Origin of the sequence: Bacteroides sp. RTP31139st1_H2_RTP31139_211217, assembly GCF_040227615.1 — a bacterium.
In the GTDB taxonomy this organism is placed as follows: Bacteria; Bacteroidota; Bacteroidia; order Bacteroidales; family Bacteroidaceae; genus Bacteroides; species Bacteroides uniformis.
In genome coordinates, this window is the sequence record NZ_JBCNZM010000021.1 from 1082 (window position 1) to 49454 (window position 48373).

Below are 48373 nucleotides of genomic sequence, written 5' to 3' on the forward strand. Positions count from 1 at the left end.
GTATAGTTGATGACCGCCAGTTCGTCGGGCTGGTCCTTGTGATAACTGACATGTTCCTTGCGGAAGTTCTTGGGGTATTTCTTACCGAACATTTCGTTGAGATGTTCGCGGGCATAGTCCAACTTTTCGCTGCGGGAGACAAGAATGTAGAAGTCTGCCATCATCATGATGCCCTCTAGCAGCGGCATAGCACTTTCGTTGAGGTTTTCCCAAACCTGGTCGCCTACGAAAAGCAGTTTGGCTTCGGAATGGTTCACGATGTTGTGTACATTGTCTGCCTTGAACTCGTGAAGGATGGGGACGATTACCGCACCGTAGGTCAATGTTGCGAGGAACGTTACGCCCCAGTGGGAACTGTTGCGGCCACAGACGGCAATCTTATCGCCTTTCTTGATGCCGCTTGCCTCGAAAATGATATGCAGCTTTTCTATTTTGCGGGCTACGTCCTTATATTGTAGGGTTGCTCCCTTGTAATCGGTCAAAGCGTCTAAATCCCAATTTTCCTTTATGCTATTCTCTATATAGGCGATAAAACTTTGTTCCATGATATTTAATTGCACATTTGGTTGAAAATTGTGCAAATATAAGGGTTTATATATAGAAAGCAAACTTTTATAAGGAAAATAGTTTTTATGGTGGCTATTTGTTAAAATTCGACAGTTATACCTAAAGTAGGCAGGATAGTGCCGCTTTCCTGCTTGAGGTATTTCATTTTATAGCGCTGTTCGGCAACGGGAGCGGACGGATTTTCGATGATGCCCGTACTCATTATCACATCCGGTTGCTTCAGTTTGTTGCCGGTGATATTCTGTATGTCCAGGTAGATTCCTATCATGCAGTGATGGAAGTAGAAGGACTTGTCCACACGCAAGTCTAACTGGGCAAATTTGGGAAGCCGCCCGGTATTGTAGTACGCATAGTCGTAGTAAGGCTGTCCTTTGGCATCCCATGCTTCTACGAGTGATGATTTGTCTTCATCATAGGGAGTGTAGGGGCTGCCGCCTATATAGCTTAGCTTGCCTCCTATGCTCCAGCGCTGGGACAGGTTGTATGTACCGCTCATGTTGAGGATGAAACGGTTGTCCCAGGCGGATGGAATGAAGTCTCCATCTGGACGGTTGCGGTATTCGCTGCGGTATAAGGTGAAGGAAGATACGAGATTGAACTTGCCGGATGCCTGCCAGCGGAACATGGTTTCCAGTCCGTAGGCCCTTCCGCTGGCTGTAGGGACGAGTGTTTCGTTGCCGGTGACACCGTAATCGTTTCCTTTGCATGCCAACGGAATGTTGTCTTGGAGGGAAAGTGGCATACGGCTGTAACGCTTGAAGAAACCTTCTGCAGAAACCATGAGCCGGTCTTGCAGGTGCCAGTCCAGACCGAGGCTGCTTTCAAAGACCTGCATGTACTTCAGGCCTTTGTTGAGATATTGCCCTTCATTGTCTTTATATCCTAAAGCGGTGTAGGGAGGCGATTGGTGGTAGAGGCCGGTACTTCCGCTCAGGGTCCATTGTTCCGAGAGTTTGTAGGATGCAGAGAGGCGTGGGGAGAACTGTTTCCAGAGCTGCCGCATCTTTCGGTTGTAAGTGTTGCCGTCCATACGGATACCGGCAGAAAGTGCCAGACGCTTGTCGGCGGTGGTATAGTCGGAAGAGAAGAAAGCCCCCCAGCCGAAGATGTTGAGTGAGGTTTCGTAGATGGAGAGCGTACCCGAATGACTGCCGTATAGTCTTTGCCGGCTGTGGTTTGCATAGATGGAGTTGTTCAGTTCTGCTCCTTCCTTTAGGGTCCATGCTCCCAAGCGCGTTTGGTTTTCAAAACGCAGGGTGGTCTTTTGCTCTGTGGAGCGTAGGCGCAGGGTCAGGTTATCTTCGGAAGAGTCATCGTTGTTGCGGTATTTCAGATTACGGTTGTTCAGGTAGTTATGGCTCAGTATGAGGGATTGCACGTGCCTTCCATTGTAGTGTCTGTAAGAGGCTCCGAGAGTGAATGTTTCCTGATGGATGGTGGGGAGATAGCTGAGCAGATATTCGGCATCTTCTCCTTTTTCATCGGTATTCAGTTTCATCTTGTCAATGCCTGCAAGACCAAGCAGGGTCAGCTCGCTGTGCTCGTTGAAACGGGTTTTTGTTTTGAATTGTCCGTCTATGAAATTGGGCAGGAAGGGCAGTCCCAAAGCTTTGAACAAGAGTTGCAGGTAGGACTGGCGTGCGGAAAACAGATAAGTGGTGCGCTGCCCCAGATGGCCTGCTCCGCTGAGCGAGACTTCCGATGCGCCGATGGTGGCTTTGAACGCCTGCTTGTCCGGATTTCCGTCCTTGAGGCGGAAGTCGAGGACGGAACTCAAGGCTCCGGAGCGGTTGGCGGGGAAGGCACCCGTATAAAATGTAATCTCACGTATCAGGTCGGCATTGACAATGCTTACCGGTCCTCCGGATGCACCTTGAGTGGCAAAGTGGTTGATGTTGGGAATTTCGATGCCATCCATATAAAAGCGGTTTTCGGAAGGAGAACCGCCCCGAACAATCAAGTCGTTGCGATAGCCGATGGGAGAGAAAGAGACGCCGGGATAGGAGCGTACGATGCGCGAGACATCCCGGTTGGCTCCGGGACTTTTCTCTATTTCCTGCAAGCCGATGATACGCCTGCTGACTGGGCTTTCGATACTTCGCCGGAAGGGGGAAGGCACCACCACTACTGTGTTCAGCAGATTGGCATCCTCTTCCATCTCTATCTCGATGAACGGGGTTGAGGCTGAAACAATATATTCGGGGGTGGAAACAGTCTGGTATCCTATGCAGGATACCTCAAGGCTATAGATGCCCGGAGGTACCTGCTCTATCTTGAATGTGCCGAGTGAATCGGTGGACGCCCCTTTCCCGGGGATGCCGGCAACGAAAACGTTGGCGTAGGCCACGGGTTGTCTGGACTGTCTGTCGATGACTTTGCCGCGAACGGAATAGGTCACGGGAACCATCATGGCATGTACGGTTGGGCTGATACCTGATAAAAGTATCAGCAATATAAACAATACAGCTCCCACCTTGTGCCGCATGACATTCATGGCTAATCAGACGTCACTAATTACTTTCCCAAGTACCATCGGTACATGCGTTGCACACCTTCCTCGATATCAATCTTATGATGCCATCCCAATGCATGTAACTTGCCGGGATCGGTCAGTTTGCGCATGGTGCCGTCGGGTTTGGAAGTGTCGAAGGTCAGCCGGCCTTGATAACCTACGGTGTTGACAATCAGTTCTGCCAACTGGCGGATAGTGATTTCCTTGCCCGTACCGATATTGATGTGGCAGTTGCGGATTTCCTTGTCGTCCAGCTTGAAGGTATCTTTGAAGTCGACGTGTTCCATGACGAAGACGCTGGCATCTGCCATCTCCTCGCTCCAGAGGAATTCGCGCAAGGGGGTGCCGGTACCCCATAATCTCACTTCTTCTTCTCTGATGCCGTATTTCCGGAGGATATTCAGAATGTCCTCTTTGCTGCTGTCGCCGTTGATGCCTTCTACCGGACGCAGGTTCATGTCGTGGCGTACGGCATTCCAGTCGCCTTGTTTCAGGCAGTGGGCAAGGTGTATCTTGCGTATCATGGCGGGGAGCACGTGGCTGCGTTCCAGGTCGAAGTTGTCGTTGGGGCCGTAAAGGTTGGTGGGCATCACGGCAATGTAGTTCGTACCATATTGAAGATTGAAGCTTTCGCACATTTTCAGTCCGGCTATTTTGGCGATGGCATAGGGCTCGTTCGTGTATTCCAGCGGAGAAGTGAGGAGTGCGTCTTCTTTCATCGGCTGTTCGGCATCACGGGGATAGATGCAGGTGCTGCCCAGAAAGAGAAGTTTTTTCACTCCGTGGCGGAAGCTTTCGCCGATGACGTTCTGCTGTATCTGCAAGTTCTTGTAGATGAAGTCGGCACGGTAGATACTGTTGGCCATGATGCCACCCACAAAGGCGGCGGCAAGGAATACATATTCGGGCTGTTCCTCGTCGAAGAAGCGGCGTACGGCAACTCCGTCGAGCAGATCGAGTTCTGTGTGGGTCTTGCCGATGAGATTGGTGTATCCTTTCTCCTCAAGATTTTTCCAGATGGCAGAACCTACCAGTCCCCGGTGGCCTGCTACATATATTTTGGCATTTTTGTCTAACATTGTTGTCTGAAAGTTTAATAGTTCATTCAAAGCTCTTTGCTTCTTAAATACAGTTTCTTCACAAATTTCATGTCGTGCTCTGCCATGATGCGTACCAACTCTTCAAAACTGGTCTGCCTCGGATTCCATCCCAGCAGTGTTTTTGCTTTGGTGGGGTCGCCCAGCAATTGTTCCACTTCGGCAGGCCGGAAATATTTGGGGTCGACTTCCACGAGGACTTTTCCGGTCTGTGTGTCGATACCCTTCTCATCCACTCCCTGGCCTTCCCAGCACAGAGTGATGCCTACCTCCCGGAATGCCAGTGTCGCAAATTCGCGTACGGTATGCATTTCTCCGGTGGCAATGACGAAGTCTTCGGGGGTGTCGTGCTGCAGGATGAGCCACATGCACTCGATGTAGTCTTTGGCATATCCCCAGTCGCGCCGGGCATCCAGATTGCCCAGATACAGCTTGTCCTGGAAGCCTTGGGCGATGCGGGCAGCCGCCAGTGTGATTTTTCTTGTCACGAAGGTTTCACCTCGGCGTTCGCTCTCGTGGTTGAAGAGTATGCCGTTTACAGCAAACATGCCATAGCTTTCGCGGTAGTTCTTTGTAATCCAAAAGCCATACTGTTTGGCTACGCCATAGGGGCTGCGGGGATAGAACGGGGTCGTTTCGCTTTGCGGCACTTCCTGCACTTTTCCGAAGAGCTCGGAAGTGGAGGCCTGGTAGATGCGTGTCTTCTTTTCCATACCGAGAATGCGTACGGCTTCGAGCATGCGCAGGGTGCCTACGGCATCGGTTTCGGCGGTATATTCGGGCACGTCGAAGGATACTTTGACATGGCTTTGGGCGGCAAGGTTATATATTTCGTCCGGCTGCACACTCTGGATGATACGGATGAGAGAGCTGGAGTCTGTCATGTCTCCATAGTGCAGATTAATGGTACGTTTCTGTTTCATGTCGCGTACCCACTCATCGAAGTAGAGGTGTTCGATGCGGCCGGTGTTGAAAGAGGAAGAGCGACGCAGGATACCGTGCACTTCATATCCTTTCTGCAGGAGGAATTCGGCAAGGAACGAGCCGTCCTGCCCGGTAATGCCGGAGATAAGGGCTTTCTTCATAATGTATGCTTCTTGTTATTATGTCTTTTCGGACTGCAATATTCGTTATTTTCCACGAGATGGCAAAATATAAACTATTTCTTTCCCATCACTTTGTCGATAATCAGTGCGATTGCCCCGTCGCCCGTCACATTGCAGGCAGTACCGAAGCTGTCCATCGCTATGTATAGTGCAATCATCAGCGCTTGTGCCGACTCGTCGAAGCCCAGCATGGATTGCAGGATGCCCAGTGATGCCATGATGGCGCCTCCCGGTACCCCGGGAGCGGCTACCATAGTGATGCCCAGCATGAAGATAAATCCTGCAAATAGAGGGAAATCATGGGGCATGCCTTGCATTATCATCAGTGCCAGGGCGCATGCCACAATCTTCAATGTGCTGCCCGACAGATGGATGGTGGCGCAAAGTGGGATGACGAATCCGGCAATATCGGCAGAGATGCCGTTCTTCCGACTTTGCTCCAATGTTACAGGGATAGTGGCGGCACTGGATTGAGTGCCTAGAGCCGTGAAGTAGGCAGGCATCATTCGTCCCAGTAGTTTGAGAGGGTTCTTGCGGACAAACAGTGCCGCAATGCTGTATTGGAATACCAGGAGAAAGATGTGAAGCAGGAAGATTACACCGATAATCTTAATAAAGACCATCAGGATGCCGAATACTTGTCCACTGTGCGTCATGTTGAGGAAAATGCCGAAAATATAGATGGGAAGCAGCGGCAATATCACTGCACTGATCATGCGGATGACAATCTCTTGAAAATCGCGTGCCGCATTTTTCAGTACCTCACTTTTCAGATGAGCCAGGCCCAGCCCCAGTGTGAAGGCAAGTACGAGTGCGGTCATAACATTCATCAAGGGCGGGATACCCACGGAAAAATAGGGAAGAATGCCTTGAGACTCACTGACTTCTTCTAACGGCACCCCGGTTTCTATGAGGGAAGGAAATACCGCCATACCGGTGAAATAGGAGAGAAAGCCGGAGAATAAGGTAGCTCCGTAAGCAATGAGCGCCGTGACGACCAGCATCCGTCCGGCTCCTTTGCCGATGTCGGCAATGGCAATCGTGACCAGTCCCACAATGATGAGGGGGATGGAGAAGTTCAGGAATTCACTGAAAATGGCATTGAATGTTACGAACAGCCGTACCAGCGAAGCCGGTAGGAAATTTCCGAAAAGTATACCTAAGATAATGGCAATGATGATGCGTGGCAATAGTCCGATGTGGAAGTTCTTCATGAGCATTGGTTTTCTGTCTGGTTGAAAAATAGGCTTTCGCTGACAAAAGTACTATTTTATTTTCGTAATTCATACGAACAAATGCTGTTAGCATTTTGTTTCCATATAAAGACAAAATTTACATGAATATGAAGAATTTAAATAAAACAGACATTGGACTTATCGGTCTGGCAGTTATGGGCGAGAATTTGGCCCTCAATATGGCAGATAAGGGATGGAATGTTTCGGTATATAATCGTACGGTTCCGGGAGTGGAAGAAGGGGTGGTGGAGCGTTTTGTGAACGGCCGCGCCAAAGGGAAAAAAATTGAAGGCTATACAGATATAGCCGAATTTGTAACTTCCATTGCCATACCCCGCAAAATAATGATGATGGTTCGTGCCGGCAGTGCGGTGGATGAACTGATGGAACAGCTGTTTCCCCATTTGTCCGAAGGGGATATCCTGATTGACGGTGGTAATTCCAATTATGAGGACACCAACCGGCGTGTGGCATTGGCCGAAAAGAAAGGCTTCCGTTTTGTGGGAGCTGGAGTTTCCGGTGGAGAGGAAGGAGCGCTGAACGGCGCGTCTATCATGCCCGGAGGATCTGAAAGTGCCTGGCCTGAGGTGAAGCCTATCCTGCAGAGTATTGCGGCAAAAGCATCTGACGGTACCCCGTGCTGCCAGTGGATTGGTCCTGCCGGTTCCGGTCATTTCGTCAAGATGATACATAACGGTATCGAATATGGAGATATGCAGCTTATTGCCGAAGCTTATTGGGTGATGAAGAATCTGCTTGGTCTGGACAATGGACAGATGGCGGAAATCTTTGCTGATTGGAATGAGGGTAAGTTGCGTAGCTATCTCATTGAAATTACCGCCAACATACTGCGTCATAAGGACAAATCAGGAGGTTACCTGATAGATAAGATATTGGATACCGCCGGACAGAAAGGTACGGGCAAGTGGTCCGTTATCAATGCGATGGAGCTGGGCATGCCGTTGGGGCTGATTGCTACGGCTGTGTTCGAACGTAGTTTGTCGGCACAGAAGGGCTTGCGTGAAACGGCTTCCAAGCAATTTGTATGCCGACGCTCGCAGGCGGTGTACAACAAGTCGGAGATGGTGAAGGATATCTATTCCGCACTCTATGCTTCCAAATTAGTGTCATATGCTCAGGGATTCGCCGTGTTGCAGCGTGCATCCGACGCTTTTGCCTGGAACCTCGATTTGGCATCCATCGCACGCATGTGGCGGGGCGGCTGCATCATCCGTAGTATTTTCCTGAACGACATAGCTACGGCTTTCGAGGCAAAAGACAAGCCCAAACATCTGCTGTTGGCTCCTTATTTCAAAAATGAAATGCAGCTGTTGCTTTCCGGCTGGAAACATCTGGTGGCACAATCCATGAAAGAGGAACTTCCGGTGCCTGCATTCTCGTCCGCCTTGAATTATTTCTATTCGCTGGTGTCTGCCAAGTTGCCTGCCAATATGATTCAGGCGCAACGTGACTATTTTGGTGCGCATACCTTTGAAAGGACAGACGAGTTGCGTGGACAGTTTTTCCATGAAAATTGGACGGGACACGGAGGAGATACGAAATCGGGTACGTACAATGTGTGAGAAAGGGGGAGAAGATGATGAATAAATTAGTGATTGTTATATTCGGCGCTTCGGGTGACTTGACGAAGCGCAAACTGATGCCGGCGCTCTATACTTTATATAGTGGCGGGCGGTTACCGGAAGGATTCTCCATTCTGGGGATAGGACGCACCGAGTATACGGATGCCCGTTACCAAGAATATATAATGAGTGAATTGAGTAAGTTCGTAGCTTCCAAAGAGCAGGTGGAAGATAAAATGAGGGATTTTTGCAGCCATCTGCATTACCAGACATTGGATCCCGCCGAGGTTGAAGGCTATCACCTGCTGGACGGACGTTTACAAGAGTTTACCGGTGAGAAGAAACCGGACAACCTGCTGTTCTATCTGGCTACTCCACCTTCCTTGTACGGTGTCATTCCCTTGCACTTGAAGGCGGCCGGTCTGAACCGTCCTGATACGCGTATCATCGTTGAAAAGCCGTTCGGTTACGATTTGGAGTCAGCCAGAAAGCTGAATAGCATTTATGCTTCCGTTTTCAAGGAGCATCAGATTTACCGCATCGACCATTTTCTGGGTAAGGAAACGGCGCAGAACATTCTCGCCTTCCGTTTTGCCAACGGAATCTTCGAACCGCTATGGAACCGTAATTATATAGACTATGTGGAGATTACAGCCGTAGAGAATCTGGGTATCGAAGGACGTGGCGGATTCTATGAAGGTGCCGGAGCCCTGCGCGATATGGTACAAAACCACCTCATACAGCTTGTGGCGCTCACTGCATTGGAACCGCCTGCCGTTTTCAATGCCGATAATTTCCGCAACGAGGTGGTGAAGGTCTATGAGTCATTGGCCCCCTTGACAGAGGAGGATTTGGAGGAACACATTGTCCGCGGACAATATACGGCTTTGGGCTCGAAAGCCGGGTATAGGGAAGAGAAGAACGTGGCACCTGATTCGCGTACCGAAACGTATATTGCCATGAAAATCGGTATTAACAACTGGCGGTGGAAGGGTGTTCCTTTCTATATCCGTACCGGCAAACAAATGCCGACAAAGGTGACTGAGATTGTTGTACATTTCCGTGAGACGCCCCATCAGATGTTTCGTTGCGAGGGTGGACATTGTCCCCGTGCGAATAAGCTGATTCTCCGCCTGCAGCCCAATGAAGGCATTGTGCTGAAATTCGGCATGAAGACTCCCGGACCGGGATTTGACGTGAAGCAGGTGATGATGGACTTCAGTTATGACCAGTTGGGCGGGCTGCCTACCGGCGATGCCTATGCCCGTCTGATAGAGGACTGCATACAAGGTGACCCTACACTCTTTACCCGCAGCGACGCGGTAGAGGCTTCATGGCGCTTTTTCGATCCCGTGTTGCGCTATTGGAAAGAGCATACGGATGCTCCTTTATATGGGTATCCCGTAGGTACGTGGGGACCTTTGGAAAGTGAAGCGATGATGCACGAACATGGTGCTGAGTGGACCAATCCGTGTAAGAATTTGACTAATACAGATGAATATTGCGAGTTATGAAAAGTTATGTTTACCATTCGGCTACAGCTACGGCACATGCGTTGATTGAACATTTGATTGCGATGATGGAGCGTGAGCCGGAAAAGACCTTTTATTTTGCATTCAGTGGGGGAAGTACTCCTTCGCTGATGTTTGACATTTGGGCCAACGAGTACAAGGAGGTGACTCCTTGGATGCGGATGCGGATTTATTGGGTGGATGAACGGTGTGTGCCGGCAGAGGATTATGAGAGCAATTATGGTACCATGCGCCGTTTGCTGTTGGATGAAGTAGGCATGCCTGATGAATACGTTTATCCTATTTATGGAGTGAACCGCCCGGAGATTGAAGCAAAGAACTATTCGACGCTGGTTTGCCGCACGGTTCCGCTTTGGGGTGGCTTCCCGGCCTTCGATGTCGTTTTGCTCGGTGCTGGAGACGACGGGCATACCTCCTCTATCTTTCCGGGGCAGGAATATCTGCTTTCTTCCTTTCATCCTTATGAGGTGAGTGTCAATCCCTATAATGGGCAGAAACGCATAGCCATGACCGGCTGCCTTTTGTTTGCTGCGAAGAATCTTATTTTCTTTATTACCGGCAAGAATAAGGCGGATGTGGTCCGCGATATTCTTGATTCCGGGGATACCGGTCCGGCAGCTTATGTGGCCCACCATGCCGAGCGTGTGGAATTGTTCCTCGATGCTCAGGCCAATGGCGGGAAAATGTCTACTTAGATGTACCGCTCTCCAGAATGCTTACGATGGAGAATAATGTAAAGCAGATGCCTCCCAAACCTGCCAGTACGCGTGCAGGGACAAAATAGGCATTGTGCAGGCTTGCCATCTCAAACAGAAAGGCGGAGAGAAACAGACAAGCCAGGGCCGTGAAGACCGGAATCAGCGGGATGCGGTTGGCCAGCTTGAAAGTGTTCCGCCAGATGGCGGCAAGTAGTATGACTTTGCTGGAAATGCTGTAGCATACCAGTCCCAGGCCTATCATAATATATCCTGTGGAGGAGAGTGCCGGATTGCTGTTGGCCAAGACCAGAAGTCCCCAGAGAATGCTGATGCTGCCCATTATCAAAACAAGGGCCGGCCATTGTTTCCGTTCAGACTTTGTATAGTTGTTGCGTATCTGGCGGACGATGGTTGCAACCAGCGCCACCAAGCTGGAACAGATACAAGCAAGTCCTGCCATGACATGGCCTGCTACATAATATGCATTGTGCTCGCTGCTTTTTGACAATAGCCAGAAGGCCCATATCCATGCCATTACTGCCATAAGGGTGGCAACTGCTATCAGGATATATCCCTGGGAGGAATTGAATGCATCGGCAGGTTGTAGCTGGTCGGTACGTTCCGAGTTGGCGGGAATGAGGGTGAAGCGGGTGGAGGCTGTGGCTGTGGTAGCTACACAAGCTGTGATGAAACCGACTCCGCAAATCACGTGTCCTGCCACGAAATTGCTTGCCGTGGCAGCTTCGTGCATATAATTCCAACCATAGATTACTGTGAGTACGGCTGCCAGGTAACCAATAACCGGAAGTGCGTATCTGGCTATCGGATTGTAGGTATGAATAATTTGTCTAATGATTGTTGCCGCTGTGGCGAACAAGGCAATGCAAATCATCCCTAAGGAAAATACTACCGGACCGGCCACAAATTTTGCCGAATCCAGTCCTTCGTGGAGCACAAAGGCTCCGTAGCCGAAACAGAAAAGGGCCATCAACAAGGGTATAGCCCTGAAAAGAATACTGATACCGTAATTCATAACTGTTGTTTTTAGAGTTTCCTCTTCAAACAGCGTTTCTGTGGCTTTGTTCCTCCTTTTAAGATTTATTTGTGATGAGAAGTGTTTCCCTGTCCGTATTTAGGGAGCCAGCCTCTCCTTTTTCCAGCTGCCATCCGCTTGTTGGGAATAGAGGAAACGGTCGTGTAGCCTGCTTTCCCGTCCTTGCCAGAATTCAAAACGGAAAGGGGTGACGGCAAAACCTCCCCAGTTGTCGGGACGTTTGATACTTTGCCCTATCCATGTTGCCGCTTCGCGGACGAACGCGCGCATTATCTCCATACGGCTGCCGATGACGTGACTTTGGGGTGAAATCCTCGCCCCGATTTTACTTTTGTAAGGCCTGCTTGCAAAATAGGCGTCAGAATCGGCAGGAGCGCATCTTTCAGCTTTTCCTTCAATGTGTATTTGCCTTTCCAGTTTGTGCCATACGAAAGATAAGGATATATACGGATTTGCAGTCAGTTGCCGGCCTTTTCTGCTTTCGTAGTTGGTGAAGAAGATGAACCGGCCATTTTCCACCCCTTTCAGCAACACTGTGCGTGTAGAGGGATGTCCGTCTGACGAGACTGTAGCTACCGTCATGGCGGTGGGCTCGTACTCATCACTATGGATAGCATCGTTCAGCCAATGGTCGAATTGCTCAAGGGGATTGTCGTTGAGGTTACCCGGTGTCAGCCTGCCTTTCTTATATTCTCTTCTGATGTCAAAGAGTTGTGATTTCATTATCGTGTGGTTTTATCAGGAGTGATATATTGTTTTTCTATGTAACAGTCTGAGAGGGCTGAATGTTTTTGTTTTTCTGCGGAAAGAAAAATATGGAAGAAGGAAATGGCTGTGTTGATACTTAAAAAAATGGGGGTGTGTCAAAATTCACCACAGATTACACGGATTAACACAGAATGAGCTTAATCTACTGATAGTCAAAGATACTTATCTGTGCAAATCTGTGTAATCTGTGGTGAATACCAGTTTCGACACACCCTCGGATATTGGAGATTACCTTATGAAGACAAGTGGAAAGTGGACACTGGCATGTCTGCTATTGTAATTTAAACATTACGGGAACTGTGAATTTACAACGGACCGGTTTGCCTCGTTGCTCACCGGGTTTCCATTTGGGCATGGTGGAAATCACACGGATAGCTTCTTTGTCCAGATAGGGATCTACGCCTCTTACTACTTTTACATCTACGATGCTGCCGTCTTTGTTGACAACGAATTGTACTATTACGCGCCCCTGGGTTCCGGTCTCTTGTGCAATAGTCGGGTATTTTATACTCTTACCCAGATATTGCATCAGACTCATGCCATTATAAGAAAACTCGGGATTCTTCTCTACAACTTCAAAAATCTCATCCTCTACCGGAATCTCTTCATCTACGGTTGGAGATATGGGTTTGATGATTACAGCTTCACCGATTTCTTCGGAAGAGGCAATGGCTGTTTCTTTCACATTGTCATTATCATCCACAATTGTCAATACCTCGGCAATTGCAGGAGCTTGAGGGGGTGGCGGAGCTACTAATTCGGGTTGCTCCGTGATAGGAATTTCAATTTCCTGCTCAAATACGTTCTCGGTAATAGCACCGCTCATGTCAATCCTAACATCACGCTTCGACCATTCAAATGCAACGAACATGAAGACCAGCACAATTACATAACCTACAAGTAGCCAACTTGACTTCTTGTTTTCCAGGCTTGCTTTGGATGTTTTCTTGATTTCCATAATTTACAAGATTATTACCGTATAATGGTTGTCGCGAAACTAACATTATACAGATGTGATTAGTAAAATCATAAAACATGCGTGCCCACTTGTTTCTGTATTAAAGATAAGAAAATGAATGTTATGTTGGTGTTTGATATGTAGTTATATATAGTTTTTTAAATTTGCTTTGATAATTTTTCTGCTTGTGGATTAAATAGTGTTGATATGTAAAAAGCACTTCCAACGTTCGCTTACGGAGGAAGTGCTTCACACAAAAACTAAACTAGACTTATTGTATTGAAAATATAGCTATAATCTGTGTATCACTTCTTTATAGGCTGGTTTAAATCTGATGTCGACAATAAATAGGAAAAATCAGCTCATGTTTTGTTGTATAACGTTACTTTTCTCAATGTTCTCTAGAACCTCGTCGATGAAAAGCGAACGATAGTGCGGACATTCCAGTACACCCTTTTCTTTCGCTTCCCGGTATACCTTGGAGAACAGTTTTGCTTTCTCCTTGTCGGTGGTCGGCAACTTATCTATGGGAGTGGCAAGGAACCGACACCCCCAGCCTTTGCAGGTAGGGGTGAGGGAACAATGGTTTGGAGTTTTCCACTGACATGAGCATTCGGTAATTATTTGATTCATATTTGCTATAATCGAATTGACATCAATCTTTGTGCTCATACATGTCTATTGTCTTGAAGAAATCATCCTCGTAATTATAGATGTCATCTAGGGTTTCAATAACATGTTTCACATCTTTCTTGTTTTCATCAATAGTGGCTACATACTTAGTGGCTGTATTGAAATACATACGACAAATAGGTTTGCGATTGTTGTCATCAAGCAGAATACTGAAATAAGTCTGTGCATCACGATATACTATGCGGGATATATCTACTTTCTTTCTACAGATAGCTTTTACAATTCTGTATGCATCTAACTCTTCTTCTGTAGTGACAATCTTGGATTCTGTATTTACTTCTTCTGTAGTCTCTTCTGATGTGTTTCCACTGTTTTTTGTTTGGCTTTCCTCTATTTTGGAATCACTAACTGTCAAAGCTCCTTTCAAACGGTCATTAATAATATCGTTGATATGTGAAGAGATAGCGCGTTTGACTAAAGGTGTGAATTGGTCTATTATATTTTGAAGCATTCTACCTTCATAAACTTTGGTAGCAAACATTTTCACAAAATCAGTGCTAGGCGAGGAGAATTCTTCTTGGATAATAGCCTTTAATTCTCCCATGTACTTTAATTCGCTGGCTGAGTTCAGAATATTGTCCACATCAAAGTATGATTTATGGAATTTTTTCAGTTCCTCGATTTGATTATCCCTTAAATCCGTAATATCCACTTCCAAAAAAGGCTTATCATCCATTATATTGGGTTCTTTCAAATCTGTATAGAAGCGGTAGATAATTCCATTGGTCAAAAGTCCGAACTTAGCTTTTGATACGTTGAAATAGCGTAGTAGTTGGTTATCATGTAGGTTTAAATCTTGCTTCCAATGCTTACATTCAATCAGCAATATAGGCTGGTCGTCCTTCATGATGGCATAATCAATCTTTTCTCCTTTCTTGGTCCCAATATCGCAGGTCATTTCTGGCAATACTTCCAAAGGATTGAACACATCATATCCCAGAGCATTAATAAAGGGCATGATGAAAGCATTTTTAGTAGCTTCTTCTGTCTGAATGTTATCTTTCAGCTTTTCAATTCTATCAGCAAGCTGTTTAATAGTGTCTTTAAAATCCATAGTATTTTACTTTTTAGATTGATATTATAGTCTCATATTGCGTTCAACAACCTTAATCACGTTGTATATCTCCACTACATCATCAAGGTTAACGGTGTAGTCATTGAATAACTCATTGAGCGAGTGGCAGGTGATATTACCTTTATCATCTTGGGCCGTGATTTGCTTGATGGATATGCCGTTTGTACGGTGTACAATAACGAAGTACCAGTCGTTAATATGAAGTTTGGGAAGCCAAAGGTCACGTCTTACTTCCCTTGCTAAAACCTTGTCACCATCGCAGATGGCAAGCCTGCTGTTGTCATCCATACTGTCACCTTCTGCTTCAAATATGCGGTATTTTCCGTGATAGGTCTTATCTACGATTACCGGCATTGTGGGCAAGGTGTCTATATATTCGGTATCTCCATATCCGGCGAGATAACCACATTGTGCTTTGATGTGTATAACGGGCACGTTCATGTAGCTTAAATCGTCAACTGGGCGGGCGTTGGAGTGGTACGTCTGTGATGGAGCATCGGTAAGCATATTTCCTTCACCAGTTAGTAGCCATTCTAAATTGTATGCAGGGAATGCACTAACTATCTTTTCACATGTTGCACGTGAAGGTGTACGATGCTCGTTAATAATGCGAGTGATAGTTACATTATTAGATATACCAATAGCTTTACTGAATGAATTCTTATTCAAGCCTTCTTTTTCAATAATAAATTCAACTCTTTTCCAAGCTTCCATATTTGAATATACTAACAGTTAGTTAAATGTTGTAAATAAACTAACTTTTAGATAGTAAAAGTTTGTATTTGTACTAACTGTTAGTATCTTTGCAACATCAACGTCAACAACGACTACAAAATAATGAAAAATAGTTGAGTTGGCAAAATTAAAGTAATACCTAAAAAGGAGTAGTTCTTTGATTTATTGATGTTGCAAATTTAAAAAGGGGTAGTATTTCTACCACCCTTTCAGTTCTTAACCTCTATGGGTTCGTTCTGACGGCTGTCTATTTGAAAGGATGCAATAATTACAGACTTGCAAGCCACTTCTTGCCTGATTTGGTGAATGTCCATAGGTAAATACCGCCTACTATTGCTACTCCTACTGCGAAAACGAATATTAATACTTCCATACTATTTTAATATTTTGTTTGCCAGCAATGCCGACAATACGGTTAATACTATTCCAAACATAGCAACGAGCCACATTGTTGCGTTTTGGGTGTCAGAGAACAAAGGTAGTGTAATTCCTATGACCAACCCAGCGAAAGAAAGTTTGGATAAGTCGAAGAAATATCCTGCGAGTTTGTCTCGTCTAGTCTTATCTTTTTCTTTCCGTTCTTGCTTTACTGCTTGTTGTTCGCTCCAGTTCCCCATAGTTATTTCTTTGAAAGGTTCTCGATGGTACGTTGCTGGCTCTCTATGACGGAGAACAGGCGTTCGTTGGTGATGGGGGTTGGTACTTCTGATTGTCTTGGTAATGAAATTCCAATCAATTCTGATAGGTCTATATTCGTTGCCTTAGATATAATCATCACCTCTTCTACGCTACGCTTCATTAAGTCGTCATATCGTGGCATATTGTTGGGGTGAATACCTAAGGCATCGGATACAACTTTATAGGCTATTCCCTTTTCTTTCAGCAATTCTCTTAAGGTCATACAATCATATTATATTTTATTAACTAATAAATATATCATAATTGATTGTTATAATCAAAAATGATAGTATATTTGCAACGTCAACAACGACAACAGCAGCAAAGATGCGAAGTTTGAGTGAGATAACCAAAAAAACAACATACCTAAAAAGGAGTAAGACAATGAAAAAGTACGATTTACACAAGATTATGAAAGCGGCTCACGAGATATACAGAAAGTATTTCAAGCTATACCAGCTTACTCACGGTGTACAGACTTTCGGTGATTGCTTGAAACTCGCTTGGGCTAACGAAAAGAAACGTGTTGCTGATGAAGAAGCGAGAAAGGCTGAGAAAGAAGTAATGAAAGCAGCTTTGGTACGACCGGAAAGAAGAAGTTCTTATGATTACTGCAACGCTCCAGCTTCAGCTTACTACAATCAGAACAGCAAAGGTGCCTTCGGTTCCCGTTACGTAGGCGATTAAGATAATTATTCGCAGAAAAGGCAGCTACATATACCATGCAGAACAGCTGTACGCTTAACATGAATACTTGCGCAAGTGGCGTGCAAAGCCTTGCATGGGCGAATTGAAAGATTCTCCGTCCGGTCATTGAGCCTACCCTTTGATGGGAGACGGAGAACGAGATGGAGTGATTGCCCTAAGCAATCCGTTCCAGAAAGCGATACTGGCGCTTACCCTCAATCCCAGCATAGAGGACGCGAGAGATACCCGGAGTAGCAAGAATTTGCGACGATGTCTGAATGGAAGTTCAGAACGAGCGAAAGATTTGCAACGGTGCGAAATAAGAAGCCGACATGCCCCGAACGGTCATGCAGCGAAGTACAGTAGCTGATAACTCCGGTGGGAAGAGCAGAGAGAGCTTATCGGGGCACGAATATTAATCGAAAATAGAGAGAATATGAATGAAATAATAGATTACATTAAGGATTCACCAATCGAGTATGCGATTGATGCCTTGTCTGTAAATTATGTGATACAGACTATTGTTCAAATGGTACTGTTCCCCTTTGTGCTATACTTTTGTTGGAGGGTTTTTAAAAAGATACTTCGTAACATGAAATAATTAACAGAAACTCCTTACAATAGTATATGTAACCAATACGATGATAAACAGCAGGAATGAAACATACGAACATCCTTCACAGAATACGAAGATTTTTCTTTTTGGTATGCTTTCATATACGTAAGCTTGACCGTGCGGTAATTCCCCGTTATGATATTTTCTTAGGTATTCCCGATAGGTGCGCACAGCTTGATTGCTCAACACTCTATTCTCGTATAAAGATATTCCAGAGAAAAGGATACAGAGTGCATTTACGCATATTGCAGTCACAAGGAGAAGCTTGTTGCAAAGACTGTCCTCTGAAGGACTGCTTAAAGAAATGATTACTGCAAAGGTGGTTGAAGCTACCATTAAAAGTGTTGTTTGTATTTTGAATACCCATTCTGTTCGTTCATCCAGAGAACGCATGTAGAGTCTGATTAGATTTCTTTCACTACTCATGCTTACTTAATTTTAAATGTGGCAATGCAAAGTTAAGTAAATCTCCCGAATAAAGCGTGATGCCGCCAATCGGATTGGCTCGGGAGAGCTCAAATACTAATCATTAAAATTTTATAGCGATGAAAAAGCGAATAATCACAGAAAACTACACTCCGGCTTTGAGAGATATGGAGGTAGGGGAAGTTCTAACTTTTCCGGTTAAGGCGTATAATTCCATAAAGGGGACAATTATCCCCCGATTGAGATTGGAGTTCTGCGTTGAGGATGCTGACTGGAAAGTAGGGGAGGTTGACAAGAGGAAAGGTATTTTTGATGTGGAAAGGGTCGCATGATGATTTCCCTTTCTCCTACGGAACTGCTTGTCGCGAATGAGTACTGCAAGGGGCTTGCCGACAAGGAGGTGGCGGGCAATCTGAATAAATCGGTTTGGACTGTCAAGACCCAGAAAAGAACGATATACCGGAAGTTGGGTATTTCCAAAGATACGGAACTGCTTCTGTATATGATTTGCGATAGGCTTAAGCGTGATTTTGACTTGAAGGAATTGCGCAGGCACGGACTTGAATTCCTCTTCTCTATTTTATTCTTATTGATGCAGGTTACTTGTAATGATATTGACTTACGGAGAATGAGAATACCATCACGGGTACGGACAGCCATGCGATATATAAGGACTGGCCGAAAGAATAATAACGACTTTATTTTTTAACGGTATGATATACGAAGTGAATGGTGATTTACGCAGTTCCATGTTGATTGACGGGACAGCGGAGGCGAGATTGGCAGACATCCTCACTATTATGGATTCTCGCACTTTTCCAAAGAGAGAATCTGAAAAAATAGTAGGAGGTCCGGGCAGGTTAAGAGTGTTGGTAAATACTCAAAGAGTGAGAGTTGAGTATAAATCTAATGGGAGAAGCTATTACAATGCTTCGGATGTGTTGAGCTTTGCAAAAGTAAGAAAGGGAAAGAACAATGAAAAGAAGAATCATTATAAACGTGCTACTGCTTAACGTATTGGCACTACCATGTTTATTGATGTTTAATGATGTAGACTCGGTAACGGGAGACTGGAATTATGGTATAAACCTTTTTGGCCTTGTGTATTCGTATTGGTTTTATCACAATGTCCTGAAAAAGGTGTTCAAGATATAGACCTCAGCGGAGGAAGTGTTTCACACATAATTAGATTGATTTAGAATTAGACATGGGAGTTGTCTCTACTCGTGAGAGCAGGGACAGACACGGGCAATTAGCTCAGCTTGGTAGAGCGGTACATGTAGTTAGTATTGGTAATTTGTCATGGTATTGTTTAAAGGTTTCATGTACAGGTCGCGGCGTTCAAATCCCGCATTGTCCACAAGCTTTTTATTGTTTAATCTATAATTCCGTTGTAAAGGACAACGTGAGGTGAGAGTCCTCATTTAAGTTTTTATTTTGCTTTTGTTTTAAGTGACTATCCCGGTGTGGCTTGACCGCCTATCCGGGAGCAACTTTGTTGACCTGCCTGCCCAGTCTGTGAAGATATGGTAGGCAAATATGGGCGTTCGGTGTAATGGCTAACACAACTCATTTGAGGAGATTGGCGGTTCGAGTCCGTCAACGTCCACAATCCAAGAGAGGGTTATTTAGTAGTTTTGTCGTGTTTTATTTTTTGTTTGTGTTTCAAGGTGAACGGTTTGTGAAAATAGTTCACCTATTCTGGGAACGTAGCTCAGTGGATAGAGCACCGTGTGTGGTGGAAGGTTGAGAGTTCGATTCTCTCAAGTAGATTCTTAGCTTAATGGGAGAGCACCACAAGCGGCGGTCGGTGGTTCGAATCCATCCGTTTCTACAAGCCTTTATGAGAGAAAATCCGCTTTTAGTCCGAGAGTAGGGCGAAGATAGCGCAGGGAATCATCCGCGCGGCATCGGTTAGCCGTTGACTCTATCTGAAAGGTAATGCGAAATCGGATAGGATTAGGAGTATTTGTCGTTTGCGCCCCGGAGAATACGCTTCGGGGCTTTCCTTTGGCTATTTTTTTATTAACCACTTTAATATTTTCTATTATGGGACTTATCAAAAGACCTAACGAGCTGACCGTTAAGACTACCTTGTCAGCACTGATTTACGGCCAACCTGGCATGGGAAAAACAACTCTTGCATTATCGGCTCCCAATCCGGTATTGTTCGATTATGACGGCGGTATTCACCGTGTCAATGCCGCCCATCGTGTACCGACCGTTCAGATTACAAGCTGGGACGAGACGAACCAGGTACTTTCGTCCGAAGAAATCAAGGAGTTTTCCACTATTGTGATTGATACTGCCGGAAAGATGCTTTCTTTCATGGATAAGGCGATTATGGCAGCGAATCCGAAGATGAAGAAAGTGGATGGTACCCTTTCCCTGCAGGGTTATGGAGTACGTAAGAACATGTTCATCAACTTCGTTAATCAAGTCACACTCATGGGCAAGTCTGTTATCTTCGTGGCTCATGAACGGGAGGAGAAAGTAGGCGACGAAAAACAGATACGTCCGGAGATTGGCGGTTCGTCCGCAGGTGACTTGATTAAGGAACTGGATTTGGTTGGTTACATGGAAGCTATCGGTAAGGACAGAACGATTTCTTTTGACCCCTGCGAGAAGTTCTACGGGAAGAATACTTGTAATCTTCCTTCACGTATCAAAATTCCCGTAATCATTGATGAGTCTGGTACCGTAACGGGTGAGAATGATTTCATGACGAAAATCATCAGTACTTATAAGGAGTATCAGACGAAGCAGACGGAACTATCTTCCGAATATGATGCGGTTCTTGATGCTATCCGTGACGCAGTGGAACAAGTGACTGATACACAATCTGCCAATTCTGTTCGGGAAGCTTTAGATACCATGACGCATATCTTTGACAGCAAGGTACGGGCAGGCATGATGCTCAATGAGAAGTGCAAGAGACTTGGCTTGAAGTTTAACAAACTCAGCAAAAGGTATGAACCAGCAGCCTAAATACAGATTCTACCCGTCACTGCTCGATAAATTCGAGCAATATTTGCGGGCTGATGAGCAGGTAGAGAGCTTCTGGAATGTCGATAATGAAACGGGAGAATACAAGAAAAGTCCGGAAGAAATTGAAGCGGAGCTGAAGCAAAGCCTACTTGATGCGATAAACCGTGTCCCGTTTGAGAGTGAGGCAGCTGATAAAGGAACGGCCTTTAATGCTGTTATAGACTGCTATATCCACAAGAAAAAGCATATACCAAGCGAACGGGAGCCATACACCATTATCGGTGATGGAGAAACGAATACCATTCAGGTATATTTTCCTGCTACTGATATCGCGCCAGAGCGTAATTTCTTATTTGACCGTAGCTGGTGTATAGAGCAGTCGAAGTATTTCTCCGGTGCATTGTCCCAAGTCTTTGTGTCCGCAGTCATTCCCACTCGTTATGGTGATGTGGAGCTTTATGGGTATATAGATGAGCTCGTTCGTGATACCGTATATGATATCAAGACAACATCTAAGTATGATTTTGGCAAGTATGAACACGGCTGGCAGCGCCATGTATATCCTTACTGTTTGATTGCTTCCGGTCAGATGGAAAGCGTGAAAGCGTTTGAGTACACTGCCTATCAGATGAAGGGCGGTACCAGCCGGACGCCACTAATTAGCGGAACGCAATACCCGGAATACTACACTTATAACCATGAACAGACGATTAAGCTGCTTACGGCACACTGCGAGCATTTCATAGAGTTTTTGGAAGCAAACCGAGACATTATTGCTGATAAAAAAATCTTTGGATTAGAGTAATGGCACAAGAAGCAATTCTGGAAAAGGTCAACGGCGAGGTACACATAAGCAAGTCTTTTGACTTCATGTGTTCCCAGCTTCGTAATGGTCGGTATCGTGTAAAAATCGAAAGGTTCACAGAGCCAAGGACGATGTCACAGAATGCGCTTATGTGGTTGTGGTTTACTTGTATTGAGCAAGAGACCGGGACGGACAAGCAGGATGTACACGATTACTATTGTAACCGCTTTCTCAGAAGGACTTCGTATTTCAGGGGAAAAGAAATGGTCATTACCGGAAGCACATCGAAGCTCAATACAGTGCAGATGACTGACTTTCTAAATAAGGTTCAGGCCGATGCTGCTGCCGAACTGGGAATAACGCTCCCTCTTCCGGCTGACCGTTACTATAACGAATTTATCAACGAATATAAAGACAGGAGGTAGAAATGAATATCACCAAAGCAAAAATCACGAAAGACAACACGCTTGTTGCCTCTTTCAAGAACGAGAATGAGGACAATGTAACCATTGAGGGAAAGAATCTTATCCATAAGGATTTGCGTGCAGCGTTTAACGAATTGATTCCTCACCTTGCTTTCCTCTGTGAGCAGAAAGAAGCTGATGGAAAGGACTCCATAGATGAACTGCCGGAAGAAATCTTCTCTACATTCGAGGTCACGGGCTACACAGTTAGCGGTTCGGATGACAATGAAGGTGTGGTATTGGTTGGAAAACGTTTTCTTAAAAGTAAGAAGGTGCTTAACCTTATAGCTCCGTTTACCATGTTCAACAATGAGAACGAGGAATATAAGCATGCATTCGAACTGCAGCAGGCAATTGAGGCATGTAATTATGAGGTGGAACAGTATCTTACCGCTAAGAAATGGGCGGTAGTCCAGCAGGAACTTCCGTTCGATGGGGATATTCCTACGGACATTGCAGCCGACCCGGTGGGAGATGCTGCATTTGAAGAGGAAGCGAATGAGTTCCTTAAACAAGTGGTGGAACAGAGTGGCACTACTCTAACGATTGACGGGAAGAAAGTGAAGCCGCGCAATAAAAGTAAAAAAGTGAAGATTAAAGAGCCGGCAGCTTGATATGGCAGCACCTTTTTGTATCACCAAATATCCGGACGGCTTCAAACTGAAATTCATGTATCATCCGATGTTGGTTAAATGCGTGAACAATATTCCATCAGTCAAGGCTAACGCAAAGAAAGCATATCTTTTCAATGAAAAGGCGTGGTGGGTTGACTTGGCTGATGAATGGTATGTTGATACAATGGCGAAATGGGCGGTACAGCAGGGATTCTGCGGTTCCGTACAACGGTCGGAGCAAAGAAAGGCTGATATAAGCTTTGACATTGCTCCGATGCCGCAGCTGACCGTTTCCCACGGATTGCTACTTGAACCGTACGATTACCAGAAGGAGGGCATAGCCTATGCTCTGGCCCATAAACGGTGTATCTTCGGTGACCAGCCGGGACTCGGTAAGACCTTGCAGGCAATAGGCACGGTGACGATTGCAAAATCCTATCCGTGCCTTGTTGTATGTCCGGCAGCACTTAAAATAAATTGGCAGCGTGAGTTCAAGAAATTTGCTGGAAAGCAGGCGCTAATCCTTGATGATAAGAACAAAAATACTTGGCAGCGCTTCATTGAAACCAAGTGTTGTGACATCTTCATCACTAACTACGAGAGCCTGAAAAAGTTCTTTGTATTGGATGTGAAGAATGATACGCGGTTTACGCTGAAATCAATCACCTTTGACCCACGTATAACCCTTTTCAAGTCTGTAATCATTGACGAGTCGCATAAGTGCAAGTCTACCAAGACCCAACAGAGTAAGTTTGTTGAGGGCATCTGTAAGGGCAAGGATTTCATTCTTGAACTGACGGGAACACCGGTAGTAAACGATAATACTGACCTTATACAGCAACTTAAGATAATGGGACGGTTGGAGGATTTCGGAGGGTATAGGACCTTCACCGAACGTTTCTGTAATGGGCCGAAGAAAGCCTCCAATCTGAAAGAACTGAACTGGCGCCTTTGGAATACCTGCTTCTTCCGGCGTGAAAAAGCCAAGGTATTGACCCAGCTTCCGGACAAGACGAGGCAGTATATTGAGATGGATATCACCACACGGCTTGAGTATGAAAAAGCGGAAAACGACCTCATACAATATCTGCGTGTCTACAAGAATGCGGATGATGAGAAGATAGCCAAGTCCATGAGGGGCGAGGTGATGGTCCGCATGGGAATATTGAAAGCCATTTCTGCGCGTGGAAAAATCAAGGCGGCTGCCGAATTCATACATGACGTGATAGACGGTGGGGAAAAGCTGATTGTCTTTGCCTACCTGAAAGAAGTGGTAATGGAGCTGAAGAATATGTTTCCGAAAGCAGTGACTGTTACCGGCGAGGATAATGCTGCCCAGAAGCAGATGGCTGTGGATGCTTTCCAGAACAATCCGGATTGTACGTTGATTATCCTTAACTACAAATCGGGCGGTACCGGGCTCACCTTGACTGCTTCCAGCCGTGTAGCCTTCATCGAGTTCCCATGGACTTTTTCTGACTGTGAGCAGGCGGAAGATAGGGCACACCGTAATGGGCAGAAGAATAACGTCAACTGTTACTATTTCCTTGGCAGGAATACCATTGATGAATACATGTATGGTGTTATCCAACGGAAGAAAGGCATAGCTAACGGTGTCACCGGAACGGACGATGTGGTTAAGGAGAATGTGGTAGATATGGCTATGGACTTATTCAAAGGTAAATTATGAGAAAAAGACAGACTACACCGCAATCGGAAAGTCAGATACAGCATAGCTGTCTGACTTGGTTCCGGATTCAATACCCGTCTTTGAGTCTTATGTTGTTCGCCGTTCCCAACGGTGGAAAGCGTGATGCCAGGACTGGAGCACAAATGAAGTACGAGGGAAGTGTAAGGGGTGTTTCCGATTTGATACTGCTTGTACCTAAGAAAGGATTTTCCGCTCTTTGCATCGAAATGAAGAGACCGAAAGGGAAACAAAGCGAGGAGCAGATAAGATGGCAGAGAGAGGCTGAAAAATTCCGAAATAAATATGTGGTATGCCATTCTCTTACTGAGTTTATGAATGAAGTCAATTCTTACCTATTATGAACTATATTGAGCTAATAAAGAACTTCTGGTTGCAACATAACGCATATTCGCTAACTGTCACAGAAACCGCTTTGTATTTCTACCTGTTAGAAACTAACAACCTCTGTAGGTGGGCGAATACGTTTAACCGTAACAATGGTAAAGTTCTTGCAGACCTTAGCATAGCCTCTCTAAAGACTTTGTCAAATGCTCGGAATAGATTAAAACAAGTAGGATTGATTGACTTCAAAACGAAGAATGGAAGCCCGAATGTAGTGTACACCTTGGTAAAATTTACCGAGGTTGGTGCCGAGGTTGGTGCGCAGGTTGGTGCCGAGGTTGGTGCCGAGATAATAAAACATAAACATAAACAAAAACAGGTGGGTAATTCTGGCGAGTTATTCCCACCGGACCAACCTCCGAAAAAGAAACCTCCGAAACCCAAGGTAGAGTTCATTCCACCTACCGCCGAAGAGGTGAAAGAGTATTTCCGTGATAAACTTCCCGATTGGGAACTGCAAGCGGATATTTTCTACAATCACTTTTCCGGTCTCGGTTGGAAAACTGCTACCGGTGCCAAGGTGGAACGTTGGGATAGTCGGGCCAATCTTTGGATAATCGAGAAAAAACAACAGGACAATGGAAAAACAGAAAATCAAGCCCAAAGACAAAACAATCGGGATGCTGATAAGGCAGCAAAGGCAAGAAACCTCCTTGACGAATATGCAGCCATCGAACAGGGAAGTAATGCTATCAGCCATCAAGGAGAAATACCCGACCTTTAGTAAGGCTTCTGCCGTATATTCGACATCACTCCAACCGCTACTTCTTGCCGATATTGAGAAAGCATACAGTGAGAAGTCCCCCACGCTGTCAGACCTTGAACGGATGTACGGATATGGTTCCTCGTCTCTGTGGGTAAAGACGCAGTTACTGACCATTGATTTTGCTTCTTCCACGAAGGAGGGGGCCGATGAAAATGCCTTGAATGAGTTCTCTGGACTGTTCGTTAGCCAGTATCACTACATCAAACTGACGGAGTTCATATTGTTTGTCGCACGGTTCAAGCTGGGAAGGTATGGTAAGTTCTATGGTTATTTCGATACGATAACCGTTGGCGAAGCATTTCGGAAATTTCTTCGGGAACGGTCAGATGAACTGGATATTATCATTCGTCGACGCAATAACCAAGCTTTGGAGGAACAACAAGCTCCGGTAAAACGGAATCACCAACCGCCCGACGACTTACGGGCAAAACTGAATTTGAAATGAAAGAGACCAAACTGATAGCGACTATTCTGTCAATCCTGGCAGTATATGCCGCTTTTTATTTTGTCTGCTACTGGATAGCAGACTATTGTTTAAGGACTTACTTGTAACTGATGAAAAAAGACACACGATTATGAAACCAAGAAAACAACTAATTGACGCCGCCGTAGCCAATGGTAGCTTCAGAGAATGGGCAAAAGTTCCTAATGACTGGAAACCGAAGGAGATTGATTGAGTTATGAAATCATTGAAAGAGATATTATGCAGCTTAGAAGGGTTGTCCGACATTGAATTATTTGTCATAGACCTATTCTGTGGGGCCGGTGGTTTGTCGGAAGGCGTGGAAGAAGCCCGTTTAAATGGCAATAGATGTGCAAAAGTCGTTTGCTGTGTGAATCACGATAAGAATGCTATCCTTTCACATGATGCCAACATTCCTGATGCACTTCATTTCATTGAGGATATTCGTACACTGGAGCTTTCACCGATAAATACTATTGTTGAACGTATCCGTGAATTATATCCTGATTCGATGATAATGCTTCATGCTTCTTTGGAGTGTACCAACTTCTCGAAAGCTAAAGGCGGTCAACCGAGAGATGCTGATAGCCGGACGCTGGCAGAACATCTCTTCCGTTATATTGATGTTATAGCCCCTGACTACATTCAGATTGAAAATGTAGAAGAGTTTATGTCATGGGGAGATATGGATGAGAATGGGAAACCTATCAGCATGGATAAAGGAAGACTTTATCAGAAGTGGGTACGCAACGTGAAAAAATATGGTTACAACTTTGAACACCGTATCCTGAATGCTGCCGACTTCGGCGCCTATACCACAAGAAAACGCTTCTTCGGCATCTTTGCTAAAAAGAGTTTGCCGATAGTATTCTCTGAACCGACCCACTGTAAGGGTGGTAGGCAAGATATGTTTTCGCGGCTGGAGAAGTGGAAGCCGGTAAAGGATGTACTTGATTTCTCTGATGAAGGAACTACCATCTTCAGGGAAAAGCCTCTTGCAGAGAAAACGCTTGAGCGTATCTATAACGGACTTATCAAGTTTGTAGCCGGAGGAAAGGATGCCTTCCTCGTGAAGTATAATTCTATGAACCGTACGGGGAAATATAACGCTCCTGGGATTGACGAACCATGTCCGGTGGTAACAACACAAAACAGACTTGGAGTAGCGCAAGTTTGCTTTCTTTCCAAACAATTCAGCGGACATCCCGAAAGCAAGAATGTATCAGTGGAAGAGCCTGCCGGAACAATCACATGCAGGGACCATCATGCCTTCGTATCAGCGCACTATGGGAACGGCTTTAATCGTTCGGTAAACGAGCCGTCTGCGACAGTTACAACAAAAGACAGATTATCATTAGTAACTCCAAGGTTTATCGCCAATGAGTATTCCGGTGGAGGACAACATACAAGTATTGATAATATTTGTCCGGCAATTTTAACCAATCCCAAGCAAAAACTTATAACATGCAAGCCTTGGATTATGAATACTTCTTTCTCAAATATTGGTAGCAACATAGAGGAACCGGCACAGACAATAACCGCAAACCGGAAATGGCATTATCTGATGAATCCACAGTTCAACAGTGCTGGCAGCTCCGTTGATAACCCCTGCTTCACCCTGATAGCACGAATGGATAAGATGCCGCCCTATCTGGTAGCAACAGAAAGCGGTCAGATAGCGATTGAAATCTACGACAATGATAGTCCTATGACCGTGAAGATAAAGGAGTTCATGTCACTGTATGGCATAGTGGATATTAAAATGCGGATGCTTCGCATTCCTGAACTAAAACGTATCATGGGCTTTCCGGAAGATTATGTGTTAGTTGGTACACAAGCTGACCAGAAGAAGTTTATCGGAAATGCGGTAGAGGTTACACAGGCAAAGAAGAATGCCGAAGCACTTTGTGCAAAACTTAGAGATTTAAGATTGAAGAAATTAAAAGAAGTAGCTTAATGAAAGAATATATAGAATTTTTAAAAGACAAGATGGCCATCAGCTGTCAGACCGGGTTCGAGGTCAATCCGGATGAACTGACACCGTCGTTATATCCCCATGTGAAAGATACAGTCCGCTGGGCGGTGTCTGGCGGTTGCCGTGCGATATTCTCCAGTTTCGGTATGCAGAAAACCGTTACTCAGTTGGAGATACTTCGGGTAGTCCTGAAACACAAAGGCGGCAAAGGGCTGATAGTTTGTCCCAAACGTGTAGTGGTTGAGTTCCTTACACAAGCGGAACAACATCTGCACATGAAAGTGACCTATGTACGAACTATGGCTGATGTGATGATATGCCCGACTGACATCATGGTTACGAACTACGAGCGTGTGCGCGACGGTGAAGATGGTGTAAGAATAGAACCTTCCTACTTCACCGCAACATCATTGGATGAAGCGAGCGTATTACGTGGTTTCGGTACCAAGACCTATCAGGAGTTCCTTCCCTTGTTTGCGAATGTTCCCTACCGCTTTGTCGCCACCGCCACGCCATCGCCCAACAGATATAAGGAACTGATACATTATGCCGGTTATCTCGGTGTGATGGATACCGGGCAGGCACTTACCCGTTTCTTTCAGCGTGACAGCACGAAGGCGAATAACCTTACCCTTTATCCGCACAAGGAGAAGGAGTTCTGGTTGTGGGTAAGTACATGGGCGTTGTTCCTCACCAAACCGTCCGACCTTGGTTATCCCGATACCGGATATGAATTGCCGGAACTGCGTGTACATGAAGAAGTGGTTAGTGTTGACAACTCCACAGCCGGAACCGACCGTGACGGACAAGTGAAGATGTTCCGTGAGGCAGCTCTCGGACTTGCCGACGCAGCGAAAGAACGTCGGGACAACATGCAGGAAAAGATTGTCCGTGTGGTGGAAATCATTAACCGTCCTGAAAACAAAGACGACCATTTCCTTTTATGGCATGACCTGGAGAATGAACGGAAGGCTTTGTGTGATGCCATACCCGGATGTAAGGCTGTGTACGGCTCGCAGGATGATGAGGAAGCCGACGAAGTGATAGCGGACTTTAAGGACGGCCGTCTGAAATATCTGGCCGCCAAACCGGAGATGCTTGGTGAAGGTTTGAACTTCCAGTACCACTGCCATAAGGCAATCATGTTCATCGACTACCGTTTTAACGACAAGTTCCAGGCGATAGCCCGTATCTACCGTTTCATGCAGCAGCATCCGGTTGACCTTTATCTGGTCTATGCGGAAAGTGAGGGAGAGATATACAAGAGCTTCATGCAGAAGTGGGCGCAACACCGCGAGATGGTAGCCAAGATGACCGATATAGTCCGCGAGAACGGTTTGTTCGGCTTGCAGGCAGAGGAAAAGATGATGCGGTGGATGTTTGCTAGCAGGGAAGAAAAGTCCGGTAAACTGTGGAGGGCAATCAATAATGACAATGTTCTTGAATGCCAGACTATGGAAAGTAATTCGGTGGACTTGATTGTAACCAGCATCCCGTTCTCCAACCACTATGAGTACACTCCGACCTATAACGACTTCGGGCATAATGAGGACAACGGCAAGTTCTTCGAGCAGATGGATTATCTTACACCGGAGCTTATGCGTATTCTTAAACCCGGTAGGTTAGCTTGCATCCATGTGAAAGACCGTGTTTTGTTCGGCAACGCTACTGGTGACGGTATGCCTACCATTGACCCGTTCAGTGAAATGACTGTATTCCACTACATGAAACACGGTTTCCGCTACATGGGGCGCATCACGGTGGATACGGATGTGGTAAGGGAGAACAACCAGACTTATCGGCTTGGATATACGGAGATGTGCAAGGACGGTTCAAAGATGGGTATCGGTTGTCCTGAATATGTCCTTCTTTTCCGCAAGCTTCCTTCTGACACCTCACGGGCTTATGCTGATTTGCCGGTGACCAAGAACAAAAGCGAATATTCGTTGGCCCGTTGGCAGATAGACGCTCATGCAAGTTGGAAATCTTCGGGTAACTCTCTATTGAGTTACGAGGACATGAAAGGGGCCGGCATTGACAAGATACGCCACCTATTCAGGAACTACGAGCGTGGGCACGTCTATGATTATGAGGAACACGTATCATTCGCCGAAGAGCTGGAGGCATACGGAAAACTGCCAAAGACATTCATGGCCGTTGACCCGGTAAGCAAGAAGCCTTGGATATGGGATGATGTCACCCGGATGCGCACGCTGAATACTAAGCAGTCGCAGAAGAAACGGCAGAATCATATTTGTCCCCTTCAGTTGGATATTGTCGAAAGATTGATTGAACGGTATTCAAACAGGGGTGAACTGGTGTTTGACCCGTTCGGAGGTATCGGCACCGTTCCCTATTGCGCTATCAATCTGGGGAGGAAAGGTCTGTCAACCGAACTCAATTACGACTACTGGAAAGATAGTCTTTCATATCTGTATGAGGCAGAGATGGAGGTCAGTGCACCCACATTGTTCGACTTAATGAATGATGCCGTATGAACATTCACCAGATAGTTCCCCGTTCGGATTGCACCTCCTTCGCCAAGTGCGGCAAGCACTCACTTGCATATTGCAGGAGGTACGGTGCGTCCGAATGCGGACCATGTGAGATTGTGAGGAGGAAACCCCGTAACCGGGTGGTGGTTGACGGAGTGGAGCGTAAACTGTGCACCCGTTGCGGTAGAGCACTTCCGTTATCCAGGTTCTTCGATAGGACAGCCCGTCGTAACGGTAAGGAATACCATCTGAAAGCGTCATGGTGCAAGATGTGTATGGCAGAGGTACAGAGCGAGCGGAATAGAAAAAGGAAAATGAATTGAGATTAACATGTGCAAAAAGAAGCCATTTCTGCACATGAAGTATTAACACGAGCGGAAACCGGTGGTTCTTGCTCACAATAAGAAATATATGAAACAGACAGTAGAAGAAGCAGCCAAACAAGGAGCTGAAGGATATAATATCGTCGGGCAGAATATTTATAAGTCCGGATTTATTGTCGGTGCGAACTGGCGCATCAATAGCGTATGGCATAAGACTAAAGATGAAGTGCCACAAGCTCATGGAGAATACGAAAATGAACATTATCCGCAGATACCATGCCTTGTGTATGGAAAGTTAAGCACTGGAACTGGTTACGGTGTCCGCTATTGGAACGTAACAGAGCAATGCTGGGACGATGAAGAGTGCGATGATTACGAGTGCTCTAAAGATGCCATTGATGAATGGGCGTATTTGGATGATTTAATATCAACTGAAGAGTAATGATTATGAAACAGACGGTAGAAGAAGCTGCATGGCAAGAGCTTATGTCAAGCTATGCAATAGTGGTTAAAGGTGAGTTTGCATATCAGCAACAAGCAATGCTAAACATGTTCAGAAAAGGTGTCGAATGGCAGGCAAAGCAATCACCGTGGATAAGCGTAGAGGATGCAATACCAAACAAACAAGCAAAAGGCATGTGTCAAGTGAAATTTGTTGATGGTAGTATTGATGAAATGGCAATGCGAGAAGTGGATAAATGGATATACCCCTACATCAAGACTGGATATGTTACTCATTGGAGACCTATTTAGTTTTTCGATGAGATGCTAGCAATAATGAATTAAAGAGAAAGGAGATTGAAACGAGGATACCTGTCACGTATCCTCGGAAAGATGATTCTTTTAACGATGACTACAAGGTAGTCTTCTACAATGTTCTCTCACGTGTTCACATTTGCCAAACCGGAATCTGTAATAGGAACGAACATGTACAGGTTTGTCGCTACAACACTGGACTGTTTTACTGTTTTGAGACAGAGCCTCATTCTAACAGTTCTAAAAAGAATGAGGATGTCTATAATTTAATGTTACCATTAATTTAACCCATTAGTTTTCCCTCTGATTTTGTTTGTATTTCAGAGATGCTATTGGGATTACAAAAATAATCATTAATCTTTAAAATTCAATGCAATGAAGTCAATAACCATAAAACAACCATGGGCAAGTTTAATATCAAGTGAGAGGATATTAAAAGTTATCTCTATCACAATTAATGTTTATCTTTTGATTTTTTTAATAGCAGAAAAACTTTATTGAGTTTCCGTAAATTAAAATCGTATATTTGCAGTGAATACACGACTTGAATGTAGAATTTAAGTGATATTATAACCTTAATAAAAAAAGTGATGAAGGTATTTACTGTACAAACCTTGGAAAATTTTATGTCTTTACAAAACGGCCTCCCTGAAATGGATTTCTTCAGAGGTCAATCTTCTTCTGAATATAAATTGATACCTTCAATAGGTCGGAGGTTCAAGGAAGGACAGGAGGACGTGTTGAAGCAATATGAGAAGGAGGTATTTGAGGATTTTAAAAGAAAATATTCAATGTTTACGGGTGCACGCCCTAAAAATGATAAGGAATTTCTATTTCTAGCACAACACTATGGACTTCCAACGAGACTTCTTGATTGGACTTATAATCCTTTGATTGCATTATATTTTGCATGTTGTTCAAATTTTGATAAAGATGGAGTTGTTTATCATAGTTGTCCATTCTCAATGATGGTTTTCGATGAAGATAAAGATGACATACTTTCATTTCCCGCAATAACTTTATTAGTTCCTAATATGACAGATGTTAGGTATAAAAATCAAAATGGCATATTTGTACTTTATCCAGAACCTTGGAAGGAAAATTTCGAATTTATCTATGCAAAATATATAATCCCTGTACAATATAAACAAAACATATTGAGTAAACTTGAAAAAATAGGAATCACAAGATCATTTATAATGCCTTCTTTGGATAGTTTGTGTAAGGATATTGTCGATATTCATGATTTAAGGTATCCGTACGCAATAAAATGAGATTAATATGGATTCGATATACAATCAATATTAAGAGTTTTTCAAGTATCAAAATTATTCTTACATCGTTTGTTAGATAGAAACATCGACTATAACTAACCAGCGTAAAATTTCTACAGACAATCCTTGTCAGTGCTTTGTGAATACCCGGAAACTGCTTTGTGGCGGTTATCGGGTATTGTATTTCCAACCAATTAATACCCAAATATCATGAACTTAAATGAATTAAGAGATAAAGCCTACCGTAACGCAGTAACGCACGGTTTTCACGATGAAGAACTGAGTAACGAACACTGCCTTTGCCTTGTCATATCCGAGCTTATGGAAGCTGTGAAAGCTGACAGGAAAGGACGATTTGCCAAAGTTCCGGTCGATAAAAAAGGTACAATATTTGACGAACGGACTTTTCATTATCAAAATAAGTATTTTGCGGAAAACTTTGAAACATATATCAAAGACTGTGTGGAAGACGAGCTTGCCGACGCCTGCATACGCCTGCTTGATTTGGCTGGATTAAGAAATATATCCATTGATGATTTTTCAGGTGAAATGATATACGAAGCAACAGAAAGCTGCAATAATGAGACCTTCACAGAAAGCATATACGCTATATCTACAATTCCTATACGGTGTGAGTATGAATATGACAGTCTATTAGAAAATCAATTAAATAGCATGCTATTGGCTATTTTCGGGTTTGCCAAACATCTGAACATAGACCTTATATGGCATGTGGAGCAGAAGATGCGATACAATGAATTGAGAGAAAATAAACATGGAAAAAGTATTGATTATGAAACGTGAAATAAAATTCAGAGGGAAAAGCATTGATACGGGGAAATGGATATATGGATTTCTCTCTTTTTTCTATACTGCCGGAAGGAACGAAAACGGGCTTATCCTCACGGACAAGGCGAAGATATATTCCCCAGAAGACTGCCGGTGCGATGACGTATGGGCTGAAACCGTTGGGCAGTTTACCGGCTTGTGCGATAAGAACGGGAAAGAAATATACGAAGGTGACATACTTGTATGTGGTCAATGGATAGCTCTTGTATTGTGGAACAAAAAACTCGCGACATTCGCATTACAATTCGATTTTGAAAAAGAAGTCGGCATGAAACCTTTAGGCGAATGGCAGACTATGACAATCGTCAGTAATATTTACGATAGCCCGGAATTATTGAAAGGGAATAAGCCATGAAAATAAGTTTTGTCTTTTTTCTTGTGAATAAATACAGATTGTATATGTGTGGTAGCCATTCAGATTTGGTTATCTTTGCACACTGAATTTAACTCTGTTTTTATAATCTTATTTTATTTGTAAGGAAATGAATTTATTTTTATTGAACACAACTACTACTGGAGGAAAACTGGAACAGGCATTGGAAAAGTTGGTGGATTTTGGCATGGATGCCGGTAAGGACATATTAATTGCCTTTTTAATCTATGTAATCGGACGTTTCATCATCAAACAGATAAGTGCATTAGTAGCCAAGCTATTCGAAAAACGAAAGATTGAAACCAGTGTACAGACCTTCTTGAAGAGTCTGATAAAGATACTGCTGAACATGATTCTTGCTTTTGCCATAATCGGCAAACTCGGTGTGGAGACCACCAGTTTTGCGGCGTTACTCGCATCTGCCGGTGTAGCTGTGGGTATGGCGCTGTCCGGTAATCTCTCAAATTTTGCCGGTGGACTGATTATACTTGTTTTCAAACCGTTCAAAGTAGGTGACTACATAGACGGTCCGGGAGTAAGTGGTACGATAAAGGAAATACAGATATTTCACACTATACTTTCCACTCTTGACAACCGCATGATTTATGTACCTAATGGAAGTCTCAGTGGTAATGCCGTCACTAATTACAGTAAGCAGGACAAACGTCGTGTTGAATGGGTATTCGGTGTTGAATACGGTGAGGATGTAAAGAGGGTCAGAGCCGTTTTACAGCGCATAATCAATGCAGACAGCCGTATATTGGATACACCGGCTCCCCTTATTGTCTTAGGTTCATTGAGTGCAAGCAGCGTTGATATTACGGTGCGCGTCTGGGTAAAAAGCGCTGACTACTGGAGTGTACTGTATGATATCAATGAAATAGTTTATACTACATTTAATGAAGAAGGAATAGGATTTCCCTTCCCGCAGCTCACTCTACATCACGCAAAAGATTGAGCTTATTATCTATAACAGTTTCCATTTATCAAGAATTTGAAGCTTTATGTTTGCTCTGAAAAGTATGCTATACTGTTCATTAATTCCGAAAAAGAAATCATAAACTCCTTTTGTTTGCTTTTAAACATTATCGGTTGCTAATTTATTGAAGCTTTATATATAGATTTGCAAGTATTTCTTAATTAGGATATGATATAAAAAGATTATTTTAACTGTTTCAGCTTTTATAGCTGTTAGTGGTGTTTATGACAAAAAAGCGGTAGAAGGTTTTGACAAGAATAACAACCTAATATTTTTTTAATTTGTAATTATGATGAAAAAAAGTTTCTTGACTGTTCTATTTGCGCTGTTCTGCACGATGGGATTTGCGCAATTGTCTTTCAATGTAAAGGCCGGTCTTAATCTCAGCAGTTACATCGGTGAAAACTCTGACCATTCCAAATTTAAACCAGGAGCACGCATTGGAGTGGGAATGGAATACCAATTCAGCGGCCTTGTTTCCTTACAGCCCTCGCTATTCTTCTCACAGAAAGGTGCGAAATATTCAAGTGGATATAGCGGTAGCGTCGTAGATGCGGATGCAGATGTGAAGATCAACCAGCTTTATTTGGAATTGCCCATCAATGTACAATTCCGTTTCAATATTGCAGACAATACTAACCTGGTCATTGCGACAGGGCCGTATCTTGCCTGTGGGGTAGGTGGTAAAGCCAAGTTCGATGGCAAGGCATCTGTTGGAGGTATCAATATCAATGGAGATGAGAAAGTCGATACATTCAGTGATGACGGCTTGAATTACAATAGGTTCGATGCCGGTTGGAACATCGGTCTTGGGGTAGAGTTTGGCCGAATTCTTGTGGGGGTTGACACACAGCTTGGCTTCTGCAAGATTATGGATGGGGATGCTCCGCACAATGCGAATATCGGTATTACTCTGGGGTATAAATTTTAAATAGTTCCCTTACGATCCCTTGATTGAGTATATTTTTATTAATAGTTTAACTTTTTTATTGTAGACAATCTATAAATTATTTTATCTGTTTTAAAATAAAACGGTGTAGTATGAAAAAATTATTCATTTTATTAGGAACTCTTTTTTTGTTGTCAGTAGGTGCTTATGCGCAGAAAGGGAAACAAGCCATAGGTTTCGGTCTTGGTTATGGTACAGAAATTGAAAGTATCGGATTGGGAATCAAGTATCAGTATAATATAACCAATCCTATACGTATCGAGCCCTCTCTTAATTATTTTTTTGAAAATGACAATGTAAGCATGCTGGATGTGAACGTGAATTTTCATTATCTGTGTCCGGTAGCTAGCAATGTCAAGCTTTATCCACTGTTTGGGTTGACTTTGTCCAACTGGATGTTTGATATGTATGATGTTGACTGGGATGGGGATCATGTTCATGTGGATGGCGATGGGAATCATAATGAATGTCGTTTCGGTGTAAACTTGGGAGTTGGAGCCGAATTTGCATTGAGCCGTAATTGGGCCATGAATCTTGAATTTAAGTACCAGTTGGTCAGTGATTTTGATCAGGGTGTCATCAACATCGGGGCTGCGTACAGATTTTGAAGAAAATATCGGAACAGAAATCTCATTGATATAAAAGAGGGGATAGGCATAGTTTAATGCTTATCCCCTCTTTTTTAGTGTTTCAATGCTTGGATTTCAAAGCCAAATCAATCGTCATCATCATCATCATCGTCATCATCATCGTAATATCGATAGTGCTTCTTGTGGTGTCTCTTCGGTTTTTTATATTTGTGTTTCTTATGGTGAAATTTATCATGGCGCTCACAGTATGAATTATAGTATTCATGCCAGCAGTCACTATGGTGATGGACTCTGTCATAGAAAGGGGTATAATATACACTTCCCGGATTTATGCCAATCTCCACAAGAATACGGTTCCATCCGTAACGTTGATACCGGTTGTAATAATCGCATACATCATGCATCTTTTTTCCGGAAGTTCTGGCTACCTCAAGTGCAATCCCCACATTTCCCCAGTCTTTTCCACAGCGTCTGTAGTAATCGTCCAAGGAACGGTTTGAAATATTGTATTCCAGACATAGGCGCTTTCTGTAATCAGAAAGTTCCACGGCTGCGTAGCGGTTGGCTCTGCCAATAAAGATGGAAATGCCATCCTGGGCAGGCAAGGTGCAGGCCAATAGGAGAAAAAGCAGTAGTAAATTAATCTTTTTCATAATGTTTTTAAATTAGGTGGATCTTTACTGTATAAAATTAGGACGGCCTTTTTTACAACTCTTATTCCAGTTTTTCTTTTGCTTTTTCAATTTCATCCCCGGCTTCATCCAGGGCTTTCCTCACATCATCTGCTCCCTCCTCAATCTGTTCTTGTGCTTCTTCAAGTGCGTCTTCAACAGATTCCTTTACATTTTCTACACGATCCTTAACCTTGTCTTTTGCTTTTTTCTCTCTGCATGATGTAAAGCCAAGTGCAATTGTGCATGCCAATATGGCAAATAAAAACTTTTTCATATTCTTACATTTAGTGATATTGTTTGATTCGTTAAAATTCAAATGTAGAAATAAATATTGTCTTTAGCAAATGGTGGAAACATTTTTAAAGATAATGTAGGAGTAAAATATCTTATTTATTGGTACAATATGTAATGAAAGTCTTCCAAATAATCGGATAAATTGGAGACAACTTGCTTTTGAGATGTAGCCTGTAATATGTACAAAAAAGGCTATCCTCCCGGACAGCCAATCTTTTTGTTAACCTTAATCTAATACTATGAAAAACACATTGCAAAGGTAAGGTTTTGTGGAAGTTATGCAAATTATGAGCCTTTGTTCAGCCATCTTATAACATGGTTTAGCTGGTAAATGTACTTGTTAACCATTAACGGTGTAATTGTTAAATTGAAGGTTGGGATTTATTTAAGGTATTGCTGGCTAAAGCAAAATCTTCTGCCAAATCGTGTCAGTAACTTCTTTGATGCCGAATAGTCCGTTCGTGGATTATTCGGTATCTTTATTTTGTAAATCAAAATAATAAAGTATGTACGCAGTAAATCAGTATGATGCAGTTGCAGAGAGTTATGATTCTCTGTTCAAAGACAAAGCCAGTATTGAGGAGAATCGTAAGATTGCCTCAATGCTTTTTGAGGTTTCAGGGATTTTTCTGGATGTGGGATGTGGTACGGGGTTACTCCTTGATATTCTGAAAGTGTCTCCGGATGAATATTGGGGTATTGACCCAAGTAGTAAGATGCTTGATGTTTTCAGAAAGAAGCATCCGGAGTATAATAATTTGTGTATTCCGTTTGAGTTGCTCAATTTAAAGTTTGCAACATTCAATAGCATTGTAGCTTTGTTCGGCTCGGCCAGTTACATTGATATTGAAGCACTGACGGATATTCCCGAAGGAAAGAATATTTTCCTCATGTTCTACAAGGAGAATTATCATCCGGTAACTTATAAACGTACCGGCTGTAATCTGGAACATTACAGTCATTCAAGGAGTGAGCTGGAGGAAAGATTTCCTCATTGTGAAGTAAGGGAGTTTGATAACTATTATATCGTGACGAACGTATGATATTGTATTCAGAGCAGAATGTATATGAAGCGGCAAAAGACCGGATAAGGAAGTTGTTTTCTATGGGGGACAGATTAGGTGTTTGTTTCTCCGGAGGCAAGGATAGTACTGCCTTATTACACCTTACTTTGGAAGTGACAAGTGAATTGGGCATTCAAAAGTTGCCGGTTATATTTCTTGATCAGGAATGTGAGTACACATATACTGTTGAGTATATGCGTTATGTTATGTCATTGCCAGAGGTGGAACCTATTTGGGTGCAAATTCCGTTCCGGTTATGGAATGCGAACAGTGGTGACTGGTTTATCCCTTGGGAGCCAGGGAAAGTGTGGATGCGTGAGAAAGAAGATGTCTCTTTTAAGGAAAACGTCTATGGAGTCGACAGATTTAAGGATATGTTTGATGCCATCGCATATCATCACTTGGGAGGGGGGTATATATCTTTGGGAGGTGTCCGTATTGAAGAGTCACCAGCTCGTCGTGCTGGATTGACGGGAAAGGAAACCTTGCCAGGAATGACATATGGAAAACGTTGTAGCCATGGTGTTGTTATATATCCTTTGTATGATTGGTCATATCGCGATATATGGTATTACATCTTCTCCAATCGGTTGAAATACAATAAGGTCTACAACTATATCTTTTCAAAGGAACCGTTGCGTTCTGCAAGGGTATCTTCTCTTATCCATGAGAACAGTAATCAGAATATTCCTTACTTGCAAGAGATTGACCCGAAGGCTTATAATGCCATGTACATGCGTATTCCCAATATTGGCACAACGAACCATCTTCTGTTGGATGCCTTTGAAGAGGTAAGAAACTATCCCAACTGTTTCAAGGACTGGCCGGAATATCTGCAATATCTCATAGACAATATCGTAGCTGAGAGCAAGAATAAAGTAATTTTTACCAATAATCTAAATACGGTGGTTGATAAGATTGCGGGCTGGTCTGATTCCGATCGCGTTGATATATATCGCGCCTTTGCCCGTGGTATCATCACAGAGGACTTTGAACAGACAAAGTTGAATAATAGGTTATTGGTTCATAAATCAAAGTATAAATATGGAAAAACTAAAAGAAATAATCATCCGGATGCTTGATGAAGCGCCAGATAAAATAAACTTCTTCAATGAGATAAGACAGATTTTATTCTCTCTGTCTCCTGAAAAGGCCAATCCGGTGGACCGTGTCCTCTGGGTACCGATGGATATGGTGAAGGCGAACAACTATAATCCGAACGCTGTGGCAAAGCAGGAGATGCAGCTCCTTTATACTTCCATTCGTGAAGATGGATATACACAGCCAATTGTTACGATTTGGAGTGAAGAGGAGCAAAAGTATATTATTGTCGACGGGTTTCATCGTAACCTTATCGCGCGCATGTATAAGGACATTGCCCAGCGCAATAGTGGGCGTCTTCCCATTGTTGTCATTGACAAGGATATCAACGACCGTATGGCTTCTACGGTCCGTCACAATCGTGCCCGTGGCAAGCATTCCGTTGATGGCATGACAAACATCATTTATAACATGATAAAAAACGGTGAGTCGGATGCTGTTATTTGTAGAAAGCTTGGCATGGAGCCGTTGGAGCTTGTGAAGCTGAAGCATATTACCGGTTTTGCCAAGATGTTCAGGAATTATGAATACAGCAAAGCCATCAAAGAAATTGTTCATCATACAAACTCATTGGAATTATAACTATGGATATACAGAGCATTGCAATAGATAGGATTATTCCGTATTGGAATAATGCCCGGAACAATAGTAAGGCTGTTAAGCCGGTAGAAGAGTCAATAAAGAAATATGGTTTCAATCAGCCGCTTGTGTTGGATAAGAATTTTGAAATCATTGTTGGTCATACACGGTATTTTGCCCTTTTGAATCTTGGATATAAAGAGGTCCCGTGCATCATTGTGGACTTGGACGAGGAAAAGGCGCGTCAGTATCGTATCGCAGATAATAAGACATCAGAATTTGCGTCATGGGATGAAGAGAAACTGATACGTGAGCTTAGGACAATGAATGTACCTGCAGATATGCAAGACTTCTTTTTTGAACCCATAGACCAGTTACTCGGTTTTGACATGAATTTTATTCCGACAAACAATTATGTCACGGAAGAGTCGCAATCAGAAGCGGCAAAACAGGAATTCAGTGAGGAAATGCATCGCCAAGAGAATGAATCTTTCAGGAAGAAGGCAGAACGTATTGAAGAAGGTCTGGAGCAGGAAAGAACTGAATATATTGAACTTGCATGTCCTCATTGTGGAGAGATTATCAGAATGAAGAAATAATATGGCGGCACCGACGGGAAATAAATTTTGGATGTTAAGGAGCAAGCATGGGAGGGATAAACTCTTTTCCACGCCAGAACTCTTATGGGAGGCGGCATGTGAGTATTTCCAATGGTGTGATGAAAATCCCTGGTTGTCCAAAAAGGCCATTCAAAAGACTGTTCCGGTAAAAAGGAAAAAAGGGAAGAAGGTGGAGACAGTCAATGAGCAACAAGTACAACAAGAAGTTTCCCCGACTTCCCGTCCGTATTCCCTAACCGGGTTCTGTATTTATGTAGGTGCTTCTTCCAAGTGGTGGAGCACTTTTCGTTCCGAATGTAGAAATAAGAATGATGAAGATTTTTTGGAGGTCATCGCACGCGTGGAGGAAACCATCGAAACGCAGCAGTTTGAGGGAGCGTGCGTTGGAGCTTTCAATGCGAATATCATTGCCCGAAAGTTAGGGCTTGTTGACAAGCAGGAGGTGGACCATACGAATGCAGGAAAAGAGTTCAAAGGATTTAATTTTCTACCATATACAGAAGATGCGGAGAAAGTCAAGTAATGGGATATAAGGTCAATATAAAGCAGAGGTTAGCCTATAACTACCTTCGTGACGATGTTACGAAGTTTCTGTGTTATGGTGGCGCTGGTGGAGGTGGAAAATCATGGCTTGGGTGTGAATGGCTTATGCAATGTGCTTACTATCTCCCGGGCACTCGATGGTTCGCTGGCCGAAATAATTTGAAAGATAGCCGTGAGTCTATCTCTGTCACTTTCAACAAGGTGGCAAAGTGGCATCGATTCACTGATTACAAGCAGACCAATGACGGTATACTTTTGGGGAATGGGTCGGAAATCATCTTTCTTGACTTGACATATTATCCCGTCAAAGACCCGATGTATGAGCGATTGGGCTCTAAGGAGTTTACTGGAGGGTGGATTGAAGAAGCCGGGCAGGTTCACTACCTCGCATTTGAGGTTTTGAAGACGCGTATAGGACGGCACTTGAATGATGTGTATGGAATATCCGGAAAGATACTTATCACTTGCAATCCGAAGAAGAACTGGCTTTATCGTGAGTTCTATAAACCGTGGAAAGAAGGCAGGCTGGAAGCCCCATACGCTTTTATTCAAGCATTGGTGCAGGATAATCCCTACGCTACCGAGGACTACATAGATACGCTCCGTAATACCAGGGACAAAGTGACAAAGGAGCGCTTGTACTATGGTAATTGGGAGTATGACAACGACCCGACAGCACTCTGTGATTATGATGCTATTTGTGACCTATTCGCAAATGAGCACGTAAAACCGATAGGATTATCGACGGGAGCAGCTGACCTTGCCATGAAAGGACGTGACCGCTTTGTCGGAGGGCACTGGGTAGGCAATGTGTGTTATATCCGGTTAGACCAGGAATATAGCACGGGTAAATCTATTGAGACGGACCTTAAAAACATGATGATACAGTGGAAGATTCCACGTAGCATGATGGTCGTTGATAGTGATGGACTTGGAAGCTACCTTGAAAGTTATTTGAATGGCATCAAAGAATTTCATGGTGGTAACCGACCTATTAATCCAGAGTACGACAATCTGAAGTCTGAATGTGCATTTAAGCTTGCAGAGCTAATAAATAATCGGCAGATAAGAATTATATGTACGGAAGCGCAAAGAGAGCGCATAATGGAAGAATTGTCCGTCTTGAAGCAAGACCATATAGATGCCGATACCCGGAAGAAAGGGATAATCAGCAAGGAGAATATGAAAGATATACTCGGACATTCTCCGGATTACCTCGACATGTTGATAATGGCAATGCTTTTCCGTATAAAACCGATACCTAAAAGACCAAAAGCAAAATTAGGACAGATATGACAGTAAAAGAGTTTTTGATATTGAGTAACGTGGCGAGCAATGCTGCTGAACTGTTGGATCAGATAGGGAAGTTGCCTAAACCGGACTTTGTCGCAGGTGTAAGAGTTCCGGAGACTCTGAATGACCTCACTATAGGTCAGCTGATGGAACTGCAATCCATACGCAATGGAATAGATTGTATAATGGTTCCATGCCGTGTTGTCCTTGGTTTGTCTATTGATAAGATAGAGAAGTGTGGGGTAGCGGATATTTTGGGATTCTCCACATGGGTAACCAGGGAGGTTGAACGTATTACCAAGCTTTTTGAAACTACGAGCGTAGTACCGACTCCGGAAGAAAGACGTGCCGGAGTGGATAAGCTTTCGTTCGGGTTGTTTGGCTTGGTGGATTACTATGCTACCCGTATGGGGATAACTGACCATGAGCAGGTAGAGAGTGTTCCATGGGTAAGAGTGTACAAGTGTCTTGATATGGACGCGGAGAAAATACGTTATGAACGTCGATTACGAGAAATATATCAGAATAAGCAATGAATATAAGTGTAGAAAGGAAAATCGCTTCTATCGCAGAGAAGCTGGAAGGAGTTACCTATTTATTTGATAACTGGGTGACCGCCAACGTTCGGCTGGATAAGATGCCATTGCCGGCCATTATAAATCTGCTTCCTGCATCTGGGAAGTTCGTCATATCAAGGACTCAGTTAAGAGATTGCCCAAATTGCATGATTGCTTTTGTAGACAAGACGGCGTTTGATTTTGACGGGGTGGAGAATGATGAGGTTATTGAGAGGTGCAAAGGGTATGCAGTTCAATTTATCCGTGAGTTGAATAGGAGCGGGCTGTTTGAGTGGGTAAGCGATGAAGTCCCTTATTCCGTTTTCTATGATAAGCTGGATGTAAATGTTACTGGAATAGTAATAGAATTGAAACTGAAAGAGGTTCAAGGAGTACCCATGTGTTAGTTATGGAAGACAGAAGAAAGGACGTTAAAGATATACTGAACGAGGAGTTGGATAAACTTCGGCAGCGTATCATTGAGAATCATATACAAGCTGGACAGCGTGCAAGCGGAAGAACCATCAAGAGCCTGCATGTCGTAGTAGATGATAATCATGGTGTTTTATTCGGTAGACAGGCTTTTGGAGTTCTGGAAACAGGACGCGGACCGGGAAAAATCCCAAAAGGTTTTTGGCAAATAATTCAGCAATGGGTGGTGGATAAGAGGATTCAAGTAGAAAAACCTAAATCGTTTGCTTATCTCGTAGCTCGTAAGATTGCAAATGAGGGTACTAGGCTTTATCACTCTGGAACGCATGAGGATATATATTCAACGAGTGTTACACAAGCGATACGGGATATTATGGACCGTGTGTTTGGTGTTTTTCTGAACGATGTACAACATATAAATTTGCATAGTAATGAGGACGCATAAGATAGGAAATACTACAATCGAGTATCCGGATGAAATATCTTTCTGTTTCAATCCGGTAGTGATAAATATTAGTGGATATACTTGGGCATGGGTGGAAGCAACGATAACCGACGTACTTACCGGAAAGGAATATAAGGAAAAACGTGCATTATTTAAAACCGCATGTTTCTTTGATCTGTCTTTCTATATGCAATCGGCTTTTGATGCAACGGAGTTTGGCAAGATTGACTATCAATCCTCTATTCCACAAGATAGTCAGCTTGGGCGTCTGTTCTCTGTTGAAGTGGATATGTATACGTCTGATAGCACTATCGGAGAAAGTTTCCAGTTTAATACTTTTATTATTTGGGGCGCAATGAAAGTCGGCGAAAGATATAATGGTGACCGTATTCTAACATGGTTTAGGAACTTACCATTTACGGTCGGTATGTACACTGCGGGGGCCGGTACTGTTAGTGTGACTGCTGACGGTCAAGTTTTGCCGTCCATCATATTGTCTGACCGCAAAGTGTATAATCTTACTTTGCAGGGTATTGATGCGAATAGGGATGTTGTTTTGAATCTCCCTGGAACTAGTACGGGAGCAAGTGTATTCGATAATACCTTTGACTTTACTTTTCACGCATTGACGAATGTGGCCGCAAATGTGAGGCTTTTAGTTGATGAATGCACGGATGGAATTTATTTACGTTGGATAAATCGTCATGGCTTTTATTGCTATTGGTTGTTTAAACGTGGTGATGAGAGCAAACAAATTGCCAATGATGGTGAATTCATTCGTAATAATATGCAAGACTATAACTATGTTAATGGCTATCATGGAGGTTCAGGACGTAAGCAGAGAAAAACAGAAGAGAATACATTGTTGGTGTGTGCTCCTTTAGTGGACTCTGAAACGTTTGACTTCTTGTTTCAACTCGCGTTGTCACCCGTTGTTGATATGTATGCAGGTAAAAATGTGAATGGAGTTGATAGCTGGAAGGCGGTGAATGTATCTGTTGGTAATTTCAATAAGACAAGAGCTGTATTACAGGATTTCGTAGCAACAATCATATTACCAGAAACAAGAGTACAAAGCTTATGAGAAACGATATGCTATTCATTGGTGATAAACTGATGGATTTGGATGATGATACCAAAGTAACGCTCAATTTCAAAAGTAATATATTTACGGATTTGAGTAAGATTATAAGTAATAATTCTTATACTATCAAACTTCCGAATACTATACGTAATCAGTGTGCAATCATGCATGCTGATTTACCTTCATGCGACATCGTTTATCCTAGAATTAAACTGAATGCTCGTTATTTTCGTAACGGGATAGAGATACTCAATAACGCAACTGCGGTCTTATTGTCTACATCGGATGTTTTTGAATTTGCTCTTTCATGGGGTAATGTCTCTAGATTTGCAAATATTATAAGTGGAAATAAAACGCTACGTGATTTGAAGGATAGACACAATTATGAGGTCATTGCTGATGATGATTTTCCAGATTATCATGTATTTTGGAAAGTAGGTTCTTTTGAAGGGGATGCTTCCGGTAATTTTTTTATTCCTAAAGTAGACTATGGTATACGGCGGGAAGATACAACAGGGTGGTATCATCCTGGGTGTAAGGTTACCTGGATTTTGTTACAAATTATGAAAGATAATGGTGTCACTTTTACGTTTCCTGCTAATCGCGCTTTTATGTTAAGTAGATTGTTTGTACCCTTATTAACTCGTAATGATAGCAGAAGTTATGCTGCAAAAAATGCATTACATGCAGAGTTTAGTTACTATGTACATGGACGTCTTGATAAGGGAGAACCGGAAAAATTGTATTTTGCAGATAAGTCGTTTTCAAGCTATTATGGGACTATAACCAAGTTTAAAAGTAGTTCTGGAAAAATTTATATTCAAGGCTTTAAACTTAATGCTCCGAATATGAAGATTTTGATGAATGGTAATGTGTCGTTTGATGTATCCACTTCTATATACCCTAATGGAGCATGTCTGGTTGCTTATTACATTATGGATGATGATACAAGAGTCGATATTGCAACTATAGATTATAGCAAGATTGAGAGGCATAACACAAATAGTTATACTATCTATTTTGATTTTACAGATATAGAGACAGATACGCTAGAGGAAAGTAAGGAGATTTTGTTTGGATTACTTGACGCAGGGTGGATTGATGATGGTGGTATATCTATGGATAATTCATTTAGCATTACAGCTATATGTGATCAAGTGATGCCTTCGATAGATGATGAGATAAATGCAGGATATGGGCACTTCCCGATTATTGCAAATTTGCCCGAAATAAAACAGATAGATTTTATTAAAGCTGTTGCTGCAATTCTCGGTGTTTTTGCTGTTCCTGGTAAGAATGATTCAAATTCCATTGAGTTTGTTTCTGTAGATACTATTAAAGAAAATGAAACAAGAGCATATGATTGGACAAAAAAGGTTGTTGCTACTTATAAGGAGAATAAACCTAATATGTTGGAATATAGGCTGAATGATTTCGCACAGCTGAATTATCTGCGTTACAAAGAAGACTCTACGGTTAATGGCTCTTATGATGGAGCATTACAAGTATTAGATTACACTTTGGATTCAGAGCGTGATATTCTTACGCTTCCATTTGCTGGTACTGATATGGCAGGTGGCGTTGCGTCTATAAAGTTATATAAGTATGACAGTGATGGTAAATCTTCTCTAGAGAAAGTGGAGCCAAGAATTTTACTTTGTACAGATGATGCAGATGTTCTGAAAGGAACATTTGAGGAACTTGATTTTTCTTCTGTGATTAACTCTTATTACAAAAGTTATAGTGAGGTCATTTATATGCCTAAAGTAATCACAGAAAAGATAGAAATAAATGATATTGAGTTGAGAGACTTGGATATGACTGTTCCAATTTACTTGGCCCAATATGGTAGATATTATGCCATTATTTCCATTAAGGCAGAAGATACGGGAATATGTGAATGTAAATTGTTACAATTGGAGGTATAATTATGAAAGACAATACAAGTGAAAAAATATTGGAAATTCGGGTAAAGTATGATGATGCTATCCGTAAAATAGCAGAGTATCGTACGCAGTTGGATATACTTCGAAAAGTAGAACAAACTCTTAAGGAGGATTTGAAGAAAGGCCGTATGAGTAGGGAGGAATATAATATTAAATTAACCGAAAATAGGGTTGCTACCCAACAATATACAGATGCCATCCGTGTACTGAATAAACAAATTCAAAATGAACGTAAAGAGCAGACAGAGATGGAAGGAAGCCTTGTTAGGTTGCGGGCTGAGCTTTCCAATCTTACCGCTGCTTATGACAGATTAAGTCGTGTAGAGCGTGAGGGGGGCGAAGGCAAAGAGCTGCAAGATAAGATAAATGCCATTACCGATGAACTGAAAGGTGCGGAAGAAGAAACGCAGCGCTTTTATCGGAATGTGGGTAATTATAAAGATGCGATACTTCAGGCTACAGAAGCCCAAGTACCTTTTGTTTCCATATTGCGCAGTGGCGTTAGCGTCTTGCGAGGTACAAAGGAATTTGTTGGTGGTTTGAAGGATGAATTGGTTAAAATAACAGTCCAGTACAAAGCAGGAACGGTCACTGCGAATATGTTCTCTGGTGCTCAAAAAACAGCGGCTATAACAAGTAATTTGTTATCTGCAGCTTTAAAAGTGTTGAAACTTGCACTAATTTCCACTGGTATTGGGGCTATTGTTGTTTTGTTGGGCTCATTGGTCGCATGGTTGGCTAAAACGCAAAAAGGTACTGAATTTCTTTCTAATGTAATGTCCTCTTTTGGGGCAATTATTGATGTGATTATAGACCGGATTGCAAAGTTTGGTGGAGCTATTGCTAAATTCTTCTCTGGTGATTTTTCTGGTGCAGCAAAGGATATGAAGGATAGTTTTTCCGGTATTGGAAAAGAAATTTCAAATGATGCGAAACAAGCGTGGGCACTGAATGATGCATTGCAAC

General features: G+C 43.3%; 53 protein-coding genes, 3 tRNA genes and 1 pseudogene. 42 read left to right on the plus strand and 15 right to left on the minus strand.

Annotated features, from left to right (window positions below):
- The 5 genes from ABUA47_RS05255 to ABUA47_RS05275 form a co-directional block, all read right to left on the minus strand.
- A partial coding sequence (locus tag ABUA47_RS05255; RefSeq protein ID WP_349831452.1) for an AMP-binding protein occupies nt 1–545 on the minus strand: 545 nt, incomplete at its 3' end.
- A 101-nt stretch (nt 546–646) separates the two neighbouring features.
- Nucleotides 647–3061 (minus strand): TonB-dependent receptor, encoded by a 2415-nt coding sequence (locus ABUA47_RS05260; RefSeq protein ID WP_349831450.1) that lies wholly within the window; start codon nt 3059–3061, stop codon nt 647–649.
- Between the two features lie 20 nt (nt 3062–3081).
- Nucleotides 3082–4158: a GDP-L-fucose synthase family protein gene (locus ABUA47_RS05265; protein ID WP_035448170.1), complete on the minus strand. Its 1077-nt coding sequence runs from the start codon at nt 4156–4158 to the stop codon at nt 3082–3084.
- 26 nt (nt 4159–4184) lie between these two features.
- Nucleotides 4185–5261: a GDP-mannose 4,6-dehydratase gene (gmd, locus tag ABUA47_RS05270; RefSeq protein ID WP_005836261.1), complete on the minus strand. Its 1077-nt coding sequence runs from the start codon at nt 5259–5261 to the stop codon at nt 4185–4187.
- A 74-nt stretch (nt 5262–5335) separates the two neighbouring features.
- A complete protein-coding gene (locus ABUA47_RS05275; protein ID WP_347774775.1) occupies nt 5336–6496 on the minus strand; it encodes a dicarboxylate/amino acid:cation symporter in 1161 nt (386 codons plus the stop codon).
- 128 nt (nt 6497–6624) lie between these two features.
- Here ABUA47_RS05275 and gnd point away from each other — a divergent pair, with 128 nt between their 5' ends.
- Genes gnd through pgl form a run of 3 tightly spaced genes read left to right on the plus strand, consistent with a single transcriptional unit; the run spans nt 6625 to nt 10327 of the window.
- Nucleotides 6625–8100: a decarboxylating NADP(+)-dependent phosphogluconate dehydrogenase gene (gene gnd, locus ABUA47_RS05280; RefSeq protein ID WP_034523384.1), complete on the plus strand. Its 1476-nt coding sequence runs from the start codon at nt 6625–6627 to the stop codon at nt 8098–8100.
- A 17-nt stretch (nt 8101–8117) separates the two neighbouring features.
- Nucleotides 8118–9614, plus strand: coding sequence for a glucose-6-phosphate dehydrogenase (zwf, locus tag ABUA47_RS05285; RefSeq protein ID WP_035449216.1), 1497 nt, complete (start codon nt 8118–8120; stop codon nt 9612–9614).
- On the plus strand, nt 9611–10327 hold the full coding sequence (gene pgl, locus ABUA47_RS05290; RefSeq protein ID WP_005836269.1) for a 6-phosphogluconolactonase: 717 nt from the start codon (nt 9611–9613) through the stop codon (nt 10325–10327). The genes zwf and pgl overlap by 4 nt, the downstream gene beginning before the upstream one ends.
- Here pgl and ABUA47_RS05295 read toward each other — a convergent pair.
- The 8 genes from ABUA47_RS05295 to ABUA47_RS05330 form a co-directional block, all read right to left on the minus strand.
- Complete coding sequence (locus ABUA47_RS05295) at nt 10320–11363, minus strand: DUF2776 family protein (RefSeq protein ID WP_005828056.1); 1044 nt, start codon at nt 11361–11363, stop codon at nt 10320–10322. The genes pgl and ABUA47_RS05295 overlap by 8 nt on opposite strands.
- A 99-nt stretch (nt 11364–11462) precedes the next feature.
- A complete protein-coding gene (pdxH, locus tag ABUA47_RS05300; RefSeq protein WP_035448172.1) occupies nt 11463–12107 on the minus strand; it encodes a pyridoxamine 5'-phosphate oxidase in 645 nt (214 codons plus the stop codon).
- 316 nt (nt 12108–12423) lie between these two features.
- Nucleotides 12424–13110 (minus strand): energy transducer TonB, encoded by a 687-nt coding sequence (locus ABUA47_RS05305; protein WP_005828058.1) that lies wholly within the window; start codon nt 13108–13110, stop codon nt 12424–12426.
- 357 nt (nt 13111–13467) lie between these two features.
- Nucleotides 13468–13743 carry a hypothetical protein gene (locus tag ABUA47_RS05310; RefSeq protein WP_129643995.1) on the minus strand — a complete coding sequence of 92 codons (276 nt, stop codon included), beginning with the start codon at nt 13741–13743 and terminating at the stop codon, nt 13468–13470.
- 22 nt (nt 13744–13765) lie between these two features.
- On the minus strand, nt 13766–14857 hold the full coding sequence (locus ABUA47_RS05315) for a type I restriction endonuclease (RefSeq protein ID WP_117589212.1): 1092 nt from the start codon (nt 14855–14857) through the stop codon (nt 13766–13768).
- A 24-nt stretch (nt 14858–14881) separates the two neighbouring features.
- Nucleotides 14882–15385 (minus strand): helix-turn-helix transcriptional regulator, encoded by a 504-nt coding sequence (locus ABUA47_RS05320; protein ID WP_147335287.1) that lies wholly within the window; start codon nt 15383–15385, stop codon nt 14882–14884.
- Nucleotides 15386–15987: 602 nt separating this feature from the next.
- Nucleotides 15988–16230 carry a hypothetical protein gene (locus ABUA47_RS05325; RefSeq protein ID WP_117589215.1) on the minus strand — a complete coding sequence of 81 codons (243 nt, stop codon included), beginning with the start codon at nt 16228–16230 and terminating at the stop codon, nt 15988–15990.
- A gap of 2 nt (nt 16231–16232) precedes the next feature.
- Complete coding sequence (locus tag ABUA47_RS05330; protein ID WP_117589216.1) at nt 16233–16514, minus strand: hypothetical protein; 282 nt, start codon at nt 16512–16514, stop codon at nt 16233–16235.
- A 161-nt stretch (nt 16515–16675) separates the two neighbouring features.
- On the opposite strand from ABUA47_RS05330, the gene ABUA47_RS05335 reads away from it, so the two are divergent.
- The 26 genes from ABUA47_RS05335 to ABUA47_RS05460 all read left to right on the plus strand — a co-directional run bounded on the left by ABUA47_RS05335 (nt 16676) and on the right by ABUA47_RS05460 (nt 36793).
- On the plus strand, nt 16676–16978 hold the full coding sequence (locus ABUA47_RS05335) for a hypothetical protein (protein WP_117600669.1): 303 nt from the start codon (nt 16676–16678) through the stop codon (nt 16976–16978).
- A 1161-nt stretch (nt 16979–18139) separates the two neighbouring features.
- Entirely contained in the window at nt 18140–18352 is a 213-nt protein-coding gene (locus ABUA47_RS05340; RefSeq protein WP_117589300.1) for a hypothetical protein, read from the plus strand.
- Complete coding sequence (locus ABUA47_RS05345; RefSeq protein ID WP_229034725.1) at nt 18349–18729, plus strand: helix-turn-helix domain-containing protein; 381 nt, start codon at nt 18349–18351, stop codon at nt 18727–18729. Before ABUA47_RS05340 ends, ABUA47_RS05345 begins: the two co-directional genes overlap by 4 nt.
- Nucleotides 18730–18733: 4 nt before the next feature.
- Entirely contained in the window at nt 18734–19033 is a 300-nt protein-coding gene (locus ABUA47_RS05350) for a hypothetical protein (RefSeq protein ID WP_117866150.1), read from the plus strand.
- 233 nt (nt 19034–19266) lie between these two features.
- Nucleotides 19267–19380: transfer RNA gene (locus tag ABUA47_RS05355), tRNA-OTHER, on the plus strand.
- Between the two features lie 181 nt (nt 19381–19561).
- Nucleotides 19562–19629, plus strand: a tRNA-OTHER gene (locus ABUA47_RS05360).
- A 94-nt stretch (nt 19630–19723) separates the two neighbouring features.
- Nucleotides 19724–19854, plus strand: a tRNA-OTHER gene (locus ABUA47_RS05365).
- A 215-nt stretch (nt 19855–20069) separates the two neighbouring features.
- Nucleotides 20070–21008 (plus strand): ATP-binding protein, encoded by a 939-nt coding sequence (locus ABUA47_RS05370; protein ID WP_117866149.1) that lies wholly within the window; start codon nt 20070–20072, stop codon nt 21006–21008.
- Complete coding sequence (locus ABUA47_RS05375; RefSeq protein WP_117866148.1) at nt 20992–21813, plus strand: HNH endonuclease; 822 nt, start codon at nt 20992–20994, stop codon at nt 21811–21813. The genes ABUA47_RS05370 and ABUA47_RS05375 overlap by 17 nt, the downstream gene beginning before the upstream one ends.
- Entirely contained in the window at nt 21813–22238 is a 426-nt protein-coding gene (locus ABUA47_RS05380; RefSeq protein ID WP_117866147.1) for a hypothetical protein, read from the plus strand. The genes ABUA47_RS05375 and ABUA47_RS05380 overlap by 1 nt, the downstream gene beginning before the upstream one ends.
- Before the next feature lie 2 nt (nt 22239–22240).
- Nucleotides 22241–22891 carry a hypothetical protein gene (locus ABUA47_RS05385; RefSeq protein WP_117589295.1) on the plus strand — a complete coding sequence of 217 codons (651 nt, stop codon included), beginning with the start codon at nt 22241–22243 and terminating at the stop codon, nt 22889–22891.
- A gap of 1 nt (nt 22892) precedes the next feature.
- On the plus strand, nt 22893–24581 hold the full coding sequence (locus tag ABUA47_RS05390; RefSeq protein WP_117866146.1) for a DEAD/DEAH box helicase: 1689 nt from the start codon (nt 22893–22895) through the stop codon (nt 24579–24581).
- A complete protein-coding gene (locus tag ABUA47_RS05395; protein WP_117589293.1) occupies nt 24578–24943 on the plus strand; it encodes a VRR-NUC domain-containing protein in 366 nt (121 codons plus the stop codon). Before ABUA47_RS05390 ends, ABUA47_RS05395 begins: the two co-directional genes overlap by 4 nt.
- Nucleotides 24940–25707: a hypothetical protein gene (locus tag ABUA47_RS05400; protein WP_117589292.1), complete on the plus strand. Its 768-nt coding sequence runs from the start codon at nt 24940–24942 to the stop codon at nt 25705–25707. The genes ABUA47_RS05395 and ABUA47_RS05400 overlap by 4 nt, the downstream gene beginning before the upstream one ends.
- The gene (locus ABUA47_RS05405; protein ID WP_117866145.1) at nt 25670–26194 is read left to right on the plus strand and encodes a DUF6633 family protein; all 525 of its coding nucleotides are present in this window, start codon (nt 25670–25672) and stop codon (nt 26192–26194) included. The genes ABUA47_RS05400 and ABUA47_RS05405 overlap by 38 nt, the downstream gene beginning before the upstream one ends.
- A 235-nt stretch (nt 26195–26429) precedes the next feature.
- Complete coding sequence (locus ABUA47_RS05410; protein ID WP_117866144.1) at nt 26430–28169, plus strand: DNA cytosine methyltransferase; 1740 nt, start codon at nt 26430–26432, stop codon at nt 28167–28169.
- Nucleotides 28169–30685: a DNA methyltransferase gene (locus ABUA47_RS05415; RefSeq protein WP_117866143.1), complete on the plus strand. Its 2517-nt coding sequence runs from the start codon at nt 28169–28171 to the stop codon at nt 30683–30685. The genes ABUA47_RS05410 and ABUA47_RS05415 overlap by 1 nt, the downstream gene beginning before the upstream one ends.
- Complete coding sequence (locus ABUA47_RS05420) at nt 30682–31005, plus strand: hypothetical protein (RefSeq protein ID WP_117589288.1); 324 nt, start codon at nt 30682–30684, stop codon at nt 31003–31005. Before ABUA47_RS05415 ends, ABUA47_RS05420 begins: the two co-directional genes overlap by 4 nt.
- An 88-nt stretch (nt 31006–31093) precedes the next feature.
- Nucleotides 31094–31447 carry a hypothetical protein gene (locus ABUA47_RS05425; RefSeq protein ID WP_117866142.1) on the plus strand — a complete coding sequence of 118 codons (354 nt, stop codon included), beginning with the start codon at nt 31094–31096 and terminating at the stop codon, nt 31445–31447.
- A gap of 5 nt (nt 31448–31452) precedes the next feature.
- The gene (locus ABUA47_RS05430) at nt 31453–31758 is read left to right on the plus strand and encodes a hypothetical protein (protein WP_133302536.1); all 306 of its coding nucleotides are present in this window, start codon (nt 31453–31455) and stop codon (nt 31756–31758) included.
- Between the two features lie 593 nt (nt 31759–32351).
- Nucleotides 32352–33035 (plus strand): FRG domain-containing protein, encoded by a 684-nt coding sequence (locus tag ABUA47_RS05435; RefSeq protein ID WP_117589285.1) that lies wholly within the window; start codon nt 32352–32354, stop codon nt 33033–33035.
- A gap of 210 nt (nt 33036–33245) precedes the next feature.
- Entirely contained in the window at nt 33246–33839 is a 594-nt protein-coding gene (locus tag ABUA47_RS05440; protein ID WP_117589284.1) for a hypothetical protein, read from the plus strand.
- Complete coding sequence (locus tag ABUA47_RS05445; RefSeq protein ID WP_165853104.1) at nt 33829–34239, plus strand: YopX family protein; 411 nt, start codon at nt 33829–33831, stop codon at nt 34237–34239. The genes ABUA47_RS05440 and ABUA47_RS05445 overlap by 11 nt, the downstream gene beginning before the upstream one ends.
- 127 nt (nt 34240–34366) lie before the next feature.
- Complete coding sequence (locus ABUA47_RS05450) at nt 34367–35215, plus strand: mechanosensitive ion channel family protein (protein ID WP_117589282.1); 849 nt, start codon at nt 34367–34369, stop codon at nt 35213–35215.
- 313 nt (nt 35216–35528) lie between these two features.
- The gene (locus ABUA47_RS05455; RefSeq protein WP_117589302.1) at nt 35529–36167 is read left to right on the plus strand and encodes a porin family protein; all 639 of its coding nucleotides are present in this window, start codon (nt 35529–35531) and stop codon (nt 36165–36167) included.
- A 110-nt stretch (nt 36168–36277) separates the two neighbouring features.
- On the plus strand, nt 36278–36793 hold the full coding sequence (locus ABUA47_RS05460) for a porin family protein (RefSeq protein ID WP_117589281.1): 516 nt from the start codon (nt 36278–36280) through the stop codon (nt 36791–36793).
- Between the two features lie 107 nt (nt 36794–36900).
- Here the strand turns inward: ABUA47_RS05460 and ABUA47_RS05465 are convergent, their stop codons facing one another.
- Together ABUA47_RS05465 and ABUA47_RS05470 are read right to left on the minus strand one after the other, a co-directional pair.
- On the minus strand, nt 36901–37428 hold the full coding sequence (locus tag ABUA47_RS05465) for a hypothetical protein (RefSeq protein ID WP_117589280.1): 528 nt from the start codon (nt 37426–37428) through the stop codon (nt 36901–36903).
- Nucleotides 37429–37489: 61 nt separating this feature from the next.
- A complete protein-coding gene (locus tag ABUA47_RS05470) occupies nt 37490–37723 on the minus strand; it encodes a YtxH domain-containing protein (protein ID WP_117589301.1) in 234 nt (77 codons plus the stop codon).
- A gap of 526 nt (nt 37724–38249) precedes the next feature.
- On the opposite strand from ABUA47_RS05470, the gene ABUA47_RS05475 reads away from it, so the two are divergent.
- The 13 genes and pseudogenes from ABUA47_RS05475 to ABUA47_RS05535 all read left to right on the plus strand — a co-directional run.
- A complete protein-coding gene (locus tag ABUA47_RS05475) occupies nt 38250–38786 on the plus strand; it encodes a methyltransferase domain-containing protein (RefSeq protein ID WP_117974920.1) in 537 nt (178 codons plus the stop codon).
- Nucleotides 38783–39889 carry a phosphoadenosine phosphosulfate reductase family protein gene (locus ABUA47_RS05480; RefSeq protein ID WP_117974918.1) on the plus strand — a complete coding sequence of 369 codons (1107 nt, stop codon included), beginning with the start codon at nt 38783–38785 and terminating at the stop codon, nt 39887–39889. The genes ABUA47_RS05475 and ABUA47_RS05480 overlap by 4 nt, the downstream gene beginning before the upstream one ends.
- Nucleotides 39852–40490, plus strand: coding sequence for an IbrB-like domain-containing protein (locus tag ABUA47_RS05485; protein WP_227187301.1), 639 nt, complete (start codon nt 39852–39854; stop codon nt 40488–40490). The genes ABUA47_RS05480 and ABUA47_RS05485 overlap by 38 nt, the downstream gene beginning before the upstream one ends.
- 2 nt (nt 40491–40492) lie before the next feature.
- Nucleotides 40493–41086: a ParB N-terminal domain-containing protein gene (locus ABUA47_RS05490; protein ID WP_117974914.1), complete on the plus strand. Its 594-nt coding sequence runs from the start codon at nt 40493–40495 to the stop codon at nt 41084–41086.
- Nucleotides 41087–41117: 31 nt separating this feature from the next.
- The gene (locus ABUA47_RS05495; RefSeq protein WP_227187299.1) at nt 41118–41630 is read left to right on the plus strand and encodes a DNA-packaging protein; all 513 of its coding nucleotides are present in this window, start codon (nt 41118–41120) and stop codon (nt 41628–41630) included.
- 54 nt (nt 41631–41684) lie between these two features.
- The gene (locus tag ABUA47_RS05500) at nt 41685–41813 is read left to right on the plus strand and encodes a hypothetical protein (protein ID WP_255425210.1); all 129 of its coding nucleotides are present in this window, start codon (nt 41685–41687) and stop codon (nt 41811–41813) included.
- Nucleotides 41756–42946 (plus strand): phage terminase large subunit, encoded by a 1191-nt coding sequence (locus ABUA47_RS05505; protein WP_243634924.1) that lies wholly within the window; start codon nt 41756–41758, stop codon nt 42944–42946. The genes ABUA47_RS05500 and ABUA47_RS05505 overlap by 58 nt, the downstream gene beginning before the upstream one ends.
- A complete protein-coding gene (locus ABUA47_RS05510) occupies nt 42943–43479 on the plus strand; it encodes a hypothetical protein (RefSeq protein ID WP_119958230.1) in 537 nt (178 codons plus the stop codon). Before ABUA47_RS05505 ends, ABUA47_RS05510 begins: the two co-directional genes overlap by 4 nt.
- Nucleotides 43476–43907, plus strand: a complete 432-nt coding sequence (locus tag ABUA47_RS05515) for a hypothetical protein (RefSeq protein ID WP_119958229.1) — start codon at nt 43476–43478, stop codon at nt 43905–43907. The genes ABUA47_RS05510 and ABUA47_RS05515 overlap by 4 nt, the downstream gene beginning before the upstream one ends.
- A gap of 2 nt (nt 43908–43909) precedes the next feature.
- Nucleotides 43910–44377 carry a hypothetical protein gene (locus ABUA47_RS05520; RefSeq protein WP_119958228.1) on the plus strand — a complete coding sequence of 156 codons (468 nt, stop codon included), beginning with the start codon at nt 43910–43912 and terminating at the stop codon, nt 44375–44377.
- Complete coding sequence (locus tag ABUA47_RS05525) at nt 44364–45461, plus strand: hypothetical protein (RefSeq protein ID WP_119958227.1); 1098 nt, start codon at nt 44364–44366, stop codon at nt 45459–45461. The genes ABUA47_RS05520 and ABUA47_RS05525 overlap by 14 nt, the downstream gene beginning before the upstream one ends.
- Nucleotides 45458–47389, plus strand: a complete 1932-nt coding sequence (locus ABUA47_RS05530) for a hypothetical protein (RefSeq protein ID WP_119958226.1) — start codon at nt 45458–45460, stop codon at nt 47387–47389. Before ABUA47_RS05525 ends, ABUA47_RS05530 begins: the two co-directional genes overlap by 4 nt.
- A 2-nt stretch (nt 47390–47391) precedes the next feature.
- A pseudogene (locus ABUA47_RS05535) lies at nt 47392–48373 on the plus strand (hypothetical protein); the annotation flags it as partial.

Coding starts and splice junctions, on each gene's coding strand:
- ABUA47_RS05530 (WP_119958226.1), top strand. CDS start 45,458: ATGAGAAACGATATGCTATTCATTGGTGATAAACTGATGGATTTGGAT.
- ABUA47_RS05440 (WP_117589284.1), top strand. CDS start 33,246: ATGAACTTAAATGAATTAAGAGATAAAGCCTACCGTAACGCAGTAACG.
- ABUA47_RS05265 (WP_035448170.1), bottom strand. CDS start 4,158: ATGTTAGACAAAAATGCCAAAATATATGTAGCAGGCCACCGGGGACTG.
- ABUA47_RS05275 (WP_347774775.1), bottom strand. CDS start 6,496: ATGAAGAACTTCCACATCGGACTATTGCCACGCATCATCATTGCCATT.
- ABUA47_RS05385 (WP_117589295.1), top strand. CDS start 22,241: ATGAATATCACCAAAGCAAAAATCACGAAAGACAACACGCTTGTTGCC.
- ABUA47_RS05350 (WP_117866150.1), top strand. CDS start 18,734: ATGATATACGAAGTGAATGGTGATTTACGCAGTTCCATGTTGATTGAC.
- zwf (WP_035449216.1), top strand. CDS start 8,118: ATGAATAAATTAGTGATTGTTATATTCGGCGCTTCGGGTGACTTGACG.
- ABUA47_RS05370 (WP_117866149.1), top strand. CDS start 20,070: ATGGGACTTATCAAAAGACCTAACGAGCTGACCGTTAAGACTACCTTG.
- ABUA47_RS05405 (WP_117866145.1), top strand. CDS start 25,670: ATGCTATCAGCCATCAAGGAGAAATACCCGACCTTTAGTAAGGCTTCT.
- pdxH (WP_035448172.1), bottom strand. CDS start 12,107: ATGAAATCACAACTCTTTGACATCAGAAGAGAATATAAGAAAGGCAGG.
- ABUA47_RS05415 (WP_117866143.1), top strand. CDS start 28,169: ATGAAAGAATATATAGAATTTTTAAAAGACAAGATGGCCATCAGCTGT.
- ABUA47_RS05345 (WP_229034725.1), top strand. CDS start 18,349: ATGATGATTTCCCTTTCTCCTACGGAACTGCTTGTCGCGAATGAGTAC.
- ABUA47_RS05505 (WP_243634924.1), top strand. CDS start 41,756: ATGCAATGTGCTTACTATCTCCCGGGCACTCGATGGTTCGCTGGCCGA.
- gnd (WP_034523384.1), top strand. CDS start 6,625: ATGAAGAATTTAAATAAAACAGACATTGGACTTATCGGTCTGGCAGTT.
- ABUA47_RS05490 (WP_117974914.1), top strand. CDS start 40,493: ATGGATATACAGAGCATTGCAATAGATAGGATTATTCCGTATTGGAAT.
- ABUA47_RS05295 (WP_005828056.1), bottom strand. CDS start 11,363: ATGAATTACGGTATCAGTATTCTTTTCAGGGCTATACCCTTGTTGATG.
- ABUA47_RS05335 (WP_117600669.1), top strand. CDS start 16,676: ATGAAAAAGTACGATTTACACAAGATTATGAAAGCGGCTCACGAGATA.
- ABUA47_RS05500 (WP_255425210.1), top strand. CDS start 41,685: ATGTTACGAAGTTTCTGTGTTATGGTGGCGCTGGTGGAGGTGGAAAAT.
- ABUA47_RS05410 (WP_117866144.1), top strand. CDS start 26,430: ATGAAATCATTGAAAGAGATATTATGCAGCTTAGAAGGGTTGTCCGAC.
- ABUA47_RS05470 (WP_117589301.1), bottom strand. CDS start 37,723: ATGAAAAAGTTTTTATTTGCCATATTGGCATGCACAATTGCACTTGGC.
- gmd (WP_005836261.1), bottom strand. CDS start 5,261: ATGAAGAAAGCCCTTATCTCCGGCATTACCGGGCAGGACGGCTCGTTC.
- ABUA47_RS05315 (WP_117589212.1), bottom strand. CDS start 14,857: ATGGATTTTAAAGACACTATTAAACAGCTTGCTGATAGAATTGAAAAG.
- ABUA47_RS05450 (WP_117589282.1), top strand. CDS start 34,367: ATGAATTTATTTTTATTGAACACAACTACTACTGGAGGAAAACTGGAA.
- ABUA47_RS05310 (WP_129643995.1), bottom strand. CDS start 13,743: ATGAATCAAATAATTACCGAATGCTCATGTCAGTGGAAAACTCCAAAC.
- ABUA47_RS05465 (WP_117589280.1), bottom strand. CDS start 37,428: ATGAAAAAGATTAATTTACTACTGCTTTTTCTCCTATTGGCCTGCACC.
- pgl (WP_005836269.1), top strand. CDS start 9,611: ATGAAAAGTTATGTTTACCATTCGGCTACAGCTACGGCACATGCGTTG.
- ABUA47_RS05380 (WP_117866147.1), top strand. CDS start 21,813: ATGGCACAAGAAGCAATTCTGGAAAAGGTCAACGGCGAGGTACACATA.
- ABUA47_RS05400 (WP_117589292.1), top strand. CDS start 24,940: ATGAACTATATTGAGCTAATAAAGAACTTCTGGTTGCAACATAACGCA.
- ABUA47_RS05460 (WP_117589281.1), top strand. CDS start 36,278: ATGAAAAAATTATTCATTTTATTAGGAACTCTTTTTTTGTTGTCAGTA.
- ABUA47_RS05260 (WP_349831450.1), bottom strand. CDS start 3,061: ATGAATGTCATGCGGCACAAGGTGGGAGCTGTATTGTTTATATTGCTG.
- ABUA47_RS05330 (WP_117589216.1), bottom strand. CDS start 16,514: ATGACCTTAAGAGAATTGCTGAAAGAAAAGGGAATAGCCTATAAAGTT.
- ABUA47_RS05525 (WP_119958227.1), top strand. CDS start 44,364: ATGAGGACGCATAAGATAGGAAATACTACAATCGAGTATCCGGATGAA.
- ABUA47_RS05325 (WP_117589215.1), bottom strand. CDS start 16,230: ATGGGGAACTGGAGCGAACAACAAGCAGTAAAGCAAGAACGGAAAGAA.
- ABUA47_RS05455 (WP_117589302.1), top strand. CDS start 35,529: ATGAAAAAAAGTTTCTTGACTGTTCTATTTGCGCTGTTCTGCACGATG.
- ABUA47_RS05480 (WP_117974918.1), top strand. CDS start 38,783: ATGATATTGTATTCAGAGCAGAATGTATATGAAGCGGCAAAAGACCGG.
- ABUA47_RS05320 (WP_147335287.1), bottom strand. CDS start 15,385: ATGCTTACCGATGCTCCATCACAGACGTACCACTCCAACGCCCGCCCA.
- ABUA47_RS05375 (WP_117866148.1), top strand. CDS start 20,992: ATGAACCAGCAGCCTAAATACAGATTCTACCCGTCACTGCTCGATAAA.
- ABUA47_RS05430 (WP_133302536.1), top strand. CDS start 31,453: ATGAAACAGACGGTAGAAGAAGCTGCATGGCAAGAGCTTATGTCAAGC.
- ABUA47_RS05435 (WP_117589285.1), top strand. CDS start 32,352: ATGAAGGTATTTACTGTACAAACCTTGGAAAATTTTATGTCTTTACAA.
- ABUA47_RS05305 (WP_005828058.1), bottom strand. CDS start 13,110: ATGGAAATCAAGAAAACATCCAAAGCAAGCCTGGAAAACAAGAAGTCA.
- ABUA47_RS05445 (WP_165853104.1), top strand. CDS start 33,829: ATGAAACGTGAAATAAAATTCAGAGGGAAAAGCATTGATACGGGGAAA.
- ABUA47_RS05485 (WP_227187301.1), top strand. CDS start 39,852: ATGGAAAAACTAAAAGAAATAATCATCCGGATGCTTGATGAAGCGCCA.
- ABUA47_RS05340 (WP_117589300.1), top strand. CDS start 18,140: ATGAAAAAGCGAATAATCACAGAAAACTACACTCCGGCTTTGAGAGAT.
- ABUA47_RS05475 (WP_117974920.1), top strand. CDS start 38,250: ATGTACGCAGTAAATCAGTATGATGCAGTTGCAGAGAGTTATGATTCT.
- ABUA47_RS05495 (WP_227187299.1), top strand. CDS start 41,118: ATGTTAAGGAGCAAGCATGGGAGGGATAAACTCTTTTCCACGCCAGAA.
- ABUA47_RS05425 (WP_117866142.1), top strand. CDS start 31,094: ATGAAACAGACAGTAGAAGAAGCAGCCAAACAAGGAGCTGAAGGATAT.
- ABUA47_RS05395 (WP_117589293.1), top strand. CDS start 24,578: ATGAGAAAAAGACAGACTACACCGCAATCGGAAAGTCAGATACAGCAT.
- ABUA47_RS05520 (WP_119958228.1), top strand. CDS start 43,910: ATGGAAGACAGAAGAAAGGACGTTAAAGATATACTGAACGAGGAGTTG.
- ABUA47_RS05390 (WP_117866146.1), top strand. CDS start 22,893: ATGGCAGCACCTTTTTGTATCACCAAATATCCGGACGGCTTCAAACTG.
- ABUA47_RS05510 (WP_119958230.1), top strand. CDS start 42,943: ATGACAGTAAAAGAGTTTTTGATATTGAGTAACGTGGCGAGCAATGCT.
- ABUA47_RS05515 (WP_119958229.1), top strand. CDS start 43,476: ATGAATATAAGTGTAGAAAGGAAAATCGCTTCTATCGCAGAGAAGCTG.
- ABUA47_RS05420 (WP_117589288.1), top strand. CDS start 30,682: ATGAACATTCACCAGATAGTTCCCCGTTCGGATTGCACCTCCTTCGCC.